Here is a 57,671-nt window from a genome sequence, read left to right as displayed (position 1 = left end):
TGATATTGATATTTACAGCAATCATGTCTGCTGTTGTACTGCTAACAAAATATCTGCTGGGATTCGCGATAACGTTCCAGGATGGACAAGTTGCATCAGCAATGATCATACTCGTCTGTGCATTGGTTGGGGGATCAGTTTATATGATTCTCTCCTATAAATCAACTTTGCTTGAACGTGTCCTCGGAAATCGGATTGGATTCTTAGATCGTCTATTGAGAAGAAAGAAGGGTTAAATGATGAGAATGGATAAGCTGCTTGCCAATATGGGATACGGCAGCAGAAAAGAAGTAAAGTCGCTCCTCAAACAAGGGGCGATTACGGTGAATGGCGCCCAAGTCAAATCACCGTCCATCCATGTGGATGAAAAGAAAGATATTGTACAAGTCAATGGCGAGACCGTCGAGTACAGAGAATTCATCTATTTGATGATGCATAAGCCGCCTGGTCTAGTTTCGGCAACGGAAGATAAAAGAGATGAAACAGTTGTCGATATCCTGCAGCCGGAGGATCGGATATTCGAACCTTTTCCAGTCGGACGGTTGGATAAGGATACAGAAGGTCTTCTGTTGTTGACGAATGACGGGACGCTTGCCCATCAGCTTTTATCACCGAAGAAACATGTGCCGAAGCTCTACTATGCTCGAATCGAAGGGGAAGTCACCGAAGAAACGATAGATAAATTCCATCATGGGGTAACGCTTGATGATGGTTATGTGACAAAGCCGGCTATCCTGCATATCTTGGAGGCAGGTCCAGTGTCAGAGATAGAGGTTACGATAACAGAAGGAAAGTTTCATCAAATCAAGCGCATGTTCGAGGCTGTAGGTATGGAGGTTGTCTATCTGAAGCGTCTTAGCATGGGCAGCCTGAAGCTGGATGAAGAACTTGAGCTGGGGGAATACAGGGAACTTTCTGATGATGAGCTTAGCAAACTGATCCAGGATACAAAAAAAAGCTGATCTGCGTGCAGATCAGCTTGCCTTAAGTAGGAAATTATTACATAGGTTGTACGATTTGAATCAAGAGATTTTGACTTTTTTTGAGGTCGTTGACCAAACCCCCCGATGAGGACTTTGTACTAAACCGTTATACTCCAGCACATTTAAATCACGCTGTACCGTACGGTCCGTAATACCAAATTCTTCAGCCAATTCAGTAGTAGAAACTGTGTCCCTTTCCTTAATGTAAAGATAGACAGCTTTTACACGGTTTAGCATTCGGGATGTTGATTGATTCAAAAAACCACTCCTTAATTTTACATAAGAATCGGTGGTGCTCTAAATCTCTTTCTACCCGTATTTTACAATAATTAAGCAAAGATGGCTAGGAGATAGGTTTAATTTTCTGTTAATTCTATTCTTAACAAGTAAATAAAATTATTGATAAGAAACCAGGAGGCGAAGGAAATGGAAAAAATCGATTGGTATGAAAAGGCTTCTTTTTATAAAGACGCTTATGTGGAAGTGCTGAAAGGGCTCGTTTCCATTCCAAGTGTTTATGATGAATCGACAAAAACAGACAAGCAGCCGTTTGGCGAAAAAATTGATGAAGCCCTCCGATATATCTTACAAGTAGGCAAGGATGAAGGATTCCATACTCGATATGTCGATGGCTATGCTGGACATATCGAGTATGGACAAGGAGACGGGTTGGTTGGCGTACTTGGTCATCTGGATGTCGTACCTGCAGATGGAGAGTGGACGCACGGCGCTTTCAATCCGACACTGGATGGTGATCAACTATTTGGCAGAGGTACATTGGATGATAAGGGCCCAGTTGCAGCTGCTTACTTTGCGATGAAATTACTGAAAGATTTAGGATATGCACCGAAGAAGCGCATCCGTTTGATTATGGGCACGGACGAAGAGCGTGATTGGCAGTGCATGGCGTACTACTTCCAGCATGAAGAAATGCCGGATACAGGATTTACGCCGGATGCAGACTTTCCGCTTATCTATGCAGAAAAAGGAATTATCGATGGTTATATTTCCCTGCCTCCTGCGTCGGCACAAAGTGACATGCTTCGACTTGAACGTTTCGAAGGCGGTAAAGCACTGAATATGGTTCCAGGGCTTGCGGAAGCCCATCTTACTGGGGAGAGTCTGGAGAAGGTAAAAGACGCATTCACGGCTTTCCTGGAAGCCCAAGGATACAGCGGCAAAGCTGAAGCCAAAGAAAATGCTATCCTGCTCAGCTTGTCTGGTAAAGCAGCTCATGGTTCAACACCTGAAAAAGGTATCAATGCAGTAGTGGCATTAGCCAAATTCTTAGTGAGCCTGCCATTACATGGGGATGTGACAGACAAGTTGAGCTGGCTTATCGAAAAATTCGAGGATTACAATGGGAATGGTATCGATTTGGGTCTGACTGATGATGTATCTGGTCCTTTGACACTCAATCTTGGGGAATTCAGCATGAAAGATGCGGAAGCGTGGAAAATTGGTGTTAATATCCGTTATCCGGTTACATCTGAATATGATTCAGTTACTTCGAAATTGTTTGCACAGCTTGCACAAGCGGGTGCCGGTTTCCAGGAAACGTCTCACTTGGCTTCTTTGTATGTGGAAAAGGATGATCCGCTAGTTGAGACATTAGTTGATGTGTACCGCCGTCAAACAGGTGATCAATCCGATATCCTAGCAATCGGCGGTGGTACCTATGCACGGGCGATGAAAAAAGGGGTGGCATTCGGACCGCTATTCCCAGGCGGATCAGACAGTGCCCATCAGCAGGATGAACACATCTTGGTTCAAGATATGCTTCGTTCGATCGCTATCTATGCGGAAGCACTTTATCTGCTGACAAAGGATGAGCTCGACTAATGCAAGCGACGACAAAGCAGACTTACAGATCTTTTCAATTCTTTTATTTAGCAGCTTTTCTTTCCAATGGATCATTATTTCCGCTGCTTGCTGTTTTTCTGCAGGAAGAAAAACAATTGGATCCAGTGCTAGTTGGTTTGATAGTGGCGGCAATTCCATTAGTGAACACGGTAATGGAGCCTGTTTGGGGGCTGCTTAGCGATTATACCCAGAAACCATTGCGTCTGTTGGCAGCAGCATTAGCTGCTGCCGCGGCGCTTGCATTCATTTATTTATTTTATGACCATTATGCATTGCTGCTGATCGGGATGCTGGCTATCGCTGTGTTCCAAGCGGCTGTCATTCCTTTGTCGGACAGTATGGCGCTAAGCTTTGTCGAGCAGCACAAGCTTGTCTACGGGAACATTCGTTTATGGGGAGCGATCGGATTTGCGGTTGCTTCATTCCTGTTGGGTTACATAACAGATTTCGTAGGTACAGTGGATGTCATTTTCATAGCATATGGCTTGTTTCTGTTGCTTGCATTGCCAGCGTTGCGTAAATTCCCGCGTCAAGGCTATGACATAGCGGCAGTATCGATGAAAGAAGGCTTACGTACGTTACGGAAAAACAACCCATTCATGTTGTTCCTTGTATCCAATTTCCTTATATTCGGGCCAATACTTGCAAATAATTTTTATTTCGGGACATTCATTTTAGCAGCTGGAGGCACACTAAGCGCTGTCGGCATCGCTTTCTTCCTAGGAGCAGGCAGTGAGGCACCGTTCATGAAACTTGCCCACCGGATCATTGGGAAGATGAGCATTCTTCATGTTGTCATATTAAGTGCGGCTGTATCCGGCGCAAGATGGGTTTTATATATGTTCGACCCATCCCTTACCATCATCTTTATAACAACCATCATCCAGGGATTGTCTATCGGACTTTATGTACCAGCTGCATTGCTTTACATCAGAAGTACGGCACCTTCATCTGTCCAAGCGACTGCCATAGCGCTTTATTCCGCAGTGGGTACTGGACTTGGAAATGCGCTTTTCAACTTGATGGGTGGCTTGATCCTTGAGATTGCAACTGTATATCATATGTATGCATTGTTTGCTGTGACGACTTTCACTGGTGTTGGAATCTTGTTTATCGTGAAGAGGATGAGGGGTACAGCTAAAGGGAAAAGAGGAGTAGCATGAGTACACATTATTTCATTGGTATAGGTACTGATGAATCTATTCAAGCAGAATTGGCTGTGTGGCAGGACGAGTTAAAGGAATATGTGCCGATGAAGCTTTGGCCAAGACCAGAGGAATTCCATATTACTCTGCAATTCCTAGGTGCGACGACAGACGAGCAGGTGGATAAAATAAAGGAAGCTTGGCAAGAGCATGATTTTGGCAAAGCATTTTCCTTGGACGTAGTCGGAGTAGATACTTTTGGCAGTCCGAAACAGCCTCGTGTCTTATGGGCAGGGGTAAAACCGCTTGATCAGCTGCAAGCATTGCATCAAAAAGTAACTGCAAGCACACAGACAGCTGGCTTCCAGCTTGAGAACCGGCCGTATCGTCCGCATATCACACTCGGGAAGAAATGGGGATCAGGCAAAGTGGATGGACAGCTTCCGCTTCTGGACAAACATTTATCCGTACCTATCTTGGCTGAGAAGGTGACACTTTACCGGATCGAACCTGGGAAACGACCGAAATACGTTCCGGTACTGGTCAAAGATTTGGAGAAGGAGTGAACCTATGTGGCGCAATTGATTAAGCTGCATGAATATATATCCCGCTATGAACAGCATCCTTACCGATATCCTGGCCAATTCATAAAATTGAAAAAAGAGAATTGGGAAAAGATGCACAGGGAATGGGAGCAGCAGCAAGCTGCTCCTGCCTCTTTTATAATGGATGAAGCAAAGGAAGAAGAACGGAAGAAATCATGGTATCATGTATTCCGAAAAAAAGAAGAAGAAGTGGAACAGCCGGAGCCTGTTCCTGCTTATATTGCGCCTACAGAAAAGATCCTCAAACAGGATTTCTTGGAAGAGCTGTTTGACTTTCAGCTGAAATGGGCTACAAGCACGCTTGGGGAGTTTTCTTTCTTTGATCAGAAGTTCAAGAAAGATCCGGTTCTTCGATACTTTCTAAAACGATTTCCAGACACTTTCTTTGTTATGTATAAACCTGTTTTTGAAGTGAAGCAGACAACGATGGAAGCAGATACGATTCTGATACATCCATTGGGTATAGAGATTGTTTCTGTCTTGGAGGACAAGCCTGATGTATTGTTCTGGGCAACTGAGGAACGGACATGGAAGCGAGAATCGAAGGGGCAGTTTTCTACCTTCCTTAATCCAATGCTCTCTTTAAACAGAACGGAAAAGCTGATACAAGGTATCCTCAAAAAATACGATGTTGAGCTGCCCATACAAAAGGTAGTTTTGAGCAGGGAAAACCAAATCCGGTTTGCCAGTGAGCCAAGGAATACACAATTTATCGGCAGCCAGAAGCATACGGCTTGGCTGATGGCAAAAAGAGAGGAACAGTTAGCTCTCAAACATGCGCAGCTGCGTGCCAGTGAAGTGCTGCTGGACCATGCCTATACAAAGGCTGTTGCTCGTCCCGAATGGGAAGAGGAAGAAAAGGAAGAATTTTTTAGTTAAATAAACGGTTTTATAGGCCTATCGTATTGATAAAACCATAGAATATGTTGTAATCTTAAGTATGTCTGTCGAATTTGTTCGGGAATGTACTTGCCTTGTGTCACGCTGGGCTTGTTTACAGCTAGTAATGCAAAGCGATTGCACTAGGAAAGTAGGAATGAACGGTGAATTGGTTAGAACACATACTGGGAAATGAGTGGAAAATTGCTCCTGCAGGCGGTGTAACAGGAGAAGCATATTATGCAAAAAGCGGAGATCGGCAGCTGTTCCTGAAGCGCAATTCCTCTCCTTTTTTGGCGGTTCTTTCTGCAGAAGGAATTGTACCGAAGCTGGTGTGGACAAAAAGGATGGAAAACGGGGATGTTATTACGGCCCAGGAATGGCTGATGGGGCGCGGTCTGACTTTTTCGGAAATGAGCGATCCCCGGGTAGCTAAACTGCTTAGTAAAATCCATCATTCCTCCGAAATGCTGAACTTATTGATGCGTATGGGTAAGAAGCCGCTTCAGCCAGAAACGAAAATGGAAGAGCTGCGGGAGAAAGCAGCTGGCTTCCAAGATCGGCTGCCTGCTTTAAAACGGGTGCTGGCAAGTCTGGAGCAATTCTTACCTGAAATGCCGGATCAGTTATTGGCTGTCTGCCATTTTGATATCGACCATAACAATTGGATGATAAGTCAGCATGATGAGCTGTATCTTGTTGACTGGGACAGTGCTCTCATTGCGGATCCTGCAGCTGATATTGGAATGCTGCTGAGGAAGTACGTTCCTCATTCTGACTGGGAAGACTGGATGAAAGCATACGGCAAGCCGCTGAATGATGCACTTCTGAGACGTATCTATTGGTATGAAGCTGCCCGTATCGTCATGTCGCTCCGCGATGACAATCTGCAACGCAAAGATAAAGAATTGGAACAGCTGCTTACGGAAGTGCACCAGCTGTCCTGCTAGCCTTGAAAGCTGTTGATTGTCTCTACCCAATCCTCGAGCTGATCTCTGTTCGATGTGATATGCGCATTGATATCTGCAGCTTTTTCACCGGCAGAACTGTAAGAATGGATACCGGGAAGCAAAGCGAGAAGCTCTTGCTGATCGGTTGATTTATTAGATAAGATAGAACGTGCCAAGCGGGATATTTGCTCGTATTCGGATTTGCTGCCGCAGCAAGATTCGCAATGCTCGCTTAAGATATCCCGAAGAAGGCTAAGTTGGTTTTCAACGGAAAGTGACATCGATTTTCCCCTCCTTCCTGAGCATAGCGTGTGCGATTTGGCATCAAACTATGCAGGCGGGCAGGGCAGAAATAGGAGTGAGACATATGCGTGTGCGCCACAAACCTTGGGCAGACGATTATTTAAAAGAAAATGATCATATTGTCATACAAGAAGCAAAAAATCATAAAGGCAAATGGAGAGAGCTTTTCGGTAACGACAAGCCGCTGCATGTTGAGATTGGATCTGGCAAAGGGCAGTTCATCACTGGTATGGCAGCGCAGCATCCGGAATACAATTTCATCGGAATTGAGTTAGCGAAGAGTATCATTGTAACCGCAGTGGAGAAAGCTGCTGAAGCAGATCTTCCGAACGTTCGGCTATTAAATGAAAATGCAGCAGATTTCAGGGATCTGTTCGAAGAGAATGAAGTGGATGCAATTTATCTCAATTTCTCCGATCCATGGCCGAAAAATAAGCATGAGAAGCGTCGCTTGACTTATAAAAGCTTTTTGGAGCAATATGAAGCAGTATTGAAAGAGAATGGCGAAGTGATCTTCAAGACGGATAATCAGAAACTGTTCGAATATAGTTTGTCCAGTTTCTCCCGATATGGCATGATCCTGCAGGAAGTAAAGCTTGATCTTCATGCAGAGAACGATCCATTAAATGTGAAAACGGAATACGAGGAGAAATTCTCTTCCCGCGGCTATCGAATCTATCGCAGCGTCGCTACATTCAAATAAAAAAACCGGCTATTATAGCCGGTTTTTTTATTAGGATGCTGATTCGACAGCGTCGATGACTGATCCTGTTTCTGCATCAACGAAGAATTCGTATTGAGCAGGTTTTCCGTCGATCGTACGGGAGATACCGCCACGGTAAACAGTATATGTGAGGCCGTGCTTCACTTTTTCTTCCGGTTTCATGTAGATCCAAGATCCACTGATCGGACCTTCTTTCTTAAACGCTTCTTTAGCGAATTTCAATGCTTTTTCCGGAGTCACTTTCTGTTGTTTCGCAATCTGCTTTTGGATCAAATATCCAGCTGCAAGGCCAGCACCTACGATTGCTACTGTTTTCTTTACGCCCATTTTGGTCACCTCTTCAACTTAAGTTATGTTCTATTATAGCTTATTACCTAAGAAATATAAAACGAAACAACCTTTATGGCATGTTGAGGAGCAATAGTTTACAATAGATATACAATAGTCTGACAAAAAGGGAGTACATATACATGAATCAGAAAACATTGGATTTATTCAAACAATTGACAGAGCTGCAGGCAGCGCCGGGAAACGAGCAGCTCATGCGCGCCTTTATGAAGGAGAGGTTGGCGCCTTATGCGGACGAGATCATCCAGGATAAGCTTGGTGGTATCTTTGGTGTGAAGAAAGGCAATGGACCTAAGGTAATGGCTGCTGGACATATGGATGAGGTAGGCTTCATGGTGACAGGAATTACACCGAATGGACTGCTGCGTTTTCAAACATTAGGCGGCTGGTGGAGTCAGGTACTGCTTGCACAGCGTGTTCAGGTTATGACAGATGAAGGGCCGATTCCAGGTGTTATCAGCTCTACACCTCCTCATTTGCTGACACCTGAGCAGCGGAACAAGCCTGCAAGCATTGATAGCATGCTGATTGATATCGGAGCAGATGATGAGCGCGATGCTTATGAGCTTGGTGTTAAGCTAGGACAGCAGGTTCTGCCGTTCATGCCATTTACACCGATGGCGAATGAGAAGAAGATTTTGGCGAAGGCTTGGGATAATCGATATGGCTGCGGATTGGCTCTGGAATTAATGGAAGCAGTGGCTGGTGATACATTGCCGAACCAACTGTATGCTGGAGCAACTGTACAGGAAGAAGTCGGCCTTCGAGGCGCTCAAGTTGCTGCCAATATGATAAAGCCAGATATTTTTTATGCGATGGATGCATCACCTGCCAATGATGTTAGTGGAGACAAGCAAGCTTTCGGTCATTTGGGTCAGGGAGCATTGCTTCGTATTTTTGACGGTACAATGATCATGAATCGCAATATGCGCGAATTCATTCTTGATACAGCGGAATCCAATAACATCAATTACCAGTATTATGTCGGCAAAGGTGGAACGGATGCCGGACGTGTACATTTGGCACACGAAGGTGTTCCTTCTGCTGTCATCGGCATTGTTTCCCGCTATGTCCATACTAGTGCAAGCATCATTCATGTGGATGATTATGCAGCTGCAAAAGAGCTTTTGATCAAGCTTGTCCGGGCAACAGATCAGTCGACAGTGGATCTTATTACTTCGAACGATTGATCACGTAAGAAAGGAAGCGCAACGAATGAAAATGATAGTCGGATCTAAGAATCCTGCTAAAGTCCAGGCTGTGTCAGAAGTATTCGGAACGAAGTGGGATCTTGAAAGTGCAGCGGTCGATTCTGGTGTGAGCGCTCAGCCGATGAGCGATGAAGAGACACGTCAAGGAGCCATCCAGCGTGCGATAGCATGCAGTAAGCTAGATGGAGCAGCGGCTGGTATCGGACTTGAAGGCGGCGTCACACAGATGGATGACGGATTGTATATATGTAACTGGGGTGCATTGGCAGTCGGTGATAAAGTATGGAGCGCGAGTGGTGCAAAACTGCTTTTGCCTGACTTCATCGCCGAACCGGTGCTTGCTGGCAAAGAACTTGGACCAGTCATGCGAGCTTTTACAAGCAGGCAGGATATCTCGACAACAGAAGGGGCGGTTGGTGTCTTTACGAATGGGCATATGTCCCGCTCCGCTATGTTCGAGCATATATGCTTGCTATTGAAAGGGCAGTACAGCTTTTATGAAATAAACGAAAAGAAGGAAGCGGATCTTTGATAGCCGCTTCCTTCTTTTTTATGATGTCTTTTTGTATTCCGATGTGTCATTTGGATCGTCTGTCAGGGTAGTGGGTTCCTGAGTACCTTCTTCGTGCTTGTTATCAGCAAAAGCTTCTATTTCAACATCTTCTCGAGGTGCTTCAAGCGTATTTGGAACTTCTTCATCCTTATGAATGGCTTCGGCATTATCATCCGAAGCAGAGGCAAATTCGAATTGAGCTACCTCGACAGCCAATTCTTTGGCCAGCTGCTGCAGTTGGGCAGCGGCGTTAGTCAGGATATCGATGGAAGCCGCCTGCGTATCGCTTGAGGAGGCTACTTCCTGAGCTGTTGAAGCCGCTTCATCGGCTATCTGATTGATGTGGCCAAGCATGTCCGCAACAGCATCATTACTTGCAGCAACCTCGGAGACGGAAGAAGAGATGTCTTTCATCTTCGTATTTCCTTGCTGCAGCTGTTTATGAATACGATCGAATACATTCGTCGTTTCTTCCACACTGGAAGCTTGAACTTGCTGATAAGCATCAAAGGCTTTGGCTTCTTCTGCCAAACCGGCCATCTGCTGATTCATCGTTCCAACTAGTTTGTGGATTTGCTGTGCTTCTTGTTTGGAGCGTTCAGCGAGCTTCTTCACTTCATCAGCAACTACAGCAAATCCTCTTCCATGCTCACCCGCACGTGCAGATTCGATGGCTGCATTCAGCGCCAGCAGATTTGTACTTTCTGAAATCTCTTCAATTGTCTGGACGATGGAACGAATCTGATTGGCTTGCTGGACTGCACTTTGGATTTCTGTTGTCAGCTTTTGAGCAAGCTTCAAGAAGCTATCAGAGGTTTCATGCAGTTTTTGCATTTGATGGATACCGTTGCTGCCTTCCAGCTCCGCTTGTTTCATTGCCTGACCGACCAATGCAGTTTCATCTTTCATCGTTGTTATAGCAAGGCGGACTTTATCCAGCATTGTATTGCTTTCTTCGAGTTGAGCAGCCTGATCCTGCGCGCCGCCTGCGACTTGGCCGATAGCTTGGTTCACCTCTTCGTATTGAGCCGCTGTTTGCTGGGAAGCTGCTGCCAGATAAGAAGATGAATCATCTAATACTTCGGATGCTTCTTTTACTTTCATCATGGACTGCTCCATCTTAGCTGCCATTTGATTGAATGTTTCACCTAAATCTGCCATTTCATCTTTTGTTGTAATGGGTACACGGTATGCCAGATTACCATTTCCGATGATCTGTGTAGCTTCTTTCAGCTGACGTATCGATTTTGAGATAGCGCGGATAAGCGGCCATCCGACACAAAGAACGAGCAGGAAACTAAGAATGATGACAGCAAGCAGGACAATACCAAGAATGGTAGAAGTCCTTTCGTTTGATTGTTTCAAACTGTCAGTCTGTTCGATTGCTGTTTCACCGACACTGTCAACAGTCGTTGTTACTTCCAAAGCGGCTGTCTCGAAATTCGCAGCCAGCTCAGCAGCTTGGTTTCGGGTGTTCGACAGCGTGGACATGGCTGAAGTGTATTTCAAAAGACTGGAGTTAATCTCACTAATCGCGTCACTTTCCAAATCGGATTCGGAAATGGCCCTCTTGAATGTATCTACTGCTACATCGAATGCGTCTTTATCTGGAGCTGCGCCATTTGGCGGCTGTATGATACCTTGCTCTGTTCGTGTGACATTTTCCAGGGCGGCAGACACGTCATTTCCTGCATTATCGGCAATACCCCGGAAATTTTCCGATGCATCACTTATAATTTTGCGTAGTCCTTCATCAGAAGTGTAGCCGATGGTTTCATTCATACTTGTCACTTTTTCAAGTTCTTTTTCATAGGAAGCTGCACCTTCCTTGATTTGCGTAAAGTAAGCCTGCAAATCCTTAGTGTCTTTATACTTTTCTTCATATGTAGAAGCTTGTTTCTCAATGCCAGCAATGGCGCCTAATACTGATTCGGCGTTGGATGCAGAAGGCTGGGCAAAGTATGTTTCCTGTTTCTCGAGTGTATCGAGCATATCATCCTTGATATACTGGCTGGATACATAGGCTTCCTGATATCGCTGCGTTTCTTCCGACATTTGATTCTGCTGGTAGAAATAATAATAACTGAAGGCTCCAAGTACCAGAATACTTGCCAGTGAAGAAAACATGATCAGTCGGATTCTTTGTCGAATGGTGCGCATATATTTCCCCCTTTATGCTATTGTGTGCTCCTTTTCATTATAGGTATAACTTACCATGTTTACAATAAATTAATAAAAGTTTGATAATTTAACTGATTGATTAGACCCATTCATCCAACTAGTCCTAAATATTCCCCGGTATAAAGAGCAAGGATAAAAAAATGACAGCTAGTGCGCAGTATATTCGCTTTTGGTTCAGTGCTTTGATAAAATAAAGAAAAGAATCAATGGGGGCAATATAAATGAAAAACCTTGAATCAGAAGCACAACTTAAAGAAATACTTCAAAACGGCAAAACAATCTTGATGTTTTCTGCTGACTGGTGTCCGGACTGCCGGATCATTGAGCCGGAACTGCCAGAAATCGAAGCGAAATACAGCGAATTCGAATTCATTCATGTAGACCGTGACCAATTCATCGATATTTGTCAGCAATATGATGTATTCGGTATTCCGAGCTTTGTTGCATTCAACAAAGATGAAGAGATCGGACGATTCGTATCGAAGGATCGCAAGTCTAAAGAGGAAATCGAGTCTTTCATCGAATCCCTACCGCAATAATGCAAGGAGTATAGCTTATGAAAATGACTGCTTTGAAAATGAAGAAAAAACTGGAGGATCGTCTGCAGGATCCTTACTGGCGCACTTCCTATGATCGGGACAAGAGCAAATTCCGGGTAGAATGGCAGGATACGAAGGAAGGCGTGACGCTGGCACTCCCGAATATTATTGCAAAGTATGAGACGCGGGGCGAAAAGGCACTGGATGAACTGGAACAGCATGTCAGAGAAGCTTTGCGAGTCATGCACGAAGAGCAGCAACTGGAAGGGAACGAACAGCATGTTTTTCCAGTTATACGGGCTACTTCTTTCCCATCCAAAACCAAAGCTGGGCTGAAGATGGTATATTCGGAACATACTGCGGAAACGAGAATCTACTACGCACTTGACCTTGGTAAATCGTACCGTCTCATTGACGAACAAATGATGGAAGAGCAAGGCTGGACCATCGAACGACTTCGTGAAATTGCTGCATTCAACGCTAGAAGCCTTTCGACAGAACTAAAGGAAGACAGGGTAGCAGGAAATTCCTTTTACTTTATTGCAACACAAGATGGCTATGATGCCAGCCGCATATTGAACGAGTCACTGCTCGAAGGATTCCGTGCAAATGCGAAAGGGGATGTGCTTGTAGCAGTACCTCACCAGGATGTGCTGATTTTGGCGGATATTGAAAATAAGACTGGTTATGATATATTAGCACAGGTAAACATGAAATATTTTGCAGAAGGCCGTGTACCAATCACATCTTTACCATTTATTTATGAAGAAAAGAAATTGGAGCCAGTTTTCATTATGGCCCGCAATAGACCGGAGTCTGCCAAGGGAGAGGAAAAGTAAGATGCAAGCATTTTATAACAAGCAAGGAATCGGTGACGTATTGCTGCTCGCCATCAAGCAAGGAGATCGTCATTCCATTAAAGAAGAAAGATTCGATGATGTTGTGCGGATTACAGATGAGGATGGCCTAGTCGGTTATAATATCTTCCGCGCCTCCGAATACTTGAAAATCACAACAGCAGGAAAGGTACAGGTTGATGAGGACTTTGTCGGCAAAATTCGTGATATTTTCCGTCAGAACAACTTGGAAGATGCATTAGAAGTTGATCTTACTCCAAAATTCGTTGTCGGATTTGTAAAGGAAAAAGAAAAGCACAGCAACGCTGATAAACTAAGTGTCTGCCAAGTGGATCTTGGGGATGAAACAGTTCAAATCGTTTGTGGTGCACCAAATGTAGACGCAGGCCAGAAAGTGGTAGTCGCGAAAGTGGGCGCCATCATGCCAAGCGGCTTGGAAATCAAAGCCGGTAATCTGCGGGGTGAAGATAGTTTTGGTATGATTTGCTCCCAAAAAGAGCTGGGTCTGCCAAACGCGCCAGAAGAAAAAGGAATCTATGTGCTGGACGATTCCTACAAAGTCGGCCAGGTTTTTGAATTTTAATAGGGAAATGAACACCGGATACACATGTATCCGGTGTTTTTTTAGGTAAATCGAACTGAAATGACGAGGAACCGTCGGATTTTTAAAGTTTTGCTGGAATGTTTTTAGGGTAAAGCTATTCACGGTTTGTGAAAACCTGCTAAAATGAAGATATTATACTTAAAAAGGAAGATTTACTATGTGGGAGCGTCTTAAGCAAGCTCTAAGCAACTTTTTTATGACCGAAGTAGTAGTGGAAGAAGAACCAGAGCTGAAATCACGGAACGCTTCTGAACAGAAAGTACAGAAACAGTATCAGACAAATCAGCAGCCACAAGCAAAAATGGCTTATACATACCCGAAGGAACGCGCATTTCGGTTTCCAATGATACCGGATGAGTCTGGCAGTACAAAACCCCCAGCCTCAAACGTTCGGCCAGTGCGTCACCGAGCCCAATCAGATCCAAAGTTTACAGAAAAGCGTCAGCAGCCGCGTCAGCCAGAAAAACCTAAAATGCAAGAACGGCCTGCCAGTGTAAACTGGCAGAGCCAGCCTGAAAGAAAAAAAACGGAACCAAAGGAAGAAAAGAGACCTTTCCAGCCGACAGAAGTCCCGTCTCCTGTATATGGTTTCCGCAAGCGGAAAGAAGAAGTCGCGGATATCGTAACATTGGCATCCATTCAAGACCGGGCAGATTGGAAAAGAATTGCAGCATCTGTAAATACGGTTAAACCTGAAGCACAGGAAGAAAATAAGTTCGATATTCAAGTTGAACAAGCTCCAGTTGAGGAAATTACGCTTGAAAATCCTCTGACAGAACCAACAGAGAAAACGGAAATACAAGCAGTTGAAATGGAGAAAAAAGAAACGAAGACAAGCATCGCGGAGGAAGGGGTAATCGAGGAGATTCCCGTTCCAGTATCAACAGAAGTTTTGGAAGCTGATCCTATTCAGCTTGAGGAAGAGTCTGGAATAGAAGAAGAAACTGCTTTGGATCAATCATCTGATTTAGAAGAAGCTGCTCCTGAAAAAGCAGAAAATAGAACAGAAGAAATTGTCCCTGAACAAACAGCAACGATGATCGAACAAAACGATGCTCCGGTCATAGCTGGAAAAGAAGCTGAAATAGCAGAAGACAAAGCTAATGATCTTACGATTGAAGAATCTGTTCCAGAAAAAACAGCGGAACAGATTGCTTTGAACCAAGCTTCATCTAGCGAAGAAGAAGAAGCAGAGACACTAATAACAACAAATCAGTTTGTTGAAGACACTGCTTTGAACCAGGCTGTAGACAGTGATGAAGAGACTGTTTTGAACGATGAGCCTGAAATAACAGACGATTCCTTTGTACATCCTGGCGCTTCTGACGCAGAATCTGCGCAGATCACTGAACAAACACTAGAAAAAGAAGTGCTGCCAGCAGAACAGAACTCGGAAACCACAAATTCCCGAATCCGCGAAACTGGAAGTACTGTCAGGAAATCAGTACCTTTCAACGTATTCATGACACCGCGTGATAAACGAAAAAATTTGCAGGGTAATAATAATCTGTCCAGTCGCCAAGAGCCGGAAAAAATGGAGCCGGTGATTGAAGACATCCCTAAGCAGACAGAACCGAGTTTCGCTAAACCTCCGATGCATCTTTTGAATGATCCTGTTGAACAGACAATTGAAAATGATGCATGGGTCGATCAGCAAAGCCAGCTTTTAGAAACTACTCTGGAGCATTTCAATGTGAATGCCCATGTGGTCAATGCAATGCAAGGCCCGTCTGTCACACGTTTTGAGGTTCAGCCTGATTTAGGCGTGAAGGTCAGCAAAATCAAGAGTCTGACAGATGACATCAAGCTGAATATGGCAGCTAAGGATATCAGGATGGAAGCTCCAATTCCTGGGAAGAATGCAATCGGGATCGAAGTACCTAATGCTGTATCAAAGCAAGTAGGTTTACAAGAAATACTGGAAACAGAAGACTTCAAGGGAAATAGTTCTCCTCTTTCCGTTGGGCTCGGATTGAATATTTCCGGCAACCCGATCGTTACAAACTTGCAGAAGATGCCACATGGTTTGATAGCCGGCGCAACAGGTTCAGGTAAGAGTGTATGTATCAATACTATTCTGCTAAGTCTATTGTATAAGGCGAATCATAAGCAGGTAAAATTCCTTCTGATCGATCCGAAGATGGTGGAACTTGCTCCTTATAATGACTTGCCTCATCTTGTATCTCCAGTCATAACCGACACCAAAGCAGCTACGGCAGCTTTGAAATGGGCGGTAAATGAAATGGAAGAACGATACATGAAGTTTGTCGGCGAAGGAGTCCGCGATATCGGCCGTTATAATGAAAAACTCGATAAGCAAGAGCGTTACGCTGATAAGATGCCATATTTGGTCATCGTCATTGATGAGTTGGCAGATCTGATGATGGTAGCTCCTCAAGACGTCGAGGATTCCATCTGCCGGATCGCCCAAAAAGCCCGTGCAGCCGGCATTCATTTGCTGTTGGCAACACAGCGTCCGTCTGTGGACGTTATTACGGGTTTGATCAAAGCCAATATCCCGACACGTATTGCTTTCAGTGTTTCTTCCGCAATCGACTCCCGTACAATCATCGACAATAACGGGGCAGAGAAATTGCTCGGAAAAGGGGATATGCTCTTTATTGAGAATGGAGCGCGGCAGGCCCAGCGTATCCAAGGCGCTTTTGTGTCTGATGAAGAGATAGAGCGGGTTGTTCAATATGTAAAACAAACTGCGCCTCCAGAGTATCTTTTCCAGCATGAAGATTTGCTCGAGCGACGAGAGTCCGAAGAGGACGAGGACGAGTTGTACCGGGAAGCAGTCGAATTTGTAATTGAGCATAACAGCGCGAGTGCCAGCTTGTTGCAGCGTCGTTTCAAAATAGGTTACAACCGTGCTGCCAGATTGATTGATCATATGGAGATGAGAGGTGTCATCTCTGAACAAAAAGGAAGCAAGCCGCGTGATGTACTCGTCTCGCTGGCTCAGCTCCAAGCGGAATGAACGACAGCCTGGATGTTGTCCTATGGACCGTCCAGGCTGTATTGCTATCCGAGACACCAACATAGCGTACTATGTATATACTGTAAAAAGCGTAACAGAAGAGATTCTGCATTTATAAAATACTGACAAAATGCTATACTGTTGCTAGTATGCTTTTTTTCATGTATATGTGACACACGACGCTTTACATACTTATACTGACACCATACAAAAACGATATATTATTATGTGGAGGTTCCTATTATGACAACTTACCATTTTGTTGGTATTAAAGGATCTGGTATGAGTGCATTGGCGCAGATCCTGCATGATGCAGGTGAGAAAGTCCAAGGCTCCGACGTGGAGAAGGTTTTCTTCACAGATCAGGCCCTGAAAGATAAAAATATTACAATATTGCCATTTACTAAAGATAATATCAAACCGAATCTGACAATCATCGCAGGGAATGCATTCTCTGATGAACATGAGGAAATCCAAGAGGCAAAAAAACATGGTCTTCCGATCTACCGCTATCATGACTTCTTAGGTGCATATGCTGATAAGTTCCGCAGCATAGCAGTAACAGGAGCACATGGCAAAACGTCTACGACAGGCCTCCTGGCATATACGCTTAAGCAGTCCCATCCTATTTCTTATTTGATTGGAGACGGAACTGGAAGCGGACAGCCGAAGAGTGATTACTTTGTTTTCGAAGCATGTGAATACCGCCGACACTTCCTGGCTTACAAACCGGATTATGCGGTCATGCTGAATATCGATTTCGATCATCCTGATTATTTCCAAAACATCGAGGATGTCTTCCAAGCCTTCCAGCAATTGGCCGACCAAGTGAAGCACGGTATCATAGCTTGTGGTGATGATCCGTATTTGCGTGACCTCCAAGCAAATGTTCCGGTTCATTATTATGGATTTGATGCCTCCAATACGTATCAGGCAAAGAATGTACGTGAAGAGCCGAATGGCACAACTTTCGACGTGTATATCGAAGGCAGCTTCTATCATAGGTTTACCATTCCTGGATACGGAAATCATCAGGTGCTCAATGCGCTTGCAGTGACAGCGATATGCCATCAGGAAGGCATGACACCTGATCAAATCAAAGAGATGTATGGTTTCACTGGTGTGAAACGCCGTTTCTCTGAGAAGCAAGCCGGCAGCCAAGTATTGGTGGACGATTATGCGCATCATCCAAAAGAAATCGAAGTAACAATAGAATCAGCTCGGAAGAAATATCCTGATAAGCAAATTGTGGCTGTATTCCAGCCGCACACCTTCTCAAGGACTAAGACTTTCCTGCAAGAGTTCGCAGACAGTCTGAAAAATGCGGATAACGTTTATCTGTGTGATATTTTCGGCTCTGCTCGTGAAGCAAAAGGGAACCTGACAATTCATGATTTGCAGGAGCTTATACCAGGCTGTGAAGTACTGCAGCTTGAGGATGTAAACGTACTTAAGCAGTATGAAGACAGTGTTCTTCTATTCATGGGTGCAGGAGATATCCAGAAATTCCAAGCCCGTTATGAAGAGTCATTGCAAGCAGTCCAATAATCCATTACACTTAAAAAAGGGAGTATCGCTCCCTTTTTTTATTTGTACTTTTATGTTTAACGACGTACAGCAGGGGAATAACGTAGTTAGACAAAGGAGTATAAAGCATGAGATGTGCTTCAACTACTCATACTACATACCAAGAAGGAGCTGACTAATCATTATGGAAATTCTAGGGTACATCGCTGCATTGATTGCAGCCATCGCATTCGCAGTCTTAGTAATCTACCTCGCAAAAACATTGAAAGCTGCTTCACGCACATTGAATGATGTTGCAAGCACATTGGAAGGTGTCGAAAAACAGATGCAGGGCATCACGAGCGAGACAGCTGAATTGCTCAGCAAGACAAATCACCTTGCTGAAGACATCGGAGAAAAAGCGCAGAAGCTTAACACGCTTGTTGACGGAATCGAAGGTATCGGTGACACAGTGCACAGCCTGAACAATTCCATCCGCAATGTTTCCAACAAAGTGGCACTATCTGCAGAACAGCATACAGAACAAACTGGCCAAGTACTAAAATGGGGCTCAGTTATACTTGACTTATGGAAGAAAAAGAAGCAGAATGAAGCCAATGAGGTCGCCTCTGTACCTGCAGTGCAGCCAACAGAGCAGCCGCTACCAGTAAAAGAAACATCCCATTAAACCAAGCGACGCGATAGGAGGCAATGCAGTATGTCAACGAAAAAGACGAACGGAAGAGATTTTCTGATTGGTTCGATCATCGGCAGCGTAGTAGGTGCTGTGACTGCTTTAGTTCTTGCACCTAAATCCGGTAAAGAACTTCGCAGCGATATTACGGAACAGGCTAGCTCCCTGAAAGGGCGCGCGGGCGAAATGAAAACACAGTACAGTGAAAAAGGTGCACAATGGAAAGATGTTGTCACTGAAAAATCCCGTGTAGTAGCTGATAAGGTAAAAGAATCTTCTCAGACTGTACAGGATAAAGTTAAGAACTTAAAATCCAAAGACCAAGCAGATGACACAGCTTCAAACGATAAGGAAGCAGAAGATGCAGCGGAAGAAGTAGCACGCGCAATCGAGGAAGCTGCAAGGGAATTGGAAATGGAACAGCAGAAATCCACGATTGAACGTAACAAGGATCTTTAATTATAAGACTCCTAAGCATCTCGCTTAGGAGTCTGTTTATTTTAGAAGGGAGTTTTGACAGCATGGAAGCAAAAGTCATTCAAAGCCAAGAGGAATTTCAAGATGTGTTAAACAGGGATGCATCGTTCTACTTGCTTAAACATAGTCTGACATGCCCGATCAGTGCGAGGGCAAAGCAGGAGTATGACCGCTATAGCCTGGACACTCAGATACCGATGTACACCTTATATGTTCAAGAAGCACGAGAGCTATCCAATGTCATTGCTGATCGTTATGACGTAAGACACGAATCCCCGCAGGCATTGCTTTTTGAAAGTAATCAAATCATCTGGCATACATCACACCATGACATTACAGAGACCGTTTTACGGGAACAGGAAAATAGAATCAATCAGTAGGTGGGTTTTACATGGAACATGAACACAAAACAGGTAAAAACGAAGAAGTACTCCGAGTCGGGGAGTATGGTATCTTTTTCAAGCGTCCATATCAGATTTTGTACATGCTGAATGATTTTCTTATTGGCGTTATCTTTCTTGTGGGCAGTTTCTTCTTTTTACATGAATCTCTCAAGACAGCAGGCTGCTGGCTTTTTGCAGCAGGCAGTTTGCTACTCTTGATTCGTCCGACGATTCGACTTGTCCACGATATTCACTATAAACGTTATAGTAGAAAACAATAAAAAGCTGTACGCATTAGCGTACAGCTTTTATTATGTTGTCAGCTCGATTTTATCGTGTGGAGATAAAGTATCATGGAAGGAAGCTTTTGAACCGTTCTTATATAATTGAAAGTTTCCGCTGATCTTTGTCAAGTCGATATCAACAAATCGGAAAATGTCCTGGATAATAAACTGATCTGTTGCTACGCGCATTTGAAGTCGAGTACCGCTAGGAATCTGATCGTCATGTTCCACTGGCTTGTCTCCGTTATAGAGCTGTGCTGCTGGCGGAGTCAGCTTGAGTGTTTTTCCATTAAACGCAACTGTCAATGTTGTCTGATTTTCCGACTGCAGATGTGGCAGCAGCTCAGAGGCAGTCGGTGACCTGCGTTCGGCTATACGAATACTGTCTCCATCGCGCACCTGATCACGTAATCGTGCTGGAACCTCATTGATGGTAAACATCTGACTGAACGCATCGATTATCATCAACTTATCGTTTATGTAAACTTCATATTCTGTGTCTTCAGGCAATGCAGGCAACGGCAGCTGCTGTTCATGTAAGAAGCGTTCTATAGTCGTTGTTCGCAGTAAAGTGACATCATCTCTGTCTTTAAGCTGATGGGCAGAATGGACAGGCTGTCCATTTACGAGCAGCTGCTGTTTTAGCTGGTAAGCTTGTCCATTATAGAAAACTGTAATTGGATCCAAATCTCCCGTTATATCGCTTACAGTCACTTGTGCAGGCAAACCATCAACTCCAGCTTCAACATCCAGTTCATCTCCATCCTTGATGGGGGAATCAAGGCTTGCCATCTGCTGATTAAGCTGTATAGTTGGCGCTTGTCCCAATGTGCCAGGAAGGGTTAGCGGCTTTCCTTGAAAACTGATCATACAAGCGGCTCCTGGCTTCCCATAGAGACGTGCAACCTGTATCCCTGCTGCCAGCAATGCATCTCCGACAGTCAGTTTTTTCATATCGAATAAACGAATGATACGGCCGTTTACAACTATGCTGACATAATGCACCGGGTTTTGTTTGGCTGCCAAAGCAATGCCGATGGGTGTAATGAAGGCAGGGCCTGATGGAACATTATCCGTTTTAGCAAGCGGCTGGATAGCTTCCGTGCCGCGGATGGCTACTCTATTCTCTGGCAGTTCAAGTCGTTTCGCCAAACGCACAGCCAGTCCCGGTGTCTGGCTCCCGCCTCCGACGAGCATGACAGCTTTTGGTGCAACTGCATTCAACTGAATGATAGAGCCAGCAATTGCTTCTGCCAGCTGATCAACTGCATGGCCTATATCATCTTCGACTTGATCAGCTTCCAGTAGCTGCTCAAACCCGAGTATATCCATCGTCGTAATGGTACCTTTTTCAGCCCAGTCCCGTTTCGCAGCTTCTGCAACATGAAAATCAAGCAAATAATGATCACTAATTGCTTCGGTGATTTCATCACCTGCTTTTGGAACCATGCCATAAGCCGTAATCGTTCCTTCATTCGTAATAGCAATATCACTCGTACCAGCACCGATATCAACCAATGCGACATTCAAGCGTCGCATAGATGGCGGTATAAGGACGCTGATTGCAGCTATTGGCTCCAATGTCAGTGCATCCATCTCCAAGCCACTTCTCTTCAATGCAGATAATAATGATTCGACGACGACCTTCGGCAGGAAAGTGGCAATAATCTCTACACTTGCTTCAGTGCCTTGCTGATCGATTAGGGAACCGATATCCTGATCATCGAGCTGATAATGCAAAACGGAATAGCCGACACAATAATAATCGGTACTCCTATCCTTTGATTGGGCAATTTCGTATTGTGCCTGCTGTACAGCACTGAGCTCCAGATGCTGCACTTGCTCCCGATCCAATACACCTCGCTCGGCTATCGAATGCTGTATCCTTATGCGTTTTGTCTGCAGCGAACGACCTGCAGCAGCGACACATACTTTATGCAGCTGACCGTTTTTTTCCTCAAGCTTGCCTTTCACTTCTGAGATAACCTTTGCCACAGCTACTACATCATGAATCTGACCGTCAAGCATAGAACGTTCATCATGTTCAATTATCTCGTAATCTATCAATGTATATGTACCAGCATCCTCTTCAAGAAGCATGCCGACAACGGATCTAGTCCCAATATCCAAGGCGAAAATTCTTTCTTTCAAAACAATATTCCTTTCTGCAATGAACTCTTAGCTTCACTGAACGCTACAGCAAATGACACACCTTGATTCATTTAAAGCTCCTATTGTCATTCTACACTATTTGTGGATGACAGCGCGTAAACTTTTAGCTATAATGATTGCTAATTACCTGAGCTGGATATACTAGATAAAGAGTGGGAGAGAGCGATGAATATGGATGAATTAACGGTATTGCGAAAGAAATTGGATGATGTGAACCTTGAACTGCTTGCTTTGATAAATGAACGAGGCAAACTAGTCCAGGAAATAGGCGAAGTGAAGAAAAGGCAAGGCACGAAACGCTTTGACCCTGTACGGGAAAGAGATATGCTGAACGTCATATCCGATAACAACAAGGGACCATTCCAAGATGCCACACTTCAGCATTTGTTCAAGGAAATCTTTAAAGCCAGCCTGGAACTGCAGGAAGATGACATGCATAAGGCACTGCTTGTGTCACGTCGAAGGAAACCGGAAAACACTGTCATTACGATCAAAGGCACGAAAATAGGGGACGGAGAACCGCAGTTCGTATTTGGACCATGCTCTGTGGAGAGTTATCAGCAGACAGCCAAAGTTGCCGAATCCTTGCAAGAGAAAGGACTGAAGCTTCTGCGTGGTGGTGCTTTCAAGCCGCGTACGTCACCATATGATTTCCAAGGCTTAGGCGAAGAAGGGCTTCGGATCTTGAAAAAGATTGCTGACACGTATGACTTGGCCGTAATAAGCGAGATTGTCGCACCCGAAGACATGGAGAAGGCGGCCGAGTATTTGGATGTCATCCAAATTGGCGCTCGTAATATGCAGAACTTCGAATTGTTAAAAGCAGCTGGGGATGTTAAGAAGCCGATTCTTTTAAAACGCGGCATGAGCTCTACCATTTCCGAATTCATCCATGCAGCAGAATATATCAGCTCCCGCGGGAATAATGACATCATACTTTGCGAACGGGGGATCCGTACGTATGAAACTGCAACAAGGAACACATTGGACATTACTGCTGTACCTATTTTGAAACAAGAAACGCATCTTCCGGTCATGGTCGATGTCACGCATTCCACTGGACGGCGTGATTTGCTGCTTCCGGCAGCGAAAGCGGCTCTTGCAATTGGTGCTGATGGCATTATGGCGGAAGTTCATCCAGATCCGGCTGTTGCCCTGTCTGATGCTGCACAGCAAATGGATTTGCCGCGGTTCGATACTTTTTATCGCGATCTTATTGCTCACAGCAGTTATGCTAGTCGTATCACTTCCGGAAATTGACAGAAGATAGCCTGGCAATCCTATTGTATCAAGGGTTTTTTGAATCTCATTCTACTGAAATGTTCAAAACTCTGGTATAATGGGTAAAGAATATGTGAATAAACATACAAATTGTTATTATCATCTTTAGGTGATTGGAATCGTGTAAGGTATATAGGAGGAAATGACACAATGAATGTAACCATATACGACGTTGCCCGCGAAGCGAACGTATCGATGGCAACTGTCTCCCGTGTGGTAAACGGCAACCCAAACGTAAAACCTGCAACCCGGAAAAAGGTACTCAGCACTATTGAGCAGCTTGGTTATCGTCCGAATGCAGTAGCTAGGGGGCTTGCAAGCAAACGAACTACAACAGTCGGAGCAATTATACCGGATATCTCCAGTATCTTCTTCTCCGAGCTTGCGCGCGGGATTGAAGATATTGCAACCATGTATAAATACAATATGATCCTGAGCAATTCCGATCAAAACCCAGACAAAGAATTGACTCTTTTCAACAGCATGCTGGAGAAACAAGTTGACGGTATCGTCTTCATGGGCGGTAAGATCAGCGATGAGCTGCTGCAGCAGTTTGATAAATCCCCTGTACCAATTGTCATTGCGGCAACTGGACAGGGAACAGGTGAAATCCCAACTGTCGCTATCGACTATGAGCAAGCAGCTTATGAAGCAACCAAATTGCTTGTCGATCACAATCACAAGCATCCGGCATTCGTTGCTGGAACGGCAGAAGCTGAAACGAATAACCAGAAATACAAAGGTTATCTTCGCGCTGTAACAGAAAATAATGCCGAAGTGAAACAGGAATACATCGTAAAAGCCAACAATACGTACAATTCCGGCCTTGAAGCTGCGAAACAGCTGGCAGAACTGGCAGATCGACCTTCTGCTGTATTTGTCTCTTCCGATGAAATGGCGCTTGGTGTCATCCACGGTTTCCAAGATATTGGATTGCGTGTACCAGAGGATATTGAAGTCGTAGGGTATGACAATACAAGACTTGCAACAATGGTTCGTCCTACACTTTCCACCGTCGTACAGCCTACTTACGATATCGGTGCTGTAGCAATGCGTCTATTGACGAAGCTTATGAATAAAGAGGAAGTGTCCGACAAGAATGTTATTCTTCCTCACCGTATCATCGAGCGGAATTCTACAAAATAAAAACTAGCGTATCCAATTGGATACGCTAGTTTTTTTATAGTGTGATTGTTTCGGATTCTTTGTCGTCCTTGCCAACAGCTTTGATTTGATATGTGGATTCAGTATCAGGAAGATTGAACGAGGATTGATCGCTGAATCCAATCTGCTTGAAGTCATCTCCCTGCCTCTGCAGAATGCGATATCCTTTCACATCATCTGTTTTTGACTGCGTCCATGTTAGCTTGTTATCTGCTTTTGATACATTTGTCGGCGGAAGCGGTGCACCGGAACTTGTCTTCACGGTGTCACCAGCATCTGCTGACTTTTTCGATGTGGTGCTGCCGCTTGCGGCAGTTCCAATCAATTTTTGTACTTTCTCGTTATTAGGGAAGAGCTGTTCAATGCTTACTCCCTGTAATTCATTTGCTTTTACAAAATCAGGGTTAAGAACAATTTTACCGTTTTGTCTAATCAAGCTGTCGTCCGCTTTCGTTGGTACATGATCCTTATCGAACAAATCGGTTTTAACCAGTCCTGCTTGCTTACAAAGATCAGTCGGTTTTCCGCCGCCTATCGCACAATATGAAGCTTTGGTTAATCCATCAGGCTGTTTGAATGACTTGCTTGGAGCCATCAGATCGGGATCGATTTTGGTTGCACTGTTCACCAGCTGTGTCCAGAGCAGCTGATTCCGCTGGCTGTATCCCATTCCTGATGTTTGGATGGAATCCTGTTTATCATAACCCATCCATACACCGACTGTTACATTCGGGTTGGTAGCTACAAACCAAGAATCGTGATAATCCTGGGAAGTACCAGTTTTACCTGCCCAATCGACACTCTTATTGGAGAGCTGTGATTTTGCATAGGTTGCTGTCCCGTTATCAAGTACGCCACGCATCATATCAAGCATTAAGTAGTTTGTCTGCGGGCTGAATACTTTATTCGACTTGGACTCATGCTTGTAGACTTCCTTGCCATCTTTTGTCGTGATGGATTCAATCATATAAGCATCAGTGAATTCCCCATTATTACCAAAGGTTGCATAAGCGTTAACGTCTTCTTCGACAGTTGTACCATATGCTATCCCGCCTAATGCTGCGGAAAGGTTGTAGTGATCCCCTTCGGTTAAAGTGGTAATTCCCATTTTCTCCACATACTTGCTTGCCGGATTCAGATTCACTATATCAGCGTATGCCCTTGTTGCAGGAACGTTGTAAGATTCCTCGAGTGCTTTGCGAGCAGTTACTAAACCATGATATGTGCCGCCATAGTTACCAGGACTATAAGCTTTTTGACCAGGTACGGAGAAGCTTTTACTTATATCAGGGATGACACTTCCCGGCTGCAATGTACCTTCTTCCATTGCTGGAGCATATACAAGCAACGGTTTCATCGTACTGCCGTTTGAGCGTTTCGTATCAGTAGCATGGTTCACTTGGTTTTTCTCATAATCTCGTCCGCCGACGAAACTTAGTATTTTACCAGTACTGTTTTCTATCATGATGGAACCGGCTTCGATCGGTTCGGAAACAGTCTCTGTTTCTCCGTCACCATTCGTCCGTTCCACCCAATGATCTGGCTGGTAATATGCATAGTCTTTAGCAATCTTCTGCTGTGCAACATACATATCTTTATTGATTGTTGTATGGATTTGGTAACCTTTTTGGCGAATATCACGTTCTGCTTTTTCGAGATACTCGTTCTTCAGGTCATCATCTTTGTTTAGGTCTTTCTCGGAATAACCATCCTGATCAGCAAGCTGAATCGCAATGATATCTGCAGCACGCTGCTCGACCTCGGTAGTCAAATAGCCGTATTCATCCGTAGAAGCAGGTTTTGCTTCTGCAAAATCTTTTACTATATCATAACCGATTGCTTCCTCGTATTCCTTCTGGTCGATATAGCCTTCGTCCAGCATTCGGTTGAGCACTTGCTTCATTCTGTTTAAACCAGGCTGAAGGGCTGTTTCTTCTTTTAACTCACCGCTGTTTGTAAACGGCGAATAAGCGGTCGGACTTTGTGGTAAACCAGCCAGGAATGCTGCTTGCGGTAAGGTGAGGTCTCTTGCATCTACACCGAAAATACCCTGAGCCGCGGTTTGCACACCTGCAATATTATTTCCGGAAGCATTTCTTCCGAACGGTACAATATTCATATAAGCTTCCAGGATTTCATCCTTATTCATCACTTTTTCCAAGCGCATCGCCAGGATGATTTCCTTTGCTTTCCTCTCAAAAGATACTTCGTTGGTCAATATCTGATTTTTGACAAGCTGCTGTGTCAGCGTACTTCCGCCGGTTTTCGTCTCTGAATTCGTCGCTTCCTGCATGAGGGCCCGGAGAATGGATTTTGGCACAACACCATCATGCGTCTCGAAATTATCATCTTCGGTTGCGATGATTCCATTGACGACATATGGTGAAATGGAATCCAGATCCACATCTTCCCGGTAAAGGTCAGTTTTGATATTGCCAAGGAAAACATCATCAGCAAAGTAGATGGAGGAGGTCTCCTCATAATCGTAGATATCTTCTTTCATAGAGTCATAGGAACGGACAGGCTCATTTTTCACAAGTGATGCAAAATATCCTGCACCAGCTCCAGCAGCAAAGAAAATCCCGACGCCAGCAATAAGCAGGAAAAAGAGGAATAAGTTCCAGATGACGTCGTATGTGATACGAGAATTCCGCTGAATTCGGCCAGCCTTCCAAGCTTCCGCAATTCTTTTGCTAATTCTCGTCCATATTGCTTTGATTTGCATATTTCACCCCCGAATTGGTTTGTCTATTATACCATAATAGTCAATTTTCGTAGTGAGTCGAAAATCCTTGTTGCATTTTATCCATGCATATGGTAATAATGTAGGAACAGTCATTATAAAATATTGCGTTGAAGGTTATAGTAGCGGAACAATTCCCTGTTGCAGAGAGCTGACGGCCGGTGCGAGTCAGTATACAGTTGTTTTGCCAATTACAGGCTGGAGCTTCTCCTGTTCAAGCAGGGGACGGATGTATATCCGTTAGCAAACCGAGTGGCAGTTTACACTGCAACAAGGGTGGTACCGCGAGTTATTCCTCGTCCCTTTTTAGGGATGGGGTTTTTTTTATTCTCAATTGTGAGTGAGGAGTGGACAATATGTCGATTTTACAGGATTTGAAAGACAGAGGTTTGGTGCAGCAGACGAGTGATGATGCAGGATTGGAGAAGCATCTATCCAGCCAGCAGGTAAGTTTGTACTGTGGGTTTGACCCGACAGCCGACAGCTTGCATATCGGGCATCTTGTCCCGATGCTGATGCTGAAACGATTCCAGCAAGCAGGTCACCGTCCGATAGCGCTTATCGGCGGAGGCACAGGGATGATCGGGGATCCGAGCGGACGTTCAGATGAACGGAACTTAAATGATGCTGCAACAGTAGAAAGCTTCAGCCAAGGTATCCAGAAGCAGCTTGCGGGCATTTTGAACTTTGATGAAGGTGAAAATGCTGCCAAAGCAGTAAATAACGCAGACTGGCTCGGAGCTATGAGCATCATTGATTTCCTTCGCGATATCGGGAAACATTTTGGAGTCAATTATATGCTCGCGAAGGATTCAGTTGAGTCCAGATTGGCAAATGGTATTTCCTTTACCGAATTCACGTACATGATCTTGCAATCCTTGGATTACCTGCGCTTGTACGAAAAAGAAAATGTAACGCTGCAAATTGGCGGAAGCGATCAATGGGGGAATATAACAGCTGGAATGGAATTGATTCGCCGGACGCATGCTGGAAATAATGAAGAAGCCCAGGATAAAGCCTTTGCCCTGACTGTGCCGCTTATTACAAAAGCTGATGGGACGAAATTCGGCAAAACAGCTGGTGGAGCTGTATGGCTCAGCCCGGAACGTACGACTCCTTACGAATTCTACCAATTCTGGTTCAATACGGATGACCGTGATGTAATCAAGTTCATGAAATACTTTACGTTCATGTCCCTGGAAGAAATAGCAACGTACGAGCAAAGTGTTGAAAATGAGCCGGAAAAACGTCTTGCTCAAACAAAGCTTGCTGAAGAGATGACAACTCTTGTACATGGTAAGGAAGCTTTGGAGCAGGCGATCAAGATTTCAGCTGCTTTATTCAGCGGGGATATTGCTTCCCTCAATGGTGCTGAAATTGAGCAAGGCTTCAAGGATGTTCCGTCCTATACGGCTGCTGACGAAGATAAATCACTGGTCGATATGTTAGTGGAAGCAGGAATCTCTCCTTCCAAACGTCAGGCAAGGGAAGATATCACAAATGGTGCGATCCGCATCAATGGTGAAAAAGAAGAAGACGTTGCCCGTGTCCTTACAAAAACGGATCGTATCGATGACCGGTTCATCATCATCCGCCGCGGCAAGAAAAAATATACATTATTGAAATTTGCTTGATTTTAGAAGCACTGTCCGAGCTGGACAGTGCTTTTTATGTTTCAGGAGAGTAAGAGGGGGAAAGTAACCCATGTATACCGTATGTATAAAAAGCAAATTCACAGGAGGTAATAATCATGGCTGAAACAAATAAAATTGAAACGTTCCTTAACGAAAGCGATGCAATTATCCGAGTGAACGAATTGATTACAGCTGGAGTACCAGAAGAAGATATCTCTATCATCGTTGATAAAAAACCTGCTGATAGTATTCTTGATGATAAGCGGGATGTACATTATAAGGAAGCTAATGGTTCCTTCGGTTCGAAACTTTCATCCTTATTCTCAAGTGGCGATCCAGAGGAGAAGGTTCTGAAGAATCTGCAGCTGACAGATGCAGAAAAGGATCGTTACGCAGATGAATTGAAAGCTGGGAAAGTACTGCTATATGCAAAAAATGCCCCAGCGCATACAGCTTCTTCTCAAACAGCAGTTGCTAAGGACCGCAGCGACCACGCAACAGAAGCAGAAAAAGGGATGACAGCTGATGGATTATATGCAGCTGATAAACCGAATGACGGACTGCATGCAGAACCAAATACGAATGATCAAAATGCGAATGAACTGAATAAGACGAGAAGATAACTAGTTTACCTGAATTAATAATTCAATGTTTAACAGAAACACGACCGGGAATAAAAAAAACATGAAACACTTCAAAACAATTTAGGAGGCATACAACATGTTAGCACAAAATAAAATCGAAACCTTCCAAAATGAAAATGATGTGATCGTAAGAGTAAACGAATTGAAATCCAAAGGTATCCAAGAAAACAAAGTAACAGTAATTACAGACAAAAAGCCTGAGTCCTCTATTTTAGCAGACAGACTGAGCGTGAATTATAAGGAAGCGAAAGGCTCCTTTGGCGATAAGGTATCTGCTTTGTTTTCCGGAGATGATCCAGAGGAGAAGGCATTAGAAGATCTTAACTTGAACCAAAAAGAAACTGACCGTTATGTAGATGAATTGAAAAATGGCAAGATCTTATTGTTTGTACATCCATCAGCACAAGATAAATTGCAGGCGGATGCTTCAACAACAAATAAAGATACATTAAGAGCTGATGGAAATCCTGTAACACCTGGCAATGCAACGCCTGGGAACACACCAGCTGGAACTGGCAATACTGCTTTTGCAGATTTAAATAAAGGTAAAACAGATAAGCCTAACGCATCCCAAACCGAACAGATGGAACTTCATGAAGAGGTAGTGGATGTGGATACGAATTCTGTCAAATCCGGAGAAGTAAACATCGATAAACGTACAGTGACAGATAAAGAAGAATTCGATGTTCCTGTTACAAAACAGGAAGTTACGATCGAGCGCCGTCCAGTCAACAAAGTGAATGACCAAGGTAAAACAGATGCTGCTTATACAGAAAAAGATGAGATCCATGTTCCGGTATATGAAGAAAAAGTAGACGTGGATAAGAAAGACGTCATTAAAGAAGAGATTGTCGTCAATAAGAAAGATGTTACAGAAAATGTCCATGTGCGTGAAGATGTAAAACGTGAAGAAGTAGAAATTAAAGACAGCACAAAAAAGAATAATGGTCTAAAATAAATTAAAAACTCACCAGCCTATGCTGGTGAGTTTTCTGTTATTTAACGATTCAAGTCGCTTATTCCGGTGCTATGCTCATTTGGAAGTTCTGGCAATTCAGGTACCGGGAAGCCTGCTGGTGGTTGGGAGACGGAGAACTCTCCGCCATTTCTGCTAGGTACAGTGCCTTGGATAATCTCGGCAATACGGGTTTGATCAAGACGGAAGTTGAATTGGGTATTATGGAAGCCCATATCCACGAATTTTTTACATTCCGGATATTTGTTGATATCATAATTTGGTACTGGCAAGATTCTGCCCCAATCAACACCAAGTGTTTCCAATGCTTTTGCAAAAGCGTTCTGATGCGCATTATCTCTTACAATAAGGAAGGCTAACGTTTCGCGGAAAGTGGCATTAGAACTCATTTCATAAATGCGTGTTTTTTGTAATACACCTGTTGACTCAAGCACAACGTTATTCAGCAGGTCAGCAATCAAGTTACCGTGGTTGTAGACCCATGAGCCATTCCACGGATTTCCTGCAGCGTCAAAAGGAATGGACGATTGTGCACCGATAATATAGTGGTGGGGATTTACGTTTGGTGTTTCTTCAATTGGTCCATCAAGTGGTGCTCCATCAGGCGCAGTGTTTCCTGCTCCGCCTTCACCAGACTCGTCCAGCAAAGCATTAATCGTGTTTTGTACCAACTCCACATGAGCTATCTCCTCAAGGAAGATTCCACGCAGAAGGTCGCGGAATTGTTTTTGTTTCCCGCGGAAGTTAGAGCTTTGGAAGAAGAATTGCATCATTGTACGCATTTCTCCATAATGACCGCCTAGAATCTCCTGTAGAACCTTCGCAGCAGCTGGATCTGGCTTATCCGGTTTGATAATATTGATTAATTCCTCTTTGTAATAATACATTTCTAACACCTCAGCTTCTAGTCGATTTATATCTATTGTTCTTCACAAGAATACGCATTATTCTTTTTTATTTAGGAAAATGGTATTGTTTTTCCTTCACTTATGGAAAATGATGAATCAAAGATGCTATAGTAAAAAGTGTTCATACTTTATTTGAAGCTAGAAATAAGGAGCAGAGAAATGCTATATCAACAGGAATTACATCAGCACTATCTGAAAAATATAGATCAAATAGTAGAGAAGTGGTACGCTGCTGCTGATAAAACGAGCGGCGTATACGCAGTATCGGAACCGGATGCTATTGCACAGCTGAAAGCCCAAAATAGGGGATTTCACGAGCGATTTTGCGAAGTTTTGAATCAGGAATCCGATGTTTCTTGTGATGCATTTGAGGACTGGATCGTTTCTATCGCGAAGGATGACCGGCACTTGAATACACCGATCGATGTGATTATCAATGAATTTTATCGAAATCAGGCATTATATCTAGACGTACTGCGGGACTTTTGCAGAGAAAAAAATGTAGATGCGCAGACAGCTTTGGACTATCATGAAAAAATCACCGATTCTTTCAATCAAGTTATCGTCTGGTTCATCCGTGAAAACGCAAAGCAATCCGAATTTAAATTACAGGCACAGCAGGAGATGATTTTGGAACTGAGCACACCTGTCATTTCGCTGACACCTACTGTGGCTCTGCTGCCGCTTGTTGGAGAAATAGATACAAACCGTGCTCAGTATATGATGGAAAACGTCCTGCATAGCTGCTCCAAGCTCGGAGTCGATCATCTGTTCATTGATATGTCGGGGGTTGTAGTTATTGATACAATGGTAGCTCATAGAATCTTTTCGATCGTCGAATCTTTAAAGCTGCTCGGAGTCGAAACTATTATTTCCGGCATGCGGCCAGAAATTGCGCAAACCTCGACACAGCTGGGTATTCCGTTCAGTCAGCTGAAGACAACACATTCTTTGAAAAATGCAGTAGAGAAAATCATGCTGCAAAAATAACACGATTGAAATAAGAGCTTAATTTAAGCTCTTATTTTTTTCGACAAAAGTCGACTTCCTTCATAATTTCTGCAGAACGTAGTACAATAACATATGTATAGTTCAAACTATCTACTATCGGAGGGGTTACATATGAGTAAAGTAGCAATCATTACAGGGGCAGGAAGCGGCTTAGGTCAGGCTACGGCTGTCCGGCTTGCAGAAGAAGGCGTAAATATCGCAGTGGTTGACGTTAGCGAAAAAGGTGCAAACGAAACTGTTGAGTTAGTGAAACAAGCTGGAGCGGAAGCAATTTTCATCCAAGCAGATGTTTCCAAAGAAGCAGATGTCAAGAATTATGTAGATAAAACTGTCGAGCATTTCGGCACAATCGATTATTTCTTCAACAACGCTGGTATCTCAGGAAGCGGTAAATACTTCCTTGATTCCGATATAGCGGAAATCGAACGCATCGTTGGCATCAATTTGCTGGGCGCTCTTTATGGTGTTCGTTATGTAGCAGAAGTAATGGTGAAAAATGGCGGAGGTTCCATTGTAAATACTAGTTCCAGTGCGGGTGTAATCGGACAGGATTCTGTTGTCACATATGCAGCTACAAAGCATGCCATTGTTGGTATGACAAAAAGCTTGGTTGCAGAATATGCGAAGGATGGTTTGCGCGTAAACGCGATCGCGCCAGGTCCTACAGAAACGAAAATGGTAGCAGAGTTTTATGCAGCCAATCCTAAAATGAAAGAAAATGCGACTGGCGGTATTCCGCAGAAACGTCTTGGTACACCAGAAGAAGTGGCAGAGCTTGTTACTTTCTTGCTTACTTCCAAAGCCCAATACATCAATGGGGAAGTTATCCGCATCGATGGCGGATTTACGAATACAAAATAATTATCATAGAGAAGTCGCCTTGCTTGAAGCAAGGTGATTTTTTTATATAAAAAAACTCCGGAAATGCCTTGCGGCAATCCGGAGTTTTTCAAGCAATTAACGGGAGTAGAACTCTACGATAAGTGCTTCGTTGATTTCAGCTGGAAGCTCAGAACGCTCTGGGTAACGAGAGTAAGTTCCTTGCAAGCTGTTTGCATCGAATGTCATGTAATCTGGAACGAAGTTGTTCGCTTCAACAGATGTAGTGATGATATCAAGTTTAAGTGATTTCTCACGAACACCGATAACTTGACCAGGTTTTACGCGGTAAGATGGGATATCTACGCGTTTACCGTCTACAGTGATGTGACCGTGGCCAACGATCTGACGAGCTTGTCTGCGAGTACGAGCCAAGCCTAGACGGAATACTAGGTTATCAAGACGAGATTCAAGAAGAGTCATGAAGTTCTCACCATGGATACCTTTCATTTTACCAGCTTCCTCGAATGCACGACGGAATTGGCGCTCGTTCATGTTGTACATGTAACGAAGTTTTTGTTTCTCAGCTTGCTGCAAACCGTATTCAGATTGCTTTCTGCGTTGGTTTGGACCGTGTTGTCCTGGTGGGTAAGGGCGTTTGTCAAGCTCTTTACCTGTTCCGCTTAGGGAGATACCAAGACGACGGGATTTTTTCCATAATGGACCTGTATAACGTGCCATGGATAAATTCCACCTTTATTATTTTATTTGCATAAAATAAAAACAGAGTGCGCTCGGTTCACCTGTTGATTATGTTTTCATGTACCATCGCTCCGACAGCAGAGAGTTACACGATACACCTTCTGAAACAAGGAGAAACGAAGATTCGTTTCTTTATACGCCTTGCCAAGAAAGGAACAAAATCAGACAAATGTGAGTTCACATAGGCCGCCATTTATTTTACACAAAGAGTATTATAAGCTTTCCATCTGGTTAAAGTCAAGACAATTAGACAAAGGAAGTATAATGCATATATCAGTAAGCAAAAAGGACTAGGATATTGATTGAGAATTGAGTCTATTATCTTATATAATAGAATAAAACTACCAAATTGTAGGTGAGATGCAGATGGAGCGGCTAACTGACAGCAATCTTGAACAAGCAAAGCTTTATTTCTATCAGCTCCTTGTATCGAGAGAAAGATATAGTTACAGAGAGATACTCGCGCTTATGACCGAAAATATGAAGAAAATCCTGCAAGCAGACAGTGTGGCACTATATTTATATGATGAATGGCAGCAGCGATTAGAGCGCATAAGCTATGCAGGGCCGAGACAGAGTGGATTTCATCCGTCAATCGGTTATATTCCCAAGAAAGTTTGTATGCCGGACATGTTAAGGGAATTTCCGCATGTATTGGATAGAGTCTTACCATTACAGCGTCCGGATGAAGGTATCATCGGATTCCTTTATATTGGGGGAGGCGGAGAGAAGATTCCGGATTGCAGGGAACTGGCTTGGGAAATCGGGAATTGTGTTCACCATCTTATCAGCACTTATCAAGCGAAAGAAGATGAACAGCGTACTGTTCAGTTATATGAAGCAACGACAAATCTGCATGCTTCTATCGACATGCATGATGTCCTTCGAGTACTGATCACGACTTTGCAGCGGACTTATCCGCAATTCGCTTATGCCCTTTTGCTGGCCCAGGACTATCATGGAGATACGGAGCTGCCCATCAAAAATTTGATTTATGACTATTCTGTCCATGAAGCCAGTACGCGGGCATATATGACAGGTGAAGTACAGGTAGAAGCAAGTGCAAAAGGGCAAGCAGTCAATCGGTATGTGCCCCTGAACGGCAAGCAAGGTATTTACGGTGTGTTGCATGTCTCCATTCCGTCAGCTATTGCATACACGAAAGCGGATCATAGTTTTATTACAAAACTAGCCGACTCGGCAGGCAATGCACTTGAGAATGCCCGATTGTATCAGCACTCCAAAAAACTGATCAGTGATTTACAGCTGATTAATGAGACATCAAAGAAAATGAATGCTAACTTGCGTCTATCAGACACAATCACCTTGATGCATCAGCAAATCCGGGATACGTTCGGCGGGGAAGAAATTGGATTCATCCTATACAGAGGAGACCAAGACGCAGGTGATATACTGAATGGCAGCACAGGTTATTTCTTTGAACCAAATTCCCATATCTTCCTGGAATGGATTGCGCAGCATTGTCGGGATGGAAACGGGGAGGCTATGTTTATCAGCAACTTCCAGGAACGATACCCGGATGTGCCGCTTCCTTATCGGTCTTTGCTGGCGATTCCGATGGTAAGGTCGGAACAGTTGCAAGGTGTAGTGCTTGTACTGCATCGAAACCCTAGCTACTTCACCTTTGAATCATTCCGGCTTATTGAATCGCTGGTTCAGCATTCGTCGTTGTCAATTGTCAATTCCATGCTTCGTGAGAAACTTGAGAATTTGGTTATCACGGATTACCTCACGAATCTATTTTCGAGAAGTTACCTGGATGAAAAGATGCGTGAGCATATCAGGGACGATGCACAAGGCGGCTTTATCTTGATTGATGTGGATGACTTTAAAAAAGTGAATGATACATATGGACATAATACCGGCGATTATCTTTTAATCCAAGTGGCCAACCTTATAAAAGATATGCTTGGCCCATCAGATGTAGCAGCAAGGTGGGGCGGAGAAGAGCTGGCGATTTACCTGCCGCATGCGTCTTTCGATCAGACAATAAAGAAAGCAGAAAAAATCGTTCAGAGTGTTGCTGGCTCGACGCGTCCTGCTGTTACTGTTTCATGCGGTGTATCCACATGGACAGAGGAAGACCGTCCGCCGGTGCATAATTTATTCTCCAGAGCGGACCGCAAGCTGTATGATGCAAAACGCCTTGGGAAAAACAGATATTGTATCTAAAAAGACAGCTTCCGCTATACGGAAGCTGTCTTTTTATTTTGTCAAATGCTTGACGAGGACCTCGATGAATTTTTCCAAGTACTTCTGATCTGTTTCGTCGAATCGATTTTTGGAAGGACTATCGATATCGAGCACACCGTAAGATTCGCCATTTACAACGATAGGAACAACAATTTCAGACTGGCTTGCTGCGTCACAAGCGATGTGACCAGGGAATTGATGTACATCTGGCACCAGCTGCGTTTTGTTTTCGGCTACAGCTGTTCCGCATACACCTTTTCCTATTTTGATTCGCACGCATGCAGGAAGACCTTGGAAAGGACCAAGAATCAGTTCTTCTCCTTTATGAAGGTAAAAACCGACCCAGTTCACATCATCCAAAAACTGATTCAAAAGAGCAGAAGCATTTGCAAGGTGGGCGATTTCATCTTCTTCGCCAGTCAGCAAGGCATCTAGCTGTTTAACAAGCAATTCATAGTCCTTTTCTCGGGAACCGCTATAAGCTTTCGTTTCGAACATATTCATTTCCCCCATATAATTTATTTCTGTAATTCGACAGAAGGCGCGAGATTTGGCGAGCGAAAAATGCAGGGATACCTCTTTCGCTGTCGTATACAACAGATAAAGGAGCTGAGAAGATTGAAAAAAAATGACACGAAACAAAAAGTGATGGACGCCGCTTGTCAATTGTTCTACACAAAAGGCTACCATGGGACATCCGTCCGCGATATTGCGGGAAAAGCTTCGGTCAATGTCTCCTTGATCAACTATTATTATAAGAGCAAGCAAGGACTTCTGGAAGCATCCGTCGTGCTGTATTACGAAGAATATCTTGCTGTGCTGGAGAAAACATCCCAAAAACGCGGGCAGGATTCTTCCAGTACCTATCTGAAACAATTAATTGAAGCAATTATACATTATAAACTCTCGCGGAATCAATTCACGGCTTTCATCCAAAGGGAGCTCATGCTGGATTCCGTCTTTGTCAGGGAAATGGCAGTGACGTATTTAGCGAAGGAGAATCATACGCTGAAACAAGCTTTTCGTGATTATTTGGAAGCGAATGGGATACGGGAGAGGGAAGGAGTCTACCTTTATATGCAGCTTTCCGGTATGCTCTCTGCACCGTTCATGATGAACAAAGAAATGAAAGGAATGCTGCTGACAGAGGAGTCGCGCCGCTATTTTTGCAGCATGTACACATCCAGCATCCACCATTGGATCGATACTTTGACAACGGTTTCCTCCGCTGGGCTGCGTGCAGTATCAGCCAATTGATCCAGTACTCAGGGAAAAACATGGAAAATACCAGAGAAATTTGAAAAAATTTAGCCATATTTGCGGTTTACATGGTATCATATTAGTATTAAAAATAGATAACGATTATTAGGGTATTACTCCTTTTTCCCGAGTATTGGTTAGGAGGCTGGACATTGCCGTACATCATCGGAGGAATTATTTTAATCATCGCCCTGATCATCTTGGGCTTGATTATGAGAAAGCGTGTTTATGATGAAGTGGACCGGCTTGAGAGCTGGAAAATGGATATATCGAACCGCAACGTATCAGAAGAATTAGCGAAAGTGAAAGCGTTGAACCTGTCTGGAGAAACACAGGAAAAATTTGAATCGTGGAAGGAACGCTGGGATCATATCGTAACCAAAGAGCTTCCAGATACAGAAGAGGCTCTTTTTGATGCGGAGGAAGGTGCTGACCGCTATCGTTTCAAAAAAGCGAAACAGCATCTGCAGCAAGTGGAAGCGACACTCTCCCAAGTGGAGGATAAGATTGAAGCCATGTTCCGTGAGCTGGATGAACTGCTTGCATCGGAAGAAGAAGCGCGTAAGCAGGCAGAGGCTTTACAGCCTGTGTTGCAAACGCTGAAACGTACGATTTCGCAGCATCGCCATCAATATGGAAAAGCAGATGTGCGTTTTGAGACGGCGATCGCGGAGCAAATCACGCAGCTGGCTACTTATCATTCACTCATTGAATCTGGCAACTACTTCGAAGCGAATCAACTCATAACAGACGTGAAGTTGAAAACTGAATCCTTGCAAGCGGAGATCGAAGCATTCCCACAATTGTACAAGCAGGTGAAGACAGATCTTCCATCGCAAGTCACGGATCTGGTGGGCGGCATTCGTGAAATGAAGCAGGATGGCTACAGGATCCACCATCTTGGTTTTGAGGATGAGCTTAAGGCAGAGAAGGAACGTTTGGAACTTCTCATCAAACAGCTGGAGGCAGGCGAGACAGAAGAAGCGAATTTGGTTATCCCTGCTCTGGAAAGCCGGATTAAAGAAATGTATCAGCTGCTTGAGAATGAAGCTGTTGCCAAGAATTATGTCGATACAAAATTCGAGCAATATGTCCATGCTGTCGAGAAGAAAACAGAGTCCTATATCAAGACAAAAGAAGAAGTCGATTTACTGCGGGAGTCTTATTTCTTCACTGACAATGATGTTGAATTCCATCTGAAGCTTGAAACTAAGATTTCCAGACTCGTCAAACAGCTTGAAACGCTGCAGCAAGAGGTCGATGATGAGCTTGTATCACATGCGAAGCTGAAAGAAGAGCTGGAAGCAGGTTTCCGTGAACTAAGTGCCATAGAAGAAGAACACGAAGCCATCCGCGAAAAGATCAAGACATTGCGTAAAGACGAATTGGAAGCAAAAGAGAAAATTGCTGATATGCGTCAGAAGCTGTACGATGTAAATCGGAAACTCCAAAAGAGCAATATCCCAGGTGTACCGCAGGATGTTTGGCAGATGGTTGAAGAGAGCCAGGAGAAAACCTCCCGCGCGATGGAGGTACTCGAAGCACATCCGCTTGATATGGCTGAGGTCCGTACACATTTGCAGCAGGCAGAGGAAATTTCCAATACAACTATCGAACAAATTGAGCATTTGCTTGAACAAGCTTATTTGGCAGAAGTAGTGATTCAGTACTCAAACCGTTACCGCAGCCAATATCCGATGCTTGCTGCCGAAATGGCAGAATCAGAGAAGCTGTTCCGTGAATATCAATATGAACAAGCCTTGGAGCGGGCTGCACGTGCATTACAAGATATAGAGCCGAAAGCGCTGGAACGCTTGGAAAAACATATCAAGGTTCCCAGCTGATACATAAAGCAATCCCTTGCCACACGCGAGGGATTGCTTTATTTTAGTAAAAGACAGTTTGTACAGAGGGGAGACGGATACATGATCTACTTTGATAATAGTGCAACGACGAAGCCGCACCCTGACGCGCTTGCCAGTTATACAGAGGCCGCAAAAACTTATTTCGCCAACCCTTCTTCTCTGCATCGGTTGGGCGGCAGCGCGGAACAGCTGCTGACTGCATGCCGGAAACAGGCAGCTCAGCTATTACATGTCGGAGAAAATGAGATTCTTTTCACATCCGGCGGAACCGAAGGAAATAACTTAGCGATAAAAGGAACAGCATTTCAGAAAAAACGTTTAGGAAATCATATTATCACGACGACTGTCGAACACCCTTCTGTCTTGGAGACATGTGCGGAGTTAGAGAACCAAGGCTTTAAGGTGACATATGTGGATGTGGATAAATATGGTTATGTCACGGCTGAAAAGATAAAAGAAGCCATAACAGATCAAACCATCCTTGTTAGTGTGATGCATGTGAACAATGAACTTGGTACCATCCAGCCAATTAAAACAATCGGTCAGATGCTTACGGATTATCCTGCTATCACATTCCACGTTGACCATGTGCAAGGAGCCGGAAAAGTGGCACTTGAGATCAAGGAGAGTCATATTCATCTATGTACACTTTCAGCTCATAAATTCCATGGAGTGAAAGGCAGCGGAATTTTATATAAAGCGGCTGATACGCGTATAGCCGCACAGCTATCCGGTGGAGGGCAAGAACAGGCGCTTCGATCTGGAACTGAAAATGTACCAGGGATTACGGCAATGGTCAAAGCGCTGCGCTTGGCGATGGAAGAGCTGCAGTTCCATCCTGCTAAGCTATTTGAACTGAGGGAAAGGCTTTGGGCTGGCTTGGAGAAGATGGACGGCGTAGTCCTCCACTCTCCGCCTGCTGGCGCCCCGCATATTTTAAACTTTTCTGTGCCAGGATTGAAACCGGAAGTATTGGTACATGCTCTAGGAGAAAAGGATATCTATGTATCGACCAAATCAGCTTGCTCATCCAAGAACAGTGATGCGAGTGCCGTGCTGCTTGCTTGCGGAGTACCGGATGCACAAGCAGAATCTGCTATCCGAGTGAGTTTTTCTTACGATAATACACAGCAGGAAGTCGACTACTTCCTTCAGGTTCTGGAGAAGACATTAATACATTTAAAGAAAGTGATGAGGTAAGCTTATGCAGTATGATCATATATTGATACGTTATGGAGAAATGGCACTGAAGGGAAAGAATCGGAAGCATTTCACCAAACAACTGGAATACAACGTGAAAGACCAAATCAGACCTTACCGGAAAGCGAAAGTGGAACGTACACGTGATCGGATGTATATCCATCTTCATGGAGAAGATCATGAACCGATTGTGGAAGCATGCCGGCACATATTCGGCATTCATAGCTTCAGTCTTGCAATCCGGACGGAAAATGAAGAGCTGGCGATCAAGCAAGCTGCATTGCAGCTATTGCTTGATAATCCAGTTGGAACTACGTTTAAAATATCTTGCCGCCGAACGAACAAGCGATTCCCGATAGACTCCCAGGAAATGAATCAGCGCATCGGTGCATATGTGCTTCAGAACAGCGAAGGCTATCCTGTTGATGTAAGGAAACCAGGTGTGGATATCATGGTCGAGATACGCGAGCGCGCAACTTATGTAACTGGCCAAAAAATCAAGGGGCCAGGCGGCTTGCCGGCAGGCAGCTCAGGTAAGACACTTTTGATGCTGTCAGGTGGTATCGACAGTCCTGTAGCAGGGTATCTGGCGATGAAGCGCGGCGTGGAGATAGAAGCAATCCACTTCCATTCGCCTCCTTATACAAATGAACGTGCGAAACAGAAAGTGATCGATTTGGCGCAAACACTATCCAAGTTCGGTGCCAAAGTGAAAATCCATGTTGTTCCATTCACAGATTTACAAGTGAAGGTGCATCAAGAAATACCGTTTGGTTATAGCATGACAGTCATGCGCCGGATGATGCTTCGTATCAGTGAACGAATTGCAGAAAAACACGGCATCATGTCACTTACTTCCGGAGAAAGTCTTGGTCAGGTTGCAAGTCAGACGATGGAAAGTATGTTTGCCATCAACGAAGTGACAAATTATCCAATACTGCGCCCATTGATAACGATGGATAAGTCGGATATTATCGATATTGCAAAACAAATAGATACCTACGAGATTTCAACACGTCCATATGATGACTGCTGTACAGTCTTTGTACCGGAAGCGCCGAAAACAAAGCCTCGTCGTGAAAAGGTCCATTTGTATGAAGGTACCATCGACTTCTCGGCTGAATTCGAGCGAGCTATCGAGGGTACAGAAATCATCACTGCTGTGCCAGATGAAGACAAAGCGCCGTTTGCTGATTTATTGTAAGAACTTCCCATATAAATAATCTGTATGTTACTCTCCTTGTCAGCGCATGCTACATGTACAAGGAGGTGACACAAAATGGCTAACAATAACTCAAGCAACCAGCTAGTAGTACCTCAAGCGCAACAAGCACTAGATCAAATGAAATATGAGATCGCACAAGAATTCGGTGTACAGCTTGGCGGAAGCGAAACTTCTCGTGCCAACGGTTCTGTTGGAGGAGAAATCACAAAACGTCTTGTACGCACAGCACAAGAGCAATTAAGCAGATAATTTCATAAGTATGGCATAAAGGGGCAGCACACGCTGCTCCTTTTCTGTGTAAAAACAGAATGAAATGCTTATCCTATTGCTTAAGGAGGCTGATCAATATGTGGATAGTCATTGGTGTTGTGCTTTGTGTTCTGCTGTTAATAGGAATGGCTCTTGTTGCAAAAGTAACAATACATATTCATTATGATCAAAAGCATTGGAATATCAGGATATTAGTTTTCGGCATTTGTGTTCATAAACGGCAATTCAAACAGCAATCATCCATTGAGCACACATCTGTCGAAGACATAAAGCAGCAATTATCCAATCTTTTTACCGATCTGCAGAGGATTTGGAACAGCATTCCTTATTTACTGCAGATCACAAAAAGCGCAGAACTGCAGCAATTCCGCTGGCATACGACAATTGGATTGTCTGATGCGGCTTCTGTGGGTACGGTGGTTGGTTTGGTGTGGACTGTAAAAGGAATACTCAATCAAGTTATCCGTTCTAATTTCCGAATTAGACAACCCTTTGACATCCAAGTACAGCCGATTTTTCAAACTTCCTTCTTTGATACCAGCTTTCAATGCATAGTGTCCATTCGCCCCGGGAAAGCTATGCAGGCTATCATATCCAATGCCAGAGGAAGATAGGAGGAGAAGTATGGCAGATCATCCGATTCAAGGCTTGATGAAAACTGCAATGGAAAACCTGAAGGAAATGATTGATGTCAATACGATAGTCGGCGATCCGGTAGAAACACCCGACGGCAGCATTATTTTGACTGTATCCCGAGTTGGTTTCGGATTTGCTGCTGGAGGAAGCGAGTTTGACTCAGCTTCTGAAGGAAAGAGTGATCAGAAAGAACTCCCTTTTGGAGGGGGAAGCGGTGGTGGCGTGTCCATCACACCGATAGCCTTTCTTATCGTAGGCCATAAAGGTGTCAAAATGATCCATCTGGATGAACAGACACATTTGTATGAAAAACTGATTGAAGCAGCACCAGCAGCAGTGGAAAAAATCCAAGAAATGCTCAAGCAGAATCCTAAGCAGAAAAAGCAGCAAAAATCGCAGCGATTTGATGATGAGACAATATATTGACTAAAAGACCGCCTGTTGGTGGTTTTTTTAGTTTATAATCCGGCTTTATTCCGCTATAATTTAAAGATACTGAGCTTGAAACGGGAAAGCGAAAAGAGAGAAGGTTATACTTGAAACAGAAGATAAATCTGCGGACGCAGATGACTGCCCTGGTATTCATTGTCGTCATTCTGGCTGTGACGACGACATTTGTCATGATCGGGATTGAGACGAGCAATAATATCAAATCCCAGGAACGGGACCGTGTACTGCAAACTGCAAAGCTGATAGCAGTTGACCCAGTCGTCATGGAAGCGACAGATGAGCAGGATTCCGCTACCCTGCAAAAGTTTACTACGCAGGCAATGGGAATTACGGATGCGGATTTTGTCGTAGTAATGAACATGGATAGCATTCGGCTGAGTCACCCGGACCCGGATGAAATCGGAAAACGATTTGCCGGCGGAGATGAGACGCCGGCGATACAAGGGGAAGAATTTGTCTCTAAGGCAAAAGGAACACTTGGACTAAGCTTGCGGGCATTTGCTCCAGTTTATAATGAACAAGGACAGCAAGTCGGGGTTGTAGCTGTCGGTATAACGATGAATGAACTGAATGAGATCATTCGCAATAATCGATTGCCTTTATATCTGGCTACGATACTGAGTTTATTTATTGGTCTGATCGGTGCTGTGCTGCTGGCTCGGAAAATAAAACAGATTATGCATGGTATGGAACCTGACGAAATCGCTGCTCTTTTGAGTGAACGAATTGCCATGCTGGAATCGATCAAAGACGGCATGTTGGCTGTCGATACGAATGGGAAAATCCAGATGGTCAACAAAGAAGGAAAAAGGTTACTGGAAGAGATGGGGATCAAAGGAGAACTGAAGAACCGTCATGTCGATGATGTGCTCCCTGTTACGAAGCTTCATCAAGTTATCGCATGGAACAAACCTTTGATTGGACGTCAGGTAGAGCATAATGGATTGACGCTCGTCATGAATGAAATCCCTATTCAGATCAAAGGAAAGACTGAAGGAGCAATAGCAACATTTCTTGACCGCACGGAATATAACCATCTTAACGAGAAGCTGACGGATACAATGCTGTACGCGGATGCTCTTAGGGCTCAGACACATGATTTCATGAACAAGCTGCATGTGATCCTTGGTTTATTGGAATTAGAGGATTATGATCAGCTGGAGCGTTATGTGAAGAATGTTGCCGGTAAAGAGAGGTCTGCGACGATTGCGATGATCCATCATCTAAAGAATCCGATCCTTGCTGGTTTCCTGCTAGGGAAGAAAAGCTATATGGCAGAAAACGGTGTCCAGCTGGAAGTGGATTGCAGAGATACAATACCAAATACATCTGAGAAAATGAATCAGATGCTCATTACCATTCTAGGTAATTTAATGAACAATGCAGTGGATGCTGTCGACCAGCAGCCAGAGAAGCGGGTCCAGCTTTCTATGAAATACAATGACGGACAGCTCTTCTTAGAACTGACTGACACAGGAAAAGGGATCAGTGAAGAGCAGCAGCAGAAAATTTTCACACAAGGCTATTCCACAAAAGGAAACGACCGCGGCTTTGGCCTATATCAAGTGGAAGATTATGTGCAGAAGCTGGGCGGATATCTTGTCCTGACAAGTGAGCCGGGCGAAGGAACAACCTTCAGCGTCCAGCTGCCGTATGATACACAGGAGGATGTAACAAATGATTAAAGTACTGATCGTGGAAGACGATCCGATGGTTAGTGAATTGAACAAACGCTACGTCAAACAAATGAGTGGATTTGCAGCCGTCGGAGCTGCTCAGAATTACAAAGAAGCCCTTGACTTCATCCAACAGAACGAAGTCGACCTTCTGCTATTGGATGTATATATGAAAGGTAAGAACGGAATAGAATTGCTGAAAGAAATCCGGAAAAGAGACCAGAAAGTGGATGCTATCATCATTTCGGCGGCAAGTGAGAAGCCGATGATTCGGGAAGCATTACAATTCGGAGCTGTCGATTACTTGATCAAGCCGTTCGAATTCGACCGTTTCCAGAATGCTTTAAGCGGTTATCGCAAGCGTCAGCTTATCTTCAGCAATAAGGAAGAGATGACGCAGCAGGAATTGGACAGCCAGCTTCTGCAGCTGCCTGAGCAGGAACAAATGATGCAGCTGCCAAAAGGTCTTACAAGAAGTACCCTAAAGGTTGTTTGGAACAGTATTCTAACTTTCCGTTATAATTTCTTCACAACAGAGGATATTGCGAATGAAACCGAAATGTCGCAGGTGTCTGTACGGAAGTATTTGAAATTCCTTGAGGATGTGCAACTGCTTGAAGTGGAAATGCATTACGGCAGTATTGGGCGTCCGGTCTTCAAATATCGTGTGAATGCTAATACTTCCCATCATATCAGCCAATATATCTGACAAAAAAAGAAGCCTTCCTATAGGCTTCTTTTTTAATTTGACATCTTAATGACGACCTTGCCATAGGCGTGGTGCTGATCAAGATACGTGAAGGCTTCTTTAAACTCTTGGAATGGGAATACTCGATCTACCAGGGGACGAATTTTACCTGCTTCTATCAAGCTTGTCAGCTCTGCCAAGTCCTCCGTATTATGTTTCTTTAAAAAGTTGCCTAGTTTTTTTCTGCTACCCAGCGCGGAGAGGGAGCCAAGCAGCATTGCTTCAAACATTTGGGTAACAGATCCGCCGACCATCACATACACACCATTTTTGTTCAGCAGTTTTTTATAGACCGACAGTGGCTGGTAGCCGTTGATAGCCAAAATTGCATCAAAGGAGCCGTAATACTTGGTTAAATTGACTGTTTCATAATCCAATATATGATCAGCACCCAATATCTTCATATTCTCCATGTGCTTCTTACTGCAAACAGCAGTAACGGTTGCCCCGAAAGCTTTGGCGATTTGGACAGCGAAAGTGCCGACACCTCCTGATGAACCATAAATCATGATGCGTTGTCCGGGCTGTAAATGGACTGCATCCCGGAGCGCTTGTAATGCAGTTAAAGAAGCTAAAGGAACGGCTGCGGCTTGAAGGTGGGAAAGGTTGGCCGGCTTCATGGCAAGTGCCTTTTCTGGAACAGCAACATATTCGGCCAAAGATCCAAACCCATAGTTGGATAAATCAGCATATACTTCATCGCCTGGTTTGAAGCGTGTTACTTGTTTCCCTGCGGCCTTTACGACACCTGACATATCGCTTCCGGGAATTTTATGCTTTGGTTTAAGTACCCCATAAGCAAACCGTGCGAGAAAGGGTTTGCCCTTGAGCAGAACTAGATTGGCTTGGTTAAGTGAGGCGGCGTGTACTTGTATAAGCAGCTCATCGTCTTTCGGCACTGTATCAGGAACTTCCTCCGCTTGGAGTACAGAAGGGGAACCGTAATTCCGTGTCGTTATTGCCTTCATCATCAGCACCCTCCTATCTGACTGGTATCGCGCTATTATATTCCGGTATTATTGCTTGTATGCTATAAACCCTGGTCAGAAAAGGCAGGAATATGCTCTGGATTTATAAGGCATTCTAAGAAAACACAGACGTCGTTTTTTAATTACAAAAGTTATATTATATTTAGTTTAGTTAAAAAATAACACAGTTAATTTTGGTTAAATTAGAATAGTCGTATCTACTTAGGGGGTGCATTACTATGGAAATGAAATCGCATACAAGCGATCCACAATCCAACAACCAAAAGCCATCAGGCTTTAACAAAATTATGGAATGGAAAGTCGGTGTTATGCCGCTTCCGGTGTATATCGTATTAGCAATCATCGTTCTTATTGCTGCTTACACTAACCAATTGCCAACTGACATGATCGGCGGCTTTGCAGTCATCATGGTACTAGGTGTGCTGCTAGGGGATATCGGTCAGCGCATACCTTACTTCAACAGCATCGGAGGACCAGCAATTTTATCTTTGTTCGTTCCGTCCATGCTCGTGTTCTTTGACTCATTGAGTTCATCCACTTTGGAAGCTGTCGATCAGCTGATGACATCAGATGGATCCAACTTCCTTTACTTCTACATTGCGTGTTTGGTTGTAGGTAGTATTCTTGGTATGAACCGGACAGTCCTTATCCAAGGCTTCATCCGTATGTTCATCCCATTGGTGACAGGTACGATTGCTGCGGTGACAGTAGGTACTTTAGTAGGTATGCTATTCGGTTACAGTGCACATCATACTTTCTTCTACATCGTTGTTCCGATTATCGCTGGTGGTATCGGAGAAGGTATACTTCCACTGTCTGCAGGTTATGCAGGTGTTCTTGGGGGAGATGCTTCGACTTATATTTCTCAATTGGTTCCAGCTGCCATTATCGGTAACGTATGTGCCATCATCATCGCAGGTCTAATGAAAAAACTTGGTGAAAAACGTCCTGAGCTTGCTGGACATGATAAACTAGTTCGCTCCAACAAGGGCGATAAAGTACTGGAAGCCGCAAAAGAAAACACAAATAAAGCAATTGATTTCAGTTTGATGGGAGCAGGTCTCCTTGTTGCAATGAGTTTGTTCGTTCTTGGACGAGTTGTCGAGCATTGGATCCATGTTGTGGCTGGTTTCACACTATCCGGCGCAATCATCATGATCATTGCCGCAACAATCATCAAGTCTGGTAACTTGCTGCCTGCTAAACTTCAAACAGGAGCACAGCAGTTGTACAAATTCGTGTCCACTGCTTTCACATGGCCTTTGATGGTCGGTCTGGGTATTGTCTTCATTCCGCTTGAGGATGTAGCAAGTGTCTTCACAATCGGATTCGCAGTAACTTGTGCGTCTGTTGTTATCGCAATGGCTGCAACTGGTTACTTTGTAGGTAAATTGATGAATATGTATCCTGTTGAAGCTTGTATCGTTACGGCTTGCCACAGTGGTCTTGGCGGTACTGGTGACGTTGCGATCCTTTCTGCTTCCGGTCGTATGGCATTGATGCCATTCGCGCAGATCTCCACTCGTCTTGGTGGTGCTGCTACAGTTATCGGTGCAACAGCATTGATGCATTTCTTCGGATAAAGAGCAAAGCTCAGCCTAGGCTGGGCTTTTTGCTTGCAGCAGAGCCTGTTCTCGCTTCTGTCGGCTGCTTTTGATACAATAAGGCAGATGCAGAGAAATGGAGGAAAAGATACGTGGAACAACAGAATGTCGAAAAAGTTTACCAAGCACTTGACCAAATGGCCGAAGCATTGGAAACACGTGAAAACATACCTTATCTTGATGCACTTAGTGCAGCAATGGAATATATATTGGATCGCGAATCAGAAATAACTGAACAGCCATTATTGAAACAGCAGCTGGATAAGCATGCAGCTGTGTTCGATGAACAGAGCTACCAAAAGGAAGAAATCCGTAAAGGTATCCAGCTGTCCATCCTCAAAGGCATGAAAGGTGCTACCCAGCAGCAGCATATGCTCACACCTGATACCGTTGCGATGCTTATTGGATACTTAACGAATAAACTTGTTGGGAAAAATGAAGAATTCCGCATTTTCGACCCAGCAGTTGGTACTGGTAATCTGCTTACGGCAGTTTTGAACCAAGTTGAGCAAACCGCACATGCATACGGCAGTGATGTGGATCCGACTTTGATCCAGCTTGCGGTGATGAATGCCAATATGCAGGAAAGGCAAATTGAGTTTTTCCATCAAGACAGCCTGCGCCCGTTTCTTCTGGAACCGGTCGATCTTGTCGTGAGTGATTTGCCAGTCGGATATTATCCTGATGATATTCAAGCTGCACAATTCGAACTTAAGGCAGAAGAGGGTCATTCTTATTCCCACCATCTGTTTATTGAGCAAAGTTTACATTATACAAAAGAAGGCGGTTATCTGCTATTCGTCGTGCCGAACTTCCTTTTTGAAAGCGACCAAGCCCGCACGCTACATACGTACCTGCAGCAGCATGCGCATATCGTCGGATTACTTCAATTCCCAGATAGCATGTTCAAAAATGAATCACAGGCGAAAAGTGTTTTGATTTTGCAGAAAAAGGGGACGCTAACTACAGCACCGAAGCAGGCATTGCTCGTACAGCTGCCTTCCTTTAAGAATCCAAATGCAATGGCAAATGTTCTGAAACAGATCAATGATTGGTTCGATAATGAGCTATCCGGTTTAAAAAACTAAAAAAATTAATGAAAACTAAAACAAGTCCTCGACATATCTTGCAATGAGCTTGTCGAGACAGGTAAAATAGGAAAGTACGTAAAAGTTTACAAGGGGCTGAACATGTTGAGTAATATTTTAGCAATCAACGCTGGTAGTTCTTCACTAAAATTCCAGCTAATCCACATGCCTGAGGAAGACGTAAAGGCAGTGGGTCTCGTAGAACGTATCGGACTGAATGATTCCATCTTCACTATCAAATTCAATGGTGAAAAAGATGAAACAACTAAAGATATTGAAAATCATGAAGAAGCAGTAAAAATGTTGCTTGAAAAGCTGACTTCAACAGGTGTCATTTCTTCATTGGATGAAATTGACGGCGTTGGTCACCGTGTTGTACATGGCGGAGAAAAATTCAGTGACTCTGTTCTGATCACAGATCAAGTGATGGAAGAGATTGCAGAAGTATCCGAGCTGGCACCATTACACAACCCAGCAAACTTAACAGGAATCCGTGCATTCAAGGAAATCCTGCCAAATATCCCGGCAGTAGCTGTTTTCGATACAGCTTTCCATCAGACAATGCCGCCTGAGTCTTATCTATACAGTCTTCCATATGATTATTATGAAAAATACGGAATCCGTAAATATGGCTTCCACGGAACAAGCCATAAGTACGTATCCCAGCGAGCAGCTGAATTGATGGACCGTCCAGTCGAACAGCTTCGCTTGATCTCCTGCCACTTAGGTAACGGAGCAAGTATTGCTGCTATCGAAGGCGGAAAATCAGTTGACACATCCATGGGCTTCACACCACTTGCTGGTGTTACAATGGGTACGCGTTCTGGTAACATCGACCCTGCACTTATTCCATTCATCATGCGTAAAACAGGCAAAACTGCTGATGAAGTATTGCATGTATTGAACAAAGAAAGCGGAATGCTTGCGCTATCTGGTTTCTCCAGTGATTTGCGTGACATCGAAAGCAAATCTGAAGCAGGCGATGAGCGTGCTGAGCTTGCGCTTGATGTATTTGCAGAAAGAATTCACAAATACCTTGGTTCTTACGCTGCACGTATGAGCGGAGTGGATGCGATCATCTTCACTGCTGGTGTTGGTGAAAATAGCACAACTGTTCGTGAACGTGTCCTTAAAGGTTTGGAATTCATGGGTGTTTATTATGATCCATCTTTGAATAATGTTCGCGGGAAAGAACAATTCCTAACTTATCCGCACTCTCCGGTGAAGGTAATTGTTATCCCTACAAATGAGGAAGTTATGATTGCAAGAGACACAGTTCGTCTTTCTGAAACTGTAACAAAATAATTTAGCACAAAAAGCTGGTCCCAAACCTGAAGGGGCTGGCTTTTTTTGCATTTCCATGGGAAGAAACAATGGTATACTGGGGACGAAAGCAAGTCTTGTTACATACGAAATGGAGGCATGCAGAATGAGAATTGGGGTACCGAAGGAAATAAAGAATAATGAAAACCGTGTTGCTATGGCACCATCTGGCGTGACGCTTTTGCATGAAGCAGGGCATGATGTGTTCATTGAGACTGGAGCTGGTCTTGGATCAGGCTTTACAGATGAACAATATGAACAGGCTGGTGCAGTTATTGTGCCGACTGCAGCAGATGCCTGGAGTAAAGAAATGGTAATGAAAGTCAAAGAGCCGCTTCCGGAAGAATACAATTATTTCTACGAAGGACTTATTCTTTTCACATATCTGCACCTCGCGGCGGAAAATTCCCTGACAAATGCCTTGATTGAGAAGAAGGTCGTCGGAATCGCTTATGAAACAGTTCAGTTGGACGATCGTTCCTTGCCGCTTCTTACTCCGATGAGTGAAGTTGCCGGTCGTATGGCATCCCAAATCGGTGCGCAATTTCTGGAAAAGCCTTATGGTGGAAGCGGTATTTTAATGTCTGGCATACCAGGTGTGAAGCGAGGAAAAGTCACCATTATCGGCGGTGGCGTCGTTGGTACGAATGCAGCGAAAATTGCGGTAGGTCTTGGAGCTGATGTAACGATAGTTGATTTGAGTCCGCAGCGTCTGAGAGAACTTGACGATTTATTTGGCAGCTCGATTAATACGGTTGTCTCCAACCCGCTGAATATTGCGGAGGCGGTAAAAGAATCCGATTTGGTTATTGGAGCTGTCCTTATTCCAGGTGCAAAAGCACCTAAGCTGGTAACAGAAGAGATGATCAGCAGCATGAAGCCCGGATCTGTCGTTGTCGATGTTGCAATTGATCAGGGAGGTATATTTGCAACTTCCGATAAAATTACCACGCATGATAATCCGACATATACGAAGCATGATGTACTGCATTACGCAGTTGCAAATATGCCGGGTGCCGTACCGCGCACTTCAACAATCGGACTCACAAATGTGACGGTTCCTTATGCACTGCAGCTTGCGAATAAAGGATACCAGCAAGCTTGTCTGGATAATCGATCGCTGGCAAAAGGAATTAACACATTGGATGGCTATGTGACATATCAAGCCGTTGCGGAGGCCCATGATTTGACGTTTGAAGCAGCTGATAAACTGCTGCAGCGATAAAGAAAAACGAGCATCTGCTTTTGGGCAGATGCTCGTTTTCTGTTAACCGATGATTTGCAGATCACGTGGATAAGCAGTAAGAACATCAGGACCATTCTTTGTAAGGAAAATATCATCCTCGATGCGTACTCCGCCGACGCCGGGCAAATAAATACCAGGCTCGATTGTGTAGCACATACCTTCCTGCATTGCTTGTGTGTTGTTGCTGGATAATGACGGGAACTCATGTATGCCGATTCCTAAACCGTGGCCGACTCGATGCGTGAAATACTCACCATAGCCAGCCTGTTCGATATGGCCGCGAGCAGCTCTATCGATTTCTGCGATTGCCGTTCCTGCTTTCGATGCTGCTGTCGCTTTTTCGAGCGCGATTCGTACTGTATCATGGATATGCTGCTGATCAGCTGTCACATGCTTATAAGCGACAGTCCGCGTAATATCTGAGCAGTAGCCTTCAAAGATGACACCTAAATCAAATAGAACCAGATCTCCAGGTGCAATCTGTTTGCCGTCAGGGGTTCCGTGTGGTGAAGCAGTCTTTGCACCGGACAAAACGGTCGTAGCAAATGACATGCTCCTCACGCCTTCTTGCTTCAGTGCATATTCAAGCTCCGCTACGATCTGCAACTCACTTTTCCCTGCTGCAATAGCCTCAATGCCCTTCTTGACGCCAAGATCAGCAAGTACTGCTGCTTGTTTCAACAAAGTATATTCTTTTTTATCTTTGATGTTCCGCAGATCCTGCAGCAGTTCCGTCGCATTCGGGAACGCTGTATCTGGCAGAATATGCTTCAGCAATTCCAACCGCAATACGGACATATGGTCCTTTTCAATCCCCATGGAAGCTGGAATGCGGCCTCGTTCCTTCAAATGATTCTTGAAAAGCTGCCAAACATCCTCATGGTCATGGTATGTAAGCATTTCTTCTTTCCAGCCGGCTTGAAGTGCATCTTCTTTTTCCATTGCCGGCAAGATAAGCAATGGTGCATCCTTTTGATCAGCAAATACTGCTACTAGCCGTTCATGCGGATCCGTATAATAGTTACTCACATAATACACGTTTTCCATGGAGGTGATGAACACGCTGTCAGCCTGGGCACCTTTTAGTTGGTGTAATAATGTATCGATTCTATGTTGCATGGTAAAACCTCCTTTTCCCCAAGTATAACAAAAAACGTATTGCGTTTCTTCCGTATACAACTGTGGTAAACTAGATGCGAAAAAATGAAAAGGGGTTATAAACGTGAAAATCTCATTCCACGGACAAGCTGTTGTACAGATTGTGACAGAAAAACATACAATATTGATTGACCCGTTCATCACTGGAAACGGTACATGTGATTTAAATGCAGATGATGTTCAGCCAGATGTGATCCTGCTGACACATGGCCATAATGACCATGTTGGAGATACTATTTCGATCGCGAAACGTACTGGTGCACTTGTAGTAGCACCAAATGAATTGGCTGTCTACTTGGAAGGCAAAGGTTTGAAAACACATCCAATGGGTATCGGAGGTGCTCATGAATTCGAATTTGGACGTGTAAAACTGACGCAGGCGTTTCACAGCAGCTCCATAACGGATGAAGATGGAACGCACTATATGGGGATGCCGGCGGGAATTCTGTTCACTGCAGAAGGCAAGACAATCTACCATGCAGGCGACACAGGTTTATTCTCTGATTTGAAACTTATCGGAGATATGAACTCTATCGACGTTGCTTTGCTTCCAATCGGTGATAATTTTACGATGGGCCCTGAAGATGCATTGATTGCTGCTGAGTGGGTGAAAGCAAAACGTGTCATTCCGATTCATTACAACACTTTCCCATTAGTCGAACAAGACGGTGCAGCATTTGCAGAAAAAGTGAAACCTGGTGAAGGTGTCCACTTGGAACCTGGCCAATCTATTACAATCTAAAGAAAACAGCATCCTGTCACAGGATGCTGTTTTTGACTGTTATAGTAATTTGAATGAAATTAGAATACGATTTTTCAGGATAAACAGCAATTTTTCTTCAGAAATTGAAACCTTCAACTAAAAACTGTACAATAACAATAGATAAATAAAGACTAGTACAGATGAGGGCATGGTGAAGGAATGTCGACTAAACACGATCAAATCATTAAATATATTGAGAATCTTCCGGTTGGCGGGAAGATTTCTGTGCGTGCAATCGCCAAGGAATTGAATGTAAGTGAAGGAACGGCATACCGTGCTATCAAAGAGGCAGAAAATAAAGGGCTGGTCAGTACGATCGAACGTGTTGGTACTGTAAGGATTGAAACAAAGATCAAGGATAATTTCGATCGTTTATCTTTCGCGGAGATTATCGGTATCGTGGATGGGCAAGTGCTTGGGGGCCGTGACGGCTTGCATAAAACGCTCAATAAATTTGTGATTGGGGCGATGGAACTTGATGCTATGATGCGCTATACGCAAAAGGATGCGCTGCTCATCGTTGGTAACCGAATTGAAGCGCATGAACTGGCAATCAAGGAAGGGGCAGCTGTGCTTATCACTGGCGGATTCGACACAGATGACCGGATCAAGCGGCTGGCAGATGAAAAGGAGCTTCCTGTCATCTCCACGAGCTACGATACATTTACAGTAGCGGAACTGATCAACCGGGCAATTTATGACCAAATGATCAAGAAAGAGATAATCGTTGTCGAGGATATTTACACACCATTACAGCATACATATCATTTAGAGGAATCGGATACGCTCGAAAGATGGTATACATTCAATGCGGAAACAACACATACACGTTATCCGGTAACGAATGCTGCACAGAAGGTGACTGGAATGGTCACCTCGAAGGATATCATCAATAAAGACAGACAGCTGTCAGTTGTGAAAGCCATGACAAAGAATCCGCTTACTGTTCAGAAGCATACGACGCTTGCATATGCTGCGCATATGATGGTTTGGGAAGGTATAGAAATTATTCCGGTTGTCGATCAGCAGCATAAACTGCAGGGATTGATTTCCAGACAGGATGTCCTTAAAGCGCTTCAGCAAATCCAGCTGCAGCCGCAAATTGGTGAAACAATTGAAGATCTGGTTACAAGGGAGATCGATTTACTGGAAGATGAAGCGCCGGACATCGTATTTGAAGGAAAAGTGACTCCGCAAATGACGAATCAGCTTGGCAGTCTTTCTACCGGGGTTCTGACAACGTTCGTTACGGAAGCAAGCCGTCGTTTCGTCCGGAAAATGAAGAAGGGGGATATGGTAGTTGATAACATATCCGTCTATTTCCTGCGCCCCATCCAGTTGGACAGTACGATCCTGATCAAGCCGCGTATTTTGGAGGTTGGACGTAAACTGGCGAAAATGGACGTGGAAGTGTATAGTAACAAGAAAACGTTAGTCGCAAAAGCGCTGCTTATGGCACAATTGCTGGATCGCTGAGGCAGATACATAGAGGGGGATATGATGCACGATAAAATCCTGGAAAGAATCAGAGAATATGAAACAATCATCATACAACGCCATGTTCGTCCGGATCCGGATGCGTACGGCTCACAAGTCGGATTGAGTGAAATTATAAAAGCGTCATTTCCAGATAAGCAGGTTTGGGTGGTAGGTGATGCGGATCCATCGCTGACATTCCTGGCCGAGATGGATACGATAGCTGACAGCGTATTCGAGCAAGCGCTAGTCATTATTTGTGATGCTGCCAATCAGCCTCGTATTTCTGATCAGCGATATAAGCTGGCCAAAGAAATAATTAAAATCGATCATCATCCGGAAGTGGATCAATATGGTGACATACAATGGGTAGTTCCGACAGCCAGTTCGACAAGTGAAATGATTTATGAACTATATGCAGCGCATCCAGAGCTTCAGCTGACGACTCGGGGTGCCATGTTGTTGTATGCTGGAATTGTCGGTGATACGGGACGTTTTCTTTTCCCGTCAACAAGTGAGAAAACATTCCACTATGCAGGCGAATTGATTAAGTATCCATTTGACCGGACTGTTCTGTATGAAAAACTATATGCATCAAGACTCGATGTGGCCAGACTCCAGGGGTACATCTTACAGCAGCTCGAACTGCACGAAACTGGTGTCTGCGCAATCCGTATTACGAAGGATATCCTTGCATCCTATCGAGTGACGTCTTTGGAGACAAGTCAGCTTGTGGGCACAATTGCCAGCATCGAAGGAGTCAAAGCATGGCTCTTTTTCGTTGAAGAGGAAGAACAGATTCGCGTGCGAATCCGGTCGAAAGGACCTGTAATCAATGGTTTAGCCGGGAAATACAATGGTGGCGGCCATGCCTTTGCATCTGGAGCCACGGTAGACAGCTGGGATGAAGCTGCCAGACTCGAACGTGAATTACAAGATATCTGCCGTCAGTTTGAATCGAATTAAGTGTCTGTCTCAACTGTCACTGTCAAGTAGAGGATCTCGGAAATGATCAGCTGCTTGACAGCGACTTTATACCGAAACCCATCCAGCTCATAGACTTTATTCTCAATCGCACCAAGCAGCAAAGGGGTGCTCTGCACTGCTCCATTCACACTGCGGCCAATCATGTGGCGTGCTTCCTCCTTTATCGCTTCCTTCAGTTCGTGCTCAATCAGTTTGTCCAGCTCCAGGCTGTCATCTGTTTCAATAGCAACCGTGATTTCATCAATAAGAAGACCTTCCTGCTGCAGTTCATTCATTTCTTCATTATTGTCCTTCAAAACTTCTATATCCCGTTCCAAATCGTGTATCGTACCTTCCATTTCTACTTTTTCCTTTACCCAATCCTCAAACAGCGTTCCATACATGAACAGATAGACAAAATAAGAAATAATACCGCCAAGGAAAAATCCAACTAAGAAGCGCTGCCATCCTGTCTGCTTATAAATCGGCGGTATATGCATCAGGAAACATCCTCCTGTATGAACCATCCGATGATCAAGAGGGCCGTTTTTACTCCTCCCATCGCTGCGATGATGATAAGAATTTGTTTGATTACATCAAAAGTCGCTCCTTGATAGATGCCTTTTTCAAAATTGGTAATAGCATCGAATGTACCGCCGATTGCCGCAATGATGGCCCAAATCCGAATGCCGCTGGAAATGCGCTTGATGGCGGTAAGTGGCGGTTCGCCTGTAGCAAAAGCTCCAATACTCCCGATGAAACAGCCCCCGATCATAACGCCGAGTGCAATGAAATAACAATGCATCATTGAAATGATAACTCGTTCTTCCATGCTGAAACTCCTTTTCATAGTCTTTTTCTACCCTATGGCAGCAACGGACAAGTTATGTTAGTCATTTCAATGTCTGCAAGATTTCGTATATAATGGAGAGAGTGTAAAAAAGGACGGTAATGGTGTATGGAGTTCTCGCATCTGCAAATCAGAAGCAGCTATAGCTTCTATCAGAGTACAATTAAAATTCCTCAATTAGTGAAAAAAGCCAAAGAAGCAGGATTTGAAGCCTTGGCGCTGACAGATGACGTGGTAATGTACGGTGTTGTACCGTTTTATCATGCTTGTTTGGAGGCGGGCATAAAACCGATTATCGGCATCCATGTCCCGGTCGAGGCGGAAGGGCAAATGACGAAAGTTCTATTGCTGGCGGAAAATGATACTGGATATCAGCAGCTGGCAGAACTAAGTACATACCTACAAACGAATGATACAACTTATTTACCGATTTCATCATTGGATGAATATACGAATGGAGTCATTGCAATCATTCCGA

Annotated in this window: 57 protein-coding genes and 1 other annotated feature (2 of these 58 cut by a window edge); of the genes, 44 read left to right on the top strand and 13 right to left on the bottom strand. The window is 44.1% G+C overall.

What is annotated here, in order from left to right; genetic code table 11:
- On the top strand, nucleotides 1–236 hold the end of the coding sequence (locus tag SFC25_RS07090) for a putative polysaccharide biosynthesis protein (RefSeq protein ID WP_411214584.1). 1,411 nt of this gene lie to the left of the window's left edge; the window shows 236 of its 1,647 coding nt (coding positions 1,412–1,647); its start codon lies off the left edge, out of view; the stop codon is at nucleotides 234–236.
- Nucleotides 237–239: 3 nt separating this feature from the next.
- Nucleotides 240–962, top strand: coding sequence for a pseudouridine synthase (locus tag SFC25_RS07085; RefSeq protein ID WP_411214597.1), 723 nt, complete (start codon nucleotides 240–242; stop codon nucleotides 960–962).
- A 60-nt stretch (nucleotides 963–1,022) separates the two neighbouring features.
- On the opposite strand, the gene SFC25_RS07080 is transcribed toward SFC25_RS07085, so the two are convergent.
- The gene (locus SFC25_RS07080; protein ID WP_093879353.1) at nucleotides 1,023–1,241 is read right to left on the bottom strand and encodes a DeoR family transcriptional regulator; all 219 of its coding nucleotides are present in this window, start codon (nucleotides 1,239–1,241) and stop codon (nucleotides 1,023–1,025) included.
- A gap of 168 nt (nucleotides 1,242–1,409) precedes the next feature.
- On the opposite strand from SFC25_RS07080, the gene pepV reads away from it, so the two are divergent.
- The 5 genes from pepV to SFC25_RS07055 all read left to right on the top strand — a co-directional run bounded on the left by pepV (nucleotide 1,410) and on the right by SFC25_RS07055 (nucleotide 6,425).
- A complete protein-coding gene (gene pepV / locus SFC25_RS07075) occupies nucleotides 1,410–2,825 on the top strand; it encodes a dipeptidase PepV (RefSeq protein WP_411214583.1) in 1,416 nt (471 codons plus the stop codon).
- Nucleotides 2,825–4,009, top strand: a complete 1,185-nt coding sequence (locus SFC25_RS07070) for an MFS transporter (protein WP_411214582.1) — start codon at nucleotides 2,825–2,827, stop codon at nucleotides 4,007–4,009. The genes pepV and SFC25_RS07070 overlap by 1 nt, the downstream gene beginning before the upstream one ends.
- A complete protein-coding gene (gene thpR, locus SFC25_RS07065) occupies nucleotides 4,006–4,557 on the top strand; it encodes an RNA 2',3'-cyclic phosphodiesterase (protein WP_411214581.1) in 552 nt (183 codons plus the stop codon). Before SFC25_RS07070 ends, thpR begins: the two co-directional genes overlap by 4 nt.
- A 6-nt stretch (nucleotides 4,558–4,563) precedes the next feature.
- Nucleotides 4,564–5,475, top strand: a complete 912-nt coding sequence (locus SFC25_RS07060) for an NERD domain-containing protein (protein ID WP_411214580.1) — start codon at nucleotides 4,564–4,566, stop codon at nucleotides 5,473–5,475.
- 164 nt (nucleotides 5,476–5,639) lie between these two features.
- Nucleotides 5,640–6,425, top strand: a complete 786-nt coding sequence (locus SFC25_RS07055; protein WP_411214579.1) for a phosphotransferase — start codon at nucleotides 5,640–5,642, stop codon at nucleotides 6,423–6,425.
- Here the strand turns inward: SFC25_RS07055 and SFC25_RS07050 are convergent.
- The gene (locus SFC25_RS07050) at nucleotides 6,422–6,706 is read right to left on the bottom strand and encodes a YtzH-like family protein (protein ID WP_411214578.1); all 285 of its coding nucleotides are present in this window, start codon (nucleotides 6,704–6,706) and stop codon (nucleotides 6,422–6,424) included. The two genes, SFC25_RS07055 and SFC25_RS07050, sit on opposite strands and share 4 nt — an antisense overlap.
- An 86-nt stretch (nucleotides 6,707–6,792) precedes the next feature.
- On the opposite strand from SFC25_RS07050, the gene trmB reads away from it, so the two are divergent.
- Nucleotides 6,793–7,431, top strand: a complete 639-nt coding sequence (gene trmB / locus SFC25_RS07045; RefSeq protein ID WP_411214577.1) for a tRNA (guanosine(46)-N7)-methyltransferase TrmB — start codon at nucleotides 6,793–6,795, stop codon at nucleotides 7,429–7,431.
- 30 nt (nucleotides 7,432–7,461) lie between these two features.
- Here trmB and SFC25_RS07040 read toward each other — a convergent pair whose 3' ends face one another.
- Nucleotides 7,462–7,779 carry a PepSY domain-containing protein gene (locus tag SFC25_RS07040; RefSeq protein WP_038562329.1) on the bottom strand — a complete coding sequence of 106 codons (318 nt, stop codon included), beginning with the start codon at nucleotides 7,777–7,779 and terminating at the stop codon, nucleotides 7,462–7,464.
- Nucleotides 7,780–7,922: 143 nt separating this feature from the next.
- Between SFC25_RS07040 and SFC25_RS07035 the strand changes: the two genes are divergently transcribed.
- Both SFC25_RS07035 and SFC25_RS07030 read left to right on the top strand, forming a co-directional pair.
- On the top strand, nucleotides 7,923–8,990 hold the full coding sequence (locus SFC25_RS07035; RefSeq protein WP_411214576.1) for a M42 family metallopeptidase: 1,068 nt from the start codon (nucleotides 7,923–7,925) through the stop codon (nucleotides 8,988–8,990).
- Between the two features lie 25 nt (nucleotides 8,991–9,015).
- Nucleotides 9,016–9,543, top strand: coding sequence for a DUF84 family protein (locus tag SFC25_RS07030; protein ID WP_411214575.1), 528 nt, complete (start codon nucleotides 9,016–9,018; stop codon nucleotides 9,541–9,543).
- A gap of 18 nt (nucleotides 9,544–9,561) precedes the next feature.
- Here SFC25_RS07030 and SFC25_RS07025 read toward each other — a convergent pair whose 3' ends face one another.
- A complete protein-coding gene (locus SFC25_RS07025) occupies nucleotides 9,562–11,724 on the bottom strand; it encodes a methyl-accepting chemotaxis protein (RefSeq protein ID WP_411214574.1) in 2,163 nt (720 codons plus the stop codon).
- 242 nt (nucleotides 11,725–11,966) lie between these two features.
- On the opposite strand from SFC25_RS07025, the gene SFC25_RS07020 reads away from it, so the two are divergent.
- The 9 genes from SFC25_RS07020 (at nucleotide 11,967) to SFC25_RS06980 (ending at nucleotide 20,069) form a co-directional block, all read left to right on the top strand.
- Nucleotides 11,967–12,284, top strand: coding sequence for a thioredoxin family protein (locus tag SFC25_RS07020; protein WP_411214573.1), 318 nt, complete (start codon nucleotides 11,967–11,969; stop codon nucleotides 12,282–12,284).
- A gap of 17 nt (nucleotides 12,285–12,301) precedes the next feature.
- Entirely contained in the window at nucleotides 12,302–13,123 is an 822-nt protein-coding gene (locus SFC25_RS07015) for a DUF1444 domain-containing protein (protein ID WP_411214572.1), read from the top strand.
- 1 nt (nucleotide 13,124) lies between these two features.
- Nucleotides 13,125–13,724: a YtpR family tRNA-binding protein gene (ytpR, locus tag SFC25_RS07010; RefSeq protein ID WP_411214571.1), complete on the top strand. Its 600-nt coding sequence runs from the start codon at nucleotides 13,125–13,127 to the stop codon at nucleotides 13,722–13,724.
- Nucleotides 13,725–13,902: 178 nt separating this feature from the next.
- Nucleotides 13,903–16,728 (top strand): DNA translocase FtsK, encoded by a 2,826-nt coding sequence (locus SFC25_RS07005; RefSeq protein ID WP_411214570.1) that lies wholly within the window; start codon nucleotides 13,903–13,905, stop codon nucleotides 16,726–16,728.
- 243 nt (nucleotides 16,729–16,971) lie between these two features.
- A complete protein-coding gene (gene murC / locus SFC25_RS07000) occupies nucleotides 16,972–18,276 on the top strand; it encodes a UDP-N-acetylmuramate--L-alanine ligase (protein ID WP_411214569.1) in 1,305 nt (434 codons plus the stop codon).
- Nucleotides 18,277–18,439: 163 nt separating this feature from the next.
- Nucleotides 18,440–18,922, top strand: coding sequence for a DUF948 domain-containing protein (locus SFC25_RS06995; RefSeq protein ID WP_084160718.1), 483 nt, complete (start codon nucleotides 18,440–18,442; stop codon nucleotides 18,920–18,922).
- 30 nt (nucleotides 18,923–18,952) lie between these two features.
- Complete coding sequence (locus SFC25_RS06990) at nucleotides 18,953–19,387, top strand: YtxH domain-containing protein (protein ID WP_038562301.1); 435 nt, start codon at nucleotides 18,953–18,955, stop codon at nucleotides 19,385–19,387.
- A gap of 62 nt (nucleotides 19,388–19,449) precedes the next feature.
- The gene (gene ytxJ / locus SFC25_RS06985; RefSeq protein ID WP_411214568.1) at nucleotides 19,450–19,785 is read left to right on the top strand and encodes a bacillithiol system redox-active protein YtxJ; all 336 of its coding nucleotides are present in this window, start codon (nucleotides 19,450–19,452) and stop codon (nucleotides 19,783–19,785) included.
- A gap of 11 nt (nucleotides 19,786–19,796) precedes the next feature.
- Nucleotides 19,797–20,069, top strand: a complete 273-nt coding sequence (locus tag SFC25_RS06980) for a YrhK family protein (protein WP_411214567.1) — start codon at nucleotides 19,797–19,799, stop codon at nucleotides 20,067–20,069.
- A gap of 30 nt (nucleotides 20,070–20,099) precedes the next feature.
- Here SFC25_RS06980 and pilM read toward each other — a convergent pair whose 3' ends face one another.
- Entirely contained in the window at nucleotides 20,100–22,223 is a 2,124-nt protein-coding gene (gene pilM / locus SFC25_RS06975) for a pilus assembly protein PilM (protein ID WP_411214566.1), read from the bottom strand.
- Between the two features lie 186 nt (nucleotides 22,224–22,409).
- On the opposite strand from pilM, the gene SFC25_RS06970 reads away from it, so the two are divergent.
- The gene (locus SFC25_RS06970) at nucleotides 22,410–23,504 is read left to right on the top strand and encodes a bifunctional 3-deoxy-7-phosphoheptulonate synthase/chorismate mutase (protein WP_411214565.1); all 1,095 of its coding nucleotides are present in this window, start codon (nucleotides 22,410–22,412) and stop codon (nucleotides 23,502–23,504) included.
- Between the two features lie 171 nt (nucleotides 23,505–23,675).
- Nucleotides 23,676–24,671 (top strand): catabolite control protein A, encoded by a 996-nt coding sequence (gene ccpA, locus SFC25_RS06965; protein ID WP_411214564.1) that lies wholly within the window; start codon nucleotides 23,676–23,678, stop codon nucleotides 24,669–24,671.
- Nucleotides 24,672–24,705: 34 nt separating this feature from the next.
- Here ccpA and SFC25_RS06960 read toward each other — a convergent pair whose 3' ends face one another.
- Complete coding sequence (locus tag SFC25_RS06960) at nucleotides 24,706–27,414, bottom strand: transglycosylase domain-containing protein (RefSeq protein WP_411214563.1); 2,709 nt, start codon at nucleotides 27,412–27,414, stop codon at nucleotides 24,706–24,708.
- Between the two features lie 119 nt (nucleotides 27,415–27,533).
- Nucleotides 27,534–27,739, top strand: a binding site (T-box leader).
- A 49-nt stretch (nucleotides 27,740–27,788) separates the two neighbouring features.
- On the opposite strand from SFC25_RS06960, the gene tyrS reads away from it, so the two are divergent.
- The 3 genes from tyrS to SFC25_RS06945 all read left to right on the top strand — a co-directional run bounded on the left by tyrS (nucleotide 27,789) and on the right by SFC25_RS06945 (nucleotide 30,668).
- Entirely contained in the window at nucleotides 27,789–29,066 is a 1,278-nt protein-coding gene (gene tyrS / locus SFC25_RS06955; RefSeq protein WP_411214562.1) for a tyrosine--tRNA ligase, read from the top strand.
- Between the two features lie 116 nt (nucleotides 29,067–29,182).
- Nucleotides 29,183–29,689 carry a general stress protein gene (locus SFC25_RS06950; protein WP_411214561.1) on the top strand — a complete coding sequence of 169 codons (507 nt, stop codon included), beginning with the start codon at nucleotides 29,183–29,185 and terminating at the stop codon, nucleotides 29,687–29,689.
- A 97-nt stretch (nucleotides 29,690–29,786) separates the two neighbouring features.
- Nucleotides 29,787–30,668, top strand: a complete 882-nt coding sequence (locus SFC25_RS06945; protein WP_411214560.1) for a DUF2382 domain-containing protein — start codon at nucleotides 29,787–29,789, stop codon at nucleotides 30,666–30,668.
- Between the two features lie 41 nt (nucleotides 30,669–30,709).
- On the opposite strand, the gene SFC25_RS06940 is transcribed toward SFC25_RS06945, so the two are convergent.
- Nucleotides 30,710–31,573: a manganese catalase family protein gene (locus SFC25_RS06940; RefSeq protein WP_411214559.1), complete on the bottom strand. Its 864-nt coding sequence runs from the start codon at nucleotides 31,571–31,573 to the stop codon at nucleotides 30,710–30,712.
- A 180-nt stretch (nucleotides 31,574–31,753) separates the two neighbouring features.
- Between SFC25_RS06940 and SFC25_RS06935 the strand changes: the two genes are divergently transcribed.
- Both SFC25_RS06935 and SFC25_RS06930 read left to right on the top strand, forming a co-directional pair.
- Entirely contained in the window at nucleotides 31,754–32,584 is an 831-nt protein-coding gene (locus SFC25_RS06935) for an STAS domain-containing protein (protein WP_411214558.1), read from the top strand.
- A 132-nt stretch (nucleotides 32,585–32,716) separates the two neighbouring features.
- Entirely contained in the window at nucleotides 32,717–33,466 is a 750-nt protein-coding gene (locus SFC25_RS06930) for an SDR family NAD(P)-dependent oxidoreductase (protein WP_411214557.1), read from the top strand.
- 96 nt (nucleotides 33,467–33,562) lie between these two features.
- On the opposite strand, the gene rpsD is transcribed toward SFC25_RS06930, so the two are convergent.
- Complete coding sequence (gene rpsD / locus SFC25_RS06925; protein WP_411214556.1) at nucleotides 33,563–34,165, bottom strand: 30S ribosomal protein S4; 603 nt, start codon at nucleotides 34,163–34,165, stop codon at nucleotides 33,563–33,565.
- Nucleotides 34,166–34,552: 387 nt separating this feature from the next.
- Between rpsD and SFC25_RS06920 the strand changes: the two genes are divergently transcribed.
- Nucleotides 34,553–36,379, top strand: a complete 1,827-nt coding sequence (locus SFC25_RS06920; RefSeq protein WP_411214555.1) for a sensor domain-containing diguanylate cyclase — start codon at nucleotides 34,553–34,555, stop codon at nucleotides 36,377–36,379.
- A 33-nt stretch (nucleotides 36,380–36,412) separates the two neighbouring features.
- Here SFC25_RS06920 and SFC25_RS06915 read toward each other — a convergent pair whose 3' ends face one another.
- Nucleotides 36,413–36,898 carry a GAF domain-containing protein gene (locus SFC25_RS06915; protein WP_411214554.1) on the bottom strand — a complete coding sequence of 162 codons (486 nt, stop codon included), beginning with the start codon at nucleotides 36,896–36,898 and terminating at the stop codon, nucleotides 36,413–36,415.
- A gap of 120 nt (nucleotides 36,899–37,018) precedes the next feature.
- On the opposite strand from SFC25_RS06915, the gene refZ reads away from it, so the two are divergent.
- The 9 genes from refZ (at nucleotide 37,019) to SFC25_RS06870 (ending at nucleotide 45,691) form a co-directional block, all read left to right on the top strand.
- Complete coding sequence (gene refZ, locus SFC25_RS06910; RefSeq protein ID WP_411214553.1) at nucleotides 37,019–37,657, top strand: forespore capture DNA-binding protein RefZ; 639 nt, start codon at nucleotides 37,019–37,021, stop codon at nucleotides 37,655–37,657.
- 155 nt (nucleotides 37,658–37,812) lie between these two features.
- Nucleotides 37,813–39,504 (top strand): septation ring formation regulator EzrA, encoded by a 1,692-nt coding sequence (gene ezrA / locus SFC25_RS06905; RefSeq protein WP_411214552.1) that lies wholly within the window; start codon nucleotides 37,813–37,815, stop codon nucleotides 39,502–39,504.
- 81 nt (nucleotides 39,505–39,585) lie between these two features.
- Nucleotides 39,586–40,725, top strand: a complete 1,140-nt coding sequence (locus tag SFC25_RS06900; RefSeq protein ID WP_411214551.1) for a cysteine desulfurase family protein — start codon at nucleotides 39,586–39,588, stop codon at nucleotides 40,723–40,725.
- A gap of 4 nt (nucleotides 40,726–40,729) precedes the next feature.
- Nucleotides 40,730–41,929, top strand: a complete 1,200-nt coding sequence (thiI, locus tag SFC25_RS06895) for a tRNA uracil 4-sulfurtransferase ThiI (RefSeq protein WP_411214550.1) — start codon at nucleotides 40,730–40,732, stop codon at nucleotides 41,927–41,929.
- Between the two features lie 75 nt (nucleotides 41,930–42,004).
- Entirely contained in the window at nucleotides 42,005–42,199 is a 195-nt protein-coding gene (locus tag SFC25_RS06890) for an alpha/beta-type small acid-soluble spore protein (RefSeq protein ID WP_374077085.1), read from the top strand.
- A 98-nt stretch (nucleotides 42,200–42,297) separates the two neighbouring features.
- Nucleotides 42,298–42,834, top strand: coding sequence for a DUF2953 domain-containing protein (locus SFC25_RS06885; protein WP_411214549.1), 537 nt, complete (start codon nucleotides 42,298–42,300; stop codon nucleotides 42,832–42,834).
- Between the two features lie 10 nt (nucleotides 42,835–42,844).
- On the top strand, nucleotides 42,845–43,282 hold the full coding sequence (ytfJ, locus tag SFC25_RS06880; RefSeq protein ID WP_411214548.1) for a GerW family sporulation protein: 438 nt from the start codon (nucleotides 42,845–42,847) through the stop codon (nucleotides 43,280–43,282).
- Between the two features lie 110 nt (nucleotides 43,283–43,392).
- Nucleotides 43,393–44,991 carry a DcuS/MalK family sensor histidine kinase gene (dcuS, locus tag SFC25_RS06875; RefSeq protein ID WP_411214547.1) on the top strand — a complete coding sequence of 533 codons (1,599 nt, stop codon included), beginning with the start codon at nucleotides 43,393–43,395 and terminating at the stop codon, nucleotides 44,989–44,991.
- Nucleotides 44,984–45,691 (top strand): response regulator, encoded by a 708-nt coding sequence (locus tag SFC25_RS06870; protein WP_411214546.1) that lies wholly within the window; start codon nucleotides 44,984–44,986, stop codon nucleotides 45,689–45,691. Before dcuS ends, SFC25_RS06870 begins: the two co-directional genes overlap by 8 nt.
- A gap of 32 nt (nucleotides 45,692–45,723) precedes the next feature.
- Here the strand turns inward: SFC25_RS06870 and SFC25_RS06865 are convergent, their stop codons facing one another.
- Nucleotides 45,724–46,701: an NAD(P)-dependent alcohol dehydrogenase gene (locus SFC25_RS06865; RefSeq protein WP_411214545.1), complete on the bottom strand. Its 978-nt coding sequence runs from the start codon at nucleotides 46,699–46,701 to the stop codon at nucleotides 45,724–45,726.
- Between the two features lie 236 nt (nucleotides 46,702–46,937).
- Here SFC25_RS06865 and SFC25_RS06860 point away from each other — a divergent pair, with 236 nt between their 5' ends.
- The 4 genes from SFC25_RS06860 to ald all read left to right on the top strand — a co-directional run bounded on the left by SFC25_RS06860 (nucleotide 46,938) and on the right by ald (nucleotide 51,959).
- Nucleotides 46,938–48,302 carry a 2-hydroxycarboxylate transporter family protein gene (locus SFC25_RS06860; protein WP_411214544.1) on the top strand — a complete coding sequence of 455 codons (1,365 nt, stop codon included), beginning with the start codon at nucleotides 46,938–46,940 and terminating at the stop codon, nucleotides 48,300–48,302.
- Between the two features lie 113 nt (nucleotides 48,303–48,415).
- Nucleotides 48,416–49,411: a class I SAM-dependent methyltransferase gene (locus tag SFC25_RS06855; RefSeq protein ID WP_411214543.1), complete on the top strand. Its 996-nt coding sequence runs from the start codon at nucleotides 48,416–48,418 to the stop codon at nucleotides 49,409–49,411.
- 105 nt (nucleotides 49,412–49,516) lie between these two features.
- The gene (locus tag SFC25_RS06850; protein ID WP_095224614.1) at nucleotides 49,517–50,716 is read left to right on the top strand and encodes an acetate kinase; all 1,200 of its coding nucleotides are present in this window, start codon (nucleotides 49,517–49,519) and stop codon (nucleotides 50,714–50,716) included.
- Between the two features lie 124 nt (nucleotides 50,717–50,840).
- A complete protein-coding gene (ald, locus tag SFC25_RS06845) occupies nucleotides 50,841–51,959 on the top strand; it encodes an alanine dehydrogenase (RefSeq protein ID WP_411214542.1) in 1,119 nt (372 codons plus the stop codon).
- 42 nt (nucleotides 51,960–52,001) lie between these two features.
- Here ald and SFC25_RS06840 read toward each other — a convergent pair whose 3' ends face one another.
- The gene (locus SFC25_RS06840; protein ID WP_411214541.1) at nucleotides 52,002–53,099 is read right to left on the bottom strand and encodes a M24 family metallopeptidase; all 1,098 of its coding nucleotides are present in this window, start codon (nucleotides 53,097–53,099) and stop codon (nucleotides 52,002–52,004) included.
- Nucleotides 53,100–53,202: 103 nt separating this feature from the next.
- Here SFC25_RS06840 and SFC25_RS06835 point away from each other — a divergent pair, with 103 nt between their 5' ends.
- From SFC25_RS06835 to SFC25_RS06825, 3 genes are all read left to right on the top strand, one after another.
- The gene (locus SFC25_RS06835; protein ID WP_411214540.1) at nucleotides 53,203–53,880 is read left to right on the top strand and encodes a metal-dependent hydrolase; all 678 of its coding nucleotides are present in this window, start codon (nucleotides 53,203–53,205) and stop codon (nucleotides 53,878–53,880) included.
- Nucleotides 53,881–54,060: 180 nt separating this feature from the next.
- Nucleotides 54,061–55,377 (top strand): DRTGG domain-containing protein, encoded by a 1,317-nt coding sequence (locus SFC25_RS06830; protein WP_411214539.1) that lies wholly within the window; start codon nucleotides 54,061–54,063, stop codon nucleotides 55,375–55,377.
- Nucleotides 55,378–55,398: 21 nt separating this feature from the next.
- A complete protein-coding gene (locus SFC25_RS06825) occupies nucleotides 55,399–56,343 on the top strand; it encodes a DHH family phosphoesterase (RefSeq protein WP_411214538.1) in 945 nt (314 codons plus the stop codon).
- Here SFC25_RS06825 and ytrI read toward each other — a convergent pair.
- Both ytrI and ytrH read right to left on the bottom strand, forming a co-directional pair.
- A complete protein-coding gene (ytrI, locus tag SFC25_RS06820; RefSeq protein WP_411214537.1) occupies nucleotides 56,340–56,843 on the bottom strand; it encodes a sporulation membrane protein YtrI in 504 nt (167 codons plus the stop codon). The two genes, SFC25_RS06825 and ytrI, sit on opposite strands and share 4 nt — an antisense overlap.
- Nucleotides 56,843–57,175 (bottom strand): sporulation membrane protein YtrH, encoded by a 333-nt coding sequence (ytrH, locus tag SFC25_RS06815; protein WP_038562204.1) that lies wholly within the window; start codon nucleotides 57,173–57,175, stop codon nucleotides 56,843–56,845. Before ytrH ends, ytrI begins: the two co-directional genes overlap by 1 nt.
- A gap of 126 nt (nucleotides 57,176–57,301) precedes the next feature.
- Between ytrH and dnaE the strand changes: the two genes are divergently transcribed.
- Nucleotides 57,302–57,671 carry the 5' portion of a DNA polymerase III subunit alpha gene (gene dnaE, locus SFC25_RS06810; RefSeq protein ID WP_411214536.1) on the top strand. Its footprint extends 2,903 nt past the window's final position, so 370 of the gene's 3,273 nt are visible here — the first part of the coding sequence; its start codon is at nucleotides 57,302–57,304; the stop codon falls past the right edge of the window.

Source organism: Terribacillus saccharophilus (assembly GCF_046592595.1).
Lineage (GTDB): Bacteria > Bacillota > Bacilli > Bacillales > Amphibacillaceae > Terribacillus > Terribacillus saccharophilus_C.
This window is presented reverse-complemented; position numbering and strand designations above follow the sequence as displayed.

Excerpts from the sequence above, each read along its gene's own strand:
- SFC25_RS07085 (WP_411214597.1), top strand. The coding sequence starts at position 240 with ATGAGAATGGATAAGCTGCTTGCCAATATGGGATACGGCAGCAGAAAA.
- pepV (WP_411214583.1), top strand. The coding sequence starts at position 1,410 with ATGGAAAAAATCGATTGGTATGAAAAGGCTTCTTTTTATAAAGACGCT.
- SFC25_RS07070 (WP_411214582.1), top strand. The coding sequence starts at position 2,825 with ATGCAAGCGACGACAAAGCAGACTTACAGATCTTTTCAATTCTTTTAT.
- thpR (WP_411214581.1), top strand. The coding sequence starts at position 4,006 with ATGAGTACACATTATTTCATTGGTATAGGTACTGATGAATCTATTCAA.
- SFC25_RS07050 (WP_411214578.1), bottom strand. The coding sequence starts at position 6,706 with ATGTCACTTTCCGTTGAAAACCAACTTAGCCTTCTTCGGGATATCTTA.
- trmB (WP_411214577.1), top strand. The coding sequence starts at position 6,793 with ATGCGTGTGCGCCACAAACCTTGGGCAGACGATTATTTAAAAGAAAAT.
- SFC25_RS07040 (WP_038562329.1), bottom strand. The coding sequence starts at position 7,779 with ATGGGCGTAAAGAAAACAGTAGCAATCGTAGGTGCTGGCCTTGCAGCT.
- SFC25_RS07035 (WP_411214576.1), top strand. The coding sequence starts at position 7,923 with ATGAATCAGAAAACATTGGATTTATTCAAACAATTGACAGAGCTGCAG.
- SFC25_RS07030 (WP_411214575.1), top strand. The coding sequence starts at position 9,016 with ATGAAAATGATAGTCGGATCTAAGAATCCTGCTAAAGTCCAGGCTGTG.
- SFC25_RS07025 (WP_411214574.1), bottom strand. The coding sequence starts at position 11,724 with ATGCGCACCATTCGACAAAGAATCCGACTGATCATGTTTTCTTCACTG.
- SFC25_RS07020 (WP_411214573.1), top strand. The coding sequence starts at position 11,967 with ATGAAAAACCTTGAATCAGAAGCACAACTTAAAGAAATACTTCAAAAC.
- SFC25_RS07015 (WP_411214572.1), top strand. The coding sequence starts at position 12,302 with ATGAAAATGACTGCTTTGAAAATGAAGAAAAAACTGGAGGATCGTCTG.
- ytpR (WP_411214571.1), top strand. The coding sequence starts at position 13,125 with ATGCAAGCATTTTATAACAAGCAAGGAATCGGTGACGTATTGCTGCTC.
- SFC25_RS07005 (WP_411214570.1), top strand. The coding sequence starts at position 13,903 with ATGTGGGAGCGTCTTAAGCAAGCTCTAAGCAACTTTTTTATGACCGAA.
- murC (WP_411214569.1), top strand. The coding sequence starts at position 16,972 with ATGACAACTTACCATTTTGTTGGTATTAAAGGATCTGGTATGAGTGCA.
- SFC25_RS06995 (WP_084160718.1), top strand. The coding sequence starts at position 18,440 with ATGGAAATTCTAGGGTACATCGCTGCATTGATTGCAGCCATCGCATTC.
- SFC25_RS06990 (WP_038562301.1), top strand. The coding sequence starts at position 18,953 with ATGTCAACGAAAAAGACGAACGGAAGAGATTTTCTGATTGGTTCGATC.
- ytxJ (WP_411214568.1), top strand. The coding sequence starts at position 19,450 with ATGGAAGCAAAAGTCATTCAAAGCCAAGAGGAATTTCAAGATGTGTTA.
- SFC25_RS06980 (WP_411214567.1), top strand. The coding sequence starts at position 19,797 with ATGGAACATGAACACAAAACAGGTAAAAACGAAGAAGTACTCCGAGTC.
- SFC25_RS06970 (WP_411214565.1), top strand. The coding sequence starts at position 22,410 with ATGAATATGGATGAATTAACGGTATTGCGAAAGAAATTGGATGATGTG.
- ccpA (WP_411214564.1), top strand. The coding sequence starts at position 23,676 with ATGAATGTAACCATATACGACGTTGCCCGCGAAGCGAACGTATCGATG.
- SFC25_RS06960 (WP_411214563.1), bottom strand. The coding sequence starts at position 27,414 with ATGCAAATCAAAGCAATATGGACGAGAATTAGCAAAAGAATTGCGGAA.
- tyrS (WP_411214562.1), top strand. The coding sequence starts at position 27,789 with ATGTCGATTTTACAGGATTTGAAAGACAGAGGTTTGGTGCAGCAGACG.
- SFC25_RS06950 (WP_411214561.1), top strand. The coding sequence starts at position 29,183 with ATGGCTGAAACAAATAAAATTGAAACGTTCCTTAACGAAAGCGATGCA.
- SFC25_RS06945 (WP_411214560.1), top strand. The coding sequence starts at position 29,787 with ATGTTAGCACAAAATAAAATCGAAACCTTCCAAAATGAAAATGATGTG.
- SFC25_RS06940 (WP_411214559.1), bottom strand. The coding sequence starts at position 31,573 with ATGTATTATTACAAAGAGGAATTAATCAATATTATCAAACCGGATAAG.
- SFC25_RS06935 (WP_411214558.1), top strand. The coding sequence starts at position 31,754 with ATGCTATATCAACAGGAATTACATCAGCACTATCTGAAAAATATAGAT.
- SFC25_RS06930 (WP_411214557.1), top strand. The coding sequence starts at position 32,717 with ATGAGTAAAGTAGCAATCATTACAGGGGCAGGAAGCGGCTTAGGTCAG.
- rpsD (WP_411214556.1), bottom strand. The coding sequence starts at position 34,165 with ATGGCACGTTATACAGGTCCATTATGGAAAAAATCCCGTCGTCTTGGT.
- SFC25_RS06920 (WP_411214555.1), top strand. The coding sequence starts at position 34,553 with ATGGAGCGGCTAACTGACAGCAATCTTGAACAAGCAAAGCTTTATTTC.
- SFC25_RS06915 (WP_411214554.1), bottom strand. The coding sequence starts at position 36,898 with ATGTTCGAAACGAAAGCTTATAGCGGTTCCCGAGAAAAGGACTATGAA.
- SFC25_RS06900 (WP_411214551.1), top strand. The coding sequence starts at position 39,586 with ATGATCTACTTTGATAATAGTGCAACGACGAAGCCGCACCCTGACGCG.
- thiI (WP_411214550.1), top strand. The coding sequence starts at position 40,730 with ATGCAGTATGATCATATATTGATACGTTATGGAGAAATGGCACTGAAG.
- SFC25_RS06890 (WP_374077085.1), top strand. The coding sequence starts at position 42,005 with ATGGCTAACAATAACTCAAGCAACCAGCTAGTAGTACCTCAAGCGCAA.
- SFC25_RS06885 (WP_411214549.1), top strand. The coding sequence starts at position 42,298 with ATGTGGATAGTCATTGGTGTTGTGCTTTGTGTTCTGCTGTTAATAGGA.
- ytfJ (WP_411214548.1), top strand. The coding sequence starts at position 42,845 with ATGGCAGATCATCCGATTCAAGGCTTGATGAAAACTGCAATGGAAAAC.
- SFC25_RS06870 (WP_411214546.1), top strand. The coding sequence starts at position 44,984 with ATGATTAAAGTACTGATCGTGGAAGACGATCCGATGGTTAGTGAATTG.
- SFC25_RS06865 (WP_411214545.1), bottom strand. The coding sequence starts at position 46,701 with ATGATGAAGGCAATAACGACACGGAATTACGGTTCCCCTTCTGTACTC.
- SFC25_RS06860 (WP_411214544.1), top strand. The coding sequence starts at position 46,938 with ATGGAAATGAAATCGCATACAAGCGATCCACAATCCAACAACCAAAAG.
- ald (WP_411214542.1), top strand. The coding sequence starts at position 50,841 with ATGAGAATTGGGGTACCGAAGGAAATAAAGAATAATGAAAACCGTGTT.
- SFC25_RS06840 (WP_411214541.1), bottom strand. The coding sequence starts at position 53,099 with ATGCAACATAGAATCGATACATTATTACACCAACTAAAAGGTGCCCAG.
- SFC25_RS06830 (WP_411214539.1), top strand. The coding sequence starts at position 54,061 with ATGTCGACTAAACACGATCAAATCATTAAATATATTGAGAATCTTCCG.
- SFC25_RS06825 (WP_411214538.1), top strand. The coding sequence starts at position 55,399 with ATGATGCACGATAAAATCCTGGAAAGAATCAGAGAATATGAAACAATC.
- ytrI (WP_411214537.1), bottom strand. The coding sequence starts at position 56,843 with ATGCATATACCGCCGATTTATAAGCAGACAGGATGGCAGCGCTTCTTA.
- ytrH (WP_038562204.1), bottom strand. The coding sequence starts at position 57,175 with ATGGAAGAACGAGTTATCATTTCAATGATGCATTGTTATTTCATTGCA.